At 65.2% G+C, this 57,671-nt stretch carries 48 protein-coding genes (2 of these 48 cut by a window edge); 15 read left to right on the forward strand and 33 right to left on the reverse strand.

Annotation, left to right across the window (positions count from 1 at the left end; genetic code table 11):
- The 5 genes from ntrX to dusB form a co-directional block, all read right to left on the reverse strand.
- Positions 1-753 carry the 5' portion of a nitrogen assimilation response regulator NtrX gene (ntrX, locus tag HNH97_RS03170; RefSeq protein ID WP_110094501.1) on the reverse strand. It extends 639 nt beyond the left edge of the window, so only the first 753 of its 1,392 coding nucleotides appear in the window; its start codon is at positions 751-753; its stop codon lies off the left edge, out of view.
- Positions 743-3,013 carry a sensor histidine kinase NtrY-like gene (locus HNH97_RS03175; RefSeq protein ID WP_171789835.1) on the reverse strand — a complete coding sequence of 757 codons (2,271 nt, stop codon included), beginning with the start codon at positions 3,011-3,013 and terminating at the stop codon, positions 743-745. The genes ntrX and HNH97_RS03175 overlap by 11 nt, the downstream gene beginning before the upstream one ends.
- Positions 3,014-3,016: 3 nt before the next feature.
- Positions 3,017-4,468: a nitrogen regulation protein NR(I) gene (ntrC, locus tag HNH97_RS03180; RefSeq protein ID WP_171789836.1), complete on the reverse strand. Its 1,452-nt coding sequence runs from the start codon at positions 4,466-4,468 to the stop codon at positions 3,017-3,019.
- 90 nt (positions 4,469-4,558) lie between these two features.
- Positions 4,559-5,689: a two-component system sensor histidine kinase NtrB gene (locus tag HNH97_RS03185; RefSeq protein WP_171789837.1), complete on the reverse strand. Its 1,131-nt coding sequence runs from the start codon at positions 5,687-5,689 to the stop codon at positions 4,559-4,561.
- A complete protein-coding gene (gene dusB, locus HNH97_RS03190) occupies positions 5,686-6,756 on the reverse strand; it encodes a tRNA dihydrouridine synthase DusB (protein ID WP_171789838.1) in 1,071 nt (356 codons plus the stop codon). Before dusB ends, HNH97_RS03185 begins: the two co-directional genes overlap by 4 nt.
- A gap of 235 nt (positions 6,757-6,991) precedes the next feature.
- Here dusB and ispF point away from each other — a divergent pair, with 235 nt between their 5' ends.
- Entirely contained in the window at positions 6,992-8,164 is a 1,173-nt protein-coding gene (ispF, locus tag HNH97_RS03195) for a 2-C-methyl-D-erythritol 2,4-cyclodiphosphate synthase (RefSeq protein WP_314752408.1), read from the forward strand.
- Positions 8,165-8,245: 81 nt separating this feature from the next.
- On the opposite strand, the gene HNH97_RS03200 is transcribed toward ispF, so the two are convergent.
- From HNH97_RS03200 to fzlA, 7 genes are all read right to left on the reverse strand, one after another.
- Positions 8,246-9,007, reverse strand: coding sequence for an ATP12 family chaperone protein (locus HNH97_RS03200; protein ID WP_171789840.1), 762 nt, complete (start codon positions 9,005-9,007; stop codon positions 8,246-8,248).
- Complete coding sequence (locus tag HNH97_RS03205; protein WP_171789841.1) at positions 9,004-11,481, reverse strand: AsmA family protein; 2,478 nt, start codon at positions 11,479-11,481, stop codon at positions 9,004-9,006. Before HNH97_RS03205 ends, HNH97_RS03200 begins: the two co-directional genes overlap by 4 nt.
- 55 nt (positions 11,482-11,536) lie before the next feature.
- Positions 11,537-12,514 carry an RluA family pseudouridine synthase gene (locus HNH97_RS03210; RefSeq protein ID WP_171789842.1) on the reverse strand — a complete coding sequence of 326 codons (978 nt, stop codon included), beginning with the start codon at positions 12,512-12,514 and terminating at the stop codon, positions 11,537-11,539.
- Positions 12,511-13,872, reverse strand: a complete 1,362-nt coding sequence (locus HNH97_RS03215; protein ID WP_171789843.1) for a replication-associated recombination protein A — start codon at positions 13,870-13,872, stop codon at positions 12,511-12,513. The genes HNH97_RS03210 and HNH97_RS03215 overlap by 4 nt, the downstream gene beginning before the upstream one ends.
- Before the next feature lie 230 nt (positions 13,873-14,102).
- Complete coding sequence (locus HNH97_RS03220; protein ID WP_171789844.1) at positions 14,103-15,482, reverse strand: MBOAT family O-acyltransferase; 1,380 nt, start codon at positions 15,480-15,482, stop codon at positions 14,103-14,105.
- Positions 15,482-16,711 (reverse strand): BaiN/RdsA family NAD(P)/FAD-dependent oxidoreductase, encoded by a 1,230-nt coding sequence (locus HNH97_RS03225; protein WP_171789845.1) that lies wholly within the window; start codon positions 16,709-16,711, stop codon positions 15,482-15,484. Before HNH97_RS03225 ends, HNH97_RS03220 begins: the two co-directional genes overlap by 1 nt.
- A gap of 8 nt (positions 16,712-16,719) precedes the next feature.
- Positions 16,720-17,388 carry an FtsZ-binding protein FzlA gene (fzlA, locus tag HNH97_RS03230; RefSeq protein WP_110912331.1) on the reverse strand — a complete coding sequence of 223 codons (669 nt, stop codon included), beginning with the start codon at positions 17,386-17,388 and terminating at the stop codon, positions 16,720-16,722.
- Positions 17,389-17,583: 195 nt separating this feature from the next.
- On the opposite strand from fzlA, the gene minC reads away from it, so the two are divergent.
- From minC to minE, 3 genes are all read left to right on the forward strand, one after another.
- Positions 17,584-18,315, forward strand: coding sequence for a septum site-determining protein MinC (gene minC / locus HNH97_RS03235; RefSeq protein WP_110912397.1), 732 nt, complete (start codon positions 17,584-17,586; stop codon positions 18,313-18,315).
- Between the two features lie 139 nt (positions 18,316-18,454).
- Complete coding sequence (gene minD / locus HNH97_RS03240; protein WP_110094512.1) at positions 18,455-19,267, forward strand: septum site-determining protein MinD; 813 nt, start codon at positions 18,455-18,457, stop codon at positions 19,265-19,267.
- 2 nt (positions 19,268-19,269) lie between these two features.
- Positions 19,270-19,554 (forward strand): cell division topological specificity factor MinE, encoded by a 285-nt coding sequence (gene minE, locus HNH97_RS03245; RefSeq protein WP_110912330.1) that lies wholly within the window; start codon positions 19,270-19,272, stop codon positions 19,552-19,554.
- 208 nt (positions 19,555-19,762) lie between these two features.
- Here the strand turns inward: minE and HNH97_RS03250 are convergent, their stop codons facing one another.
- The 5 genes from HNH97_RS03250 to HNH97_RS03270 all read right to left on the reverse strand — a co-directional run bounded on the left by HNH97_RS03250 (position 19,763) and on the right by HNH97_RS03270 (position 25,066).
- Positions 19,763-20,437, reverse strand: coding sequence for a GntR family transcriptional regulator (locus HNH97_RS03250; protein WP_110912329.1), 675 nt, complete (start codon positions 20,435-20,437; stop codon positions 19,763-19,765).
- A 135-nt stretch (positions 20,438-20,572) separates the two neighbouring features.
- Positions 20,573-21,445, reverse strand: coding sequence for a carboxylating nicotinate-nucleotide diphosphorylase (gene nadC / locus HNH97_RS03255; RefSeq protein WP_110912328.1), 873 nt, complete (start codon positions 21,443-21,445; stop codon positions 20,573-20,575).
- Entirely contained in the window at positions 21,442-23,007 is a 1,566-nt protein-coding gene (locus HNH97_RS03260; RefSeq protein WP_171789846.1) for an L-aspartate oxidase, read from the reverse strand. The genes nadC and HNH97_RS03260 overlap by 4 nt, the downstream gene beginning before the upstream one ends.
- Positions 23,004-23,984, reverse strand: a complete 981-nt coding sequence (gene nadA / locus HNH97_RS03265) for a quinolinate synthase NadA (protein ID WP_171789847.1) — start codon at positions 23,982-23,984, stop codon at positions 23,004-23,006. Before nadA ends, HNH97_RS03260 begins: the two co-directional genes overlap by 4 nt.
- Positions 23,985-24,142: 158 nt before the next feature.
- Complete coding sequence (locus HNH97_RS03270) at positions 24,143-25,066, reverse strand: NUDIX hydrolase (protein WP_407716835.1); 924 nt, start codon at positions 25,064-25,066, stop codon at positions 24,143-24,145.
- 222 nt (positions 25,067-25,288) lie between these two features.
- Here HNH97_RS03270 and HNH97_RS03275 point away from each other — a divergent pair, with 222 nt between their 5' ends.
- The gene (locus tag HNH97_RS03275; protein WP_110912325.1) at positions 25,289-25,852 is read left to right on the forward strand and encodes a ferritin-like domain-containing protein; all 564 of its coding nucleotides are present in this window, start codon (positions 25,289-25,291) and stop codon (positions 25,850-25,852) included.
- A gap of 219 nt (positions 25,853-26,071) precedes the next feature.
- Positions 26,072-27,520 (forward strand): aldehyde dehydrogenase, encoded by a 1,449-nt coding sequence (gene aldA, locus HNH97_RS03280; protein WP_171789848.1) that lies wholly within the window; start codon positions 26,072-26,074, stop codon positions 27,518-27,520.
- 184 nt (positions 27,521-27,704) lie between these two features.
- Here the strand turns inward: aldA and coaA are convergent, their stop codons facing one another.
- On the reverse strand, positions 27,705-28,679 hold the full coding sequence (gene coaA, locus HNH97_RS03285; RefSeq protein ID WP_171789849.1) for a type I pantothenate kinase: 975 nt from the start codon (positions 28,677-28,679) through the stop codon (positions 27,705-27,707).
- 442 nt (positions 28,680-29,121) lie between these two features.
- Here coaA and HNH97_RS03290 point away from each other — a divergent pair, with 442 nt between their 5' ends.
- Positions 29,122-30,429 (forward strand): glycerate kinase type-2 family protein, encoded by a 1,308-nt coding sequence (locus HNH97_RS03290; RefSeq protein WP_171789850.1) that lies wholly within the window; start codon positions 29,122-29,124, stop codon positions 30,427-30,429.
- Positions 30,430-30,560: 131 nt separating this feature from the next.
- Here HNH97_RS03290 and HNH97_RS03295 read toward each other — a convergent pair whose 3' ends face one another.
- The 3 genes from HNH97_RS03295 to HNH97_RS03305 form a co-directional block, all read right to left on the reverse strand.
- Positions 30,561-30,956, reverse strand: a complete 396-nt coding sequence (locus HNH97_RS03295) for a hypothetical protein (protein WP_227744576.1) — start codon at positions 30,954-30,956, stop codon at positions 30,561-30,563.
- Between the two features lie 102 nt (positions 30,957-31,058).
- Complete coding sequence (gene recA, locus HNH97_RS03300; RefSeq protein ID WP_110094523.1) at positions 31,059-32,099, reverse strand: recombinase RecA; 1,041 nt, start codon at positions 32,097-32,099, stop codon at positions 31,059-31,061.
- 222 nt (positions 32,100-32,321) lie between these two features.
- Positions 32,322-33,731 carry a gamma-glutamyltransferase gene (locus HNH97_RS03305; protein ID WP_171789909.1) on the reverse strand — a complete coding sequence of 470 codons (1,410 nt, stop codon included), beginning with the start codon at positions 33,729-33,731 and terminating at the stop codon, positions 32,322-32,324.
- 1,250 nt (positions 33,732-34,981) lie between these two features.
- Between HNH97_RS03305 and HNH97_RS03310 the strand changes: the two genes are divergently transcribed.
- Positions 34,982-35,725, forward strand: a complete 744-nt coding sequence (locus tag HNH97_RS03310) for a DsbA family protein (RefSeq protein ID WP_110912320.1) — start codon at positions 34,982-34,984, stop codon at positions 35,723-35,725.
- Positions 35,646-36,275 (forward strand): GNAT family N-acetyltransferase, encoded by a 630-nt coding sequence (locus HNH97_RS03315; protein WP_216657501.1) that lies wholly within the window; start codon positions 35,646-35,648, stop codon positions 36,273-36,275. Before HNH97_RS03310 ends, HNH97_RS03315 begins: the two co-directional genes overlap by 80 nt.
- A gap of 179 nt (positions 36,276-36,454) precedes the next feature.
- Here the strand turns inward: HNH97_RS03315 and hemA are convergent, their stop codons facing one another.
- Positions 36,455-37,744 carry a 5-aminolevulinate synthase gene (gene hemA, locus HNH97_RS03320; RefSeq protein WP_171789851.1) on the reverse strand — a complete coding sequence of 430 codons (1,290 nt, stop codon included), beginning with the start codon at positions 37,742-37,744 and terminating at the stop codon, positions 36,455-36,457.
- 246 nt (positions 37,745-37,990) lie between these two features.
- Positions 37,991-38,458, reverse strand: a complete 468-nt coding sequence (locus HNH97_RS03325) for a hypothetical protein (RefSeq protein ID WP_244949282.1) — start codon at positions 38,456-38,458, stop codon at positions 37,991-37,993.
- 295 nt (positions 38,459-38,753) lie between these two features.
- On the opposite strand from HNH97_RS03325, the gene HNH97_RS03330 reads away from it, so the two are divergent.
- From HNH97_RS03330 to HNH97_RS03340, 3 genes are read left to right on the forward strand one after another with little or no spacing between them, the layout of a single operon-like run.
- On the forward strand, positions 38,754-40,733 hold the full coding sequence (locus tag HNH97_RS03330; RefSeq protein ID WP_244182107.1) for a transketolase-like TK C-terminal-containing protein: 1,980 nt from the start codon (positions 38,754-38,756) through the stop codon (positions 40,731-40,733).
- A gap of 20 nt (positions 40,734-40,753) precedes the next feature.
- Positions 40,754-41,776 (forward strand): type I glyceraldehyde-3-phosphate dehydrogenase, encoded by a 1,023-nt coding sequence (gene gap / locus HNH97_RS03335; RefSeq protein WP_110912316.1) that lies wholly within the window; start codon positions 40,754-40,756, stop codon positions 41,774-41,776.
- Positions 41,776-42,999, forward strand: a complete 1,224-nt coding sequence (locus tag HNH97_RS03340) for a phosphoglycerate kinase (RefSeq protein ID WP_171789853.1) — start codon at positions 41,776-41,778, stop codon at positions 42,997-42,999. The genes gap and HNH97_RS03340 overlap by 1 nt, the downstream gene beginning before the upstream one ends.
- Positions 43,000-43,171: 172 nt before the next feature.
- Here HNH97_RS03340 and ftsY read toward each other — a convergent pair whose 3' ends face one another.
- From ftsY to HNH97_RS03360, 4 genes are all read right to left on the reverse strand, one after another.
- Complete coding sequence (gene ftsY / locus HNH97_RS03345) at positions 43,172-44,167, reverse strand: signal recognition particle-docking protein FtsY (RefSeq protein ID WP_171789854.1); 996 nt, start codon at positions 44,165-44,167, stop codon at positions 43,172-43,174.
- 1 nt (position 44,168) lies between these two features.
- Positions 44,169-45,419, reverse strand: coding sequence for a tRNA (N(6)-L-threonylcarbamoyladenosine(37)-C(2))-methylthiotransferase MtaB (gene mtaB, locus HNH97_RS03350; protein WP_110912313.1), 1,251 nt, complete (start codon positions 45,417-45,419; stop codon positions 44,169-44,171).
- Positions 45,416-46,240 carry a diaminopimelate epimerase gene (gene dapF / locus HNH97_RS03355; protein ID WP_171789855.1) on the reverse strand — a complete coding sequence of 275 codons (825 nt, stop codon included), beginning with the start codon at positions 46,238-46,240 and terminating at the stop codon, positions 45,416-45,418. Before dapF ends, mtaB begins: the two co-directional genes overlap by 4 nt.
- Before the next feature lie 78 nt (positions 46,241-46,318).
- The gene (locus HNH97_RS03360; protein WP_110912311.1) at positions 46,319-46,720 is read right to left on the reverse strand and encodes a VOC family protein; all 402 of its coding nucleotides are present in this window, start codon (positions 46,718-46,720) and stop codon (positions 46,319-46,321) included.
- 143 nt (positions 46,721-46,863) lie between these two features.
- Between HNH97_RS03360 and HNH97_RS03365 the strand changes: the two genes are divergently transcribed.
- The 3 genes from HNH97_RS03365 (at position 46,864) to HNH97_RS03375 (ending at position 50,000) form a co-directional block, all read left to right on the forward strand.
- Positions 46,864-47,511 (forward strand): class I SAM-dependent methyltransferase, encoded by a 648-nt coding sequence (locus tag HNH97_RS03365; RefSeq protein WP_110912393.1) that lies wholly within the window; start codon positions 46,864-46,866, stop codon positions 47,509-47,511.
- A gap of 141 nt (positions 47,512-47,652) precedes the next feature.
- Positions 47,653-49,521, forward strand: coding sequence for a hypothetical protein (locus tag HNH97_RS03370; protein WP_171789856.1), 1,869 nt, complete (start codon positions 47,653-47,655; stop codon positions 49,519-49,521).
- A 107-nt stretch (positions 49,522-49,628) separates the two neighbouring features.
- Positions 49,629-50,000 carry a hypothetical protein gene (locus tag HNH97_RS03375; protein ID WP_227744582.1) on the forward strand — a complete coding sequence of 124 codons (372 nt, stop codon included), beginning with the start codon at positions 49,629-49,631 and terminating at the stop codon, positions 49,998-50,000.
- Positions 50,001-50,127: 127 nt separating this feature from the next.
- Here HNH97_RS03375 and HNH97_RS03380 read toward each other — a convergent pair whose 3' ends face one another.
- From HNH97_RS03380 to gcvT, 6 genes are all read right to left on the reverse strand, one after another.
- The gene (locus tag HNH97_RS03380) at positions 50,128-50,877 is read right to left on the reverse strand and encodes an ABC transporter ATP-binding protein (protein ID WP_171789857.1); all 750 of its coding nucleotides are present in this window, start codon (positions 50,875-50,877) and stop codon (positions 50,128-50,130) included.
- A complete protein-coding gene (locus tag HNH97_RS03385; protein WP_171789912.1) occupies positions 50,865-51,875 on the reverse strand; it encodes a FecCD family ABC transporter permease in 1,011 nt (336 codons plus the stop codon). The genes HNH97_RS03380 and HNH97_RS03385 overlap by 13 nt, the downstream gene beginning before the upstream one ends.
- A gap of 11 nt (positions 51,876-51,886) precedes the next feature.
- A complete protein-coding gene (locus tag HNH97_RS03390; protein WP_227744585.1) occupies positions 51,887-52,945 on the reverse strand; it encodes an ABC transporter substrate-binding protein in 1,059 nt (352 codons plus the stop codon).
- Positions 52,946-53,220: 275 nt separating this feature from the next.
- Positions 53,221-56,106 (reverse strand): aminomethyl-transferring glycine dehydrogenase, encoded by a 2,886-nt coding sequence (gcvP, locus tag HNH97_RS03395; RefSeq protein ID WP_171789858.1) that lies wholly within the window; start codon positions 56,104-56,106, stop codon positions 53,221-53,223.
- A gap of 40 nt (positions 56,107-56,146) precedes the next feature.
- Positions 56,147-56,512, reverse strand: coding sequence for a glycine cleavage system protein GcvH (gene gcvH, locus HNH97_RS03400; protein WP_171789859.1), 366 nt, complete (start codon positions 56,510-56,512; stop codon positions 56,147-56,149).
- Positions 56,513-56,569: 57 nt separating this feature from the next.
- Positions 56,570-57,671: the 3' portion of a glycine cleavage system aminomethyltransferase GcvT gene (gene gcvT / locus HNH97_RS03405; RefSeq protein ID WP_171789860.1), read on the reverse strand. The gene runs 32 nt beyond the window's last position; 1,102 of the gene's 1,134 nt are visible here — the last part of the coding sequence; the start codon falls outside the window, past its right edge; it ends in the stop codon at positions 56,570-56,572.

Genomic DNA, 57,671 nt, shown 5'->3' on the forward strand with positions numbered 1-57,671 from the left:
CTTGCCCTGTGTCTCCAGCGGCATGTCCGAGACCTCGTCGAGCACCAGCGTCCCGCCATGGGCCCGCTCCAGCACGCCGGTACGACGCCCCGCGCCATCTTCGGTTCCTTCGATGCCGAACAATTCCTCCTCGAACCGGCCCGGCGCAAGGGTGGCGCAGTTCAGGACGATGAACGGCCCCTCCGCACGGCGCGAACTGGCATGGATCATGCGCGCGGCCACTTCCTTGCCCGCGCCCGCGGCCCCGGAAATCAGCACCCGCGATCCGGTGGGCGCCACGCGGTCGATCTGGTTGCGCACCGCGACGATCGCCGCACTGCGCCCGTCGAGCATCGCCTCGGACCCCGCGCGCAGGCGCAGTTCCGCATTTTCGCGCGCAAGGCGCGACGCCTCCAGCGCGCGACGCACCACGACAAGCAGGCGGTCCGACTGGAAAGGCTTTTCGATAAAGTCATACGCCCCGTGCTGGAGCGCCGCGACAGCGGTCTCGATCGTGCCATGACCCGAGATCATGACAACCGGCACGGAGGGTTCTTCCTTGTGGAAGACATTGAGGATCCCCAGCCCGTCAAGGCGTGATCCCTGCAGCCACACATCGAGGATGACAAGCGACGGGCGGCGTTCGCGAAAGGCGCTGATGGCGGAATCGGCATCGCCTGCCAGCCGTGTCTCGTATCCCTCGTCGCTCAGGATTCCCTCGATAAGCAGCCTTATGTCAGGCTCGTCATCGACGATCAGGATTTCATGTCCCATGGTCGTCCTTTATCGGCAAAATCAACGTCGAAACAGCTCCCCTACCTTCGGGACAATCTTCTAGACCTACACTGCCCCCATGGTCTTCCAGAATCTTCTTGACGATTGCAAGACCCAGACCCGTGCCCTTGGGCTTGTGCGTCACATAGGGCTCCGTCAGGCGGGTGCGGTCTTCCACCGGCAACCCGATCCCGTCATCCGCAACCGACAGGCGCACGACGCCATGCCCGCAGGACAGGTCAAGGCGGATCGTCCCGGCAATGCCATCGCCATCGTGCGCAGCATCCCCTTCTTTGGGGCGCATGGCAATGGCGTCGGCGGAATTCTGCAGGAGGTTTGTCAGCGCCTGCCCGATCAGGCGACGGTCGCATTCGACCATCGGCCCGCGATCCGGCAGGTTGACCACATACCGGATTTCAGGATGCGCGCTGCGTTGCAGGATCAGGGTTTCACGCACGATCCGCGAAAAATCCTCGTCACGCATCACTGGCTGCGGCATCCGCGCGAACGCGGAAAATTCATCGACCATGCGTCCGATATCGCCCACATGGCGCACGATCGTGTCCACACATTGCGAAAATGTGTCCGGGTCGGAGGCGATTTCACGCAGGAACCGCCGCTTCAGCCGCTCCGCCGCAAGCTGGATCGGGGTCAGGGGATTCTTGATCTCGTGCGCGATGCGGCGCGCCACGTCCGCCCACGCGGCCTTGCGCTGCGCCACCTGCAGCGCCGTGATGTCATCGAACGTCACGACATAGCCATCAGCCACGTCGCCGGTCACGCTGCTCTGCATTTCCGCGCCGATACGCACCAGCAGCGTGCATGAACGCGTGCCCGCGACCACATGCACCTCGTCCGTCAGTTCACGGTTCACCCCGCGCGCCACCTGTTCCAGCATGGGCGCGAATTCCGGCACCACATCCACCAGCCGCATACCCACCGCGTCATTGAGGTCACGGTGCAGAAGCACGCTGGCCGCGCGGTTGGGCAGTTCGATGACCTGATGGGAATCGAGGCCGATCACCCCCGCCGACACGCCCGACAGCACGGCTTCGGTAAAGCGGCGGCGCTCGTTGATCTGGGTGGAGGCGTTCATCAGTTCGGTGCGCTGGGTCGAAAGCTGGTCGGTCATGCGGTTGAACGCACGCGACAGGCTGGAGACCTCGTCATCGCCATCGCCCTCTGGCACGCGGGAGGCGAGGTCGCCGCGACTGACCCGTTCGGAGGCAAGGATCAGCAGGCTGAGCGGGCGCACGATCTGCGTCGCCAGCACCAGTCCGATCAGGATCGCCGCCCCCAGCACGAGGATCGCGACGAGCGCGAAGATCAGCACGAAGGTGAACTGGATCTTCGCGCGGTTGCGGTTGAGGCGCTGGTAATCGCTGACCACGCTTTCGGTCTTGCGCATGTGGCCAAGGATGTCGGGATCCACCGGGCGGGAGATCATCAGCATCAGCGGCGGCGTATCACCAAGGGAGATGACCGCGCGCACCGTCTTTTCATCCGGGGAATCGAGGATGGCGATATCGTTGGTCCGCGCCATCAGCGTCGCGGCCGGCGGCGGCAGGTCCTGGCGGTATCCCGAATGTCCCATCAGCCCGCCGGAGGCGACGACGGTATTGGTGATCGGGTCATAGATGACCGCCATGTTCAGCCCGCGCAGCGTCGCCTGCGAATCCAGGATCTGCCCCAGCGCGTCGGGATCGCGCATCAGGTCGGTCCCGTTGCCGAGCAGCCCGCTCTGCGCGCTGACGAGGTAATTGGCGAGCGAGAACGCCTCCGTGCGGATATTGGCGTTATGTTCCTGCAGGTACCCGCGCGATGCCTCCAGCGCTTCGTTCAGGGCGGTGTTGACGCGGTCGCTGAACCAGATCTGGATGCCATAGTGGAAGAAGATGGCCGCGAACACGCCCACGACGATGGTCGGCGCCACCGCGACGATGCCAAACAGCGTCATCAGCCGCACATGCAGCCGTGCCCCCGCCAGCCCGCTGCGCCGTTCGGCCAGCATCCGCCCCACCTGTTCCGTAAGCGCGGTTGCCAGCAGCAGCAGCACGAGGAAATTGAGGATGAAGATCAGCGCCTCGATCTGCGGATGGCGCGCAAGCGACATCCCCCCCGACAGCACGACGAACGTCGCCACCCCGAGGCACAGCGCCAGCAGCACCAGCAGGAGCGAGACATTGCGCTGCACCAGCAGGTCCAGCCCGCGCCGTACCAGCCCATGCGCGCCATCGAGGTCGCCACCCGTTCCCGACATGGATCAGCCACCACCGCGCACGACTGGAATGTCGAGGTCGCGTATCTTCTTGCGCAGCGTGTTGCGGTTCAGGCCCAGCATCGCCGCCGCCTTGATCTGGTTGCCGCGCGTGGCCGACAGCGTCATGCTGATGAGCGGGCGTTCGACCTCCGCGATCACCTTGTCGTAAATGTCGTGCAGCGGCATCCCGTCCTGCCCCGTTTCCAGGAAATGGCGGATATGCCGTCCCACCGCGTCCGACAGCGTTTCGTTATCGCGCACGGCCCCTTCCGCCGCCGGGGTGGACATGGCCTGCGCCTCCGCCAGTTCATGTTCGATCAGGTCCGCGCCCAGCGTTTCCTGCGGATATAGCGCGTTGAGCCTGCGCATCAGGTTTTCAAGCTCACGCACGTTCCCCGGCCAGCGATAGGCCTGCAGCGGCGCGATCGCCGCGTCCTCCAGTATCTTGGCGGGCGTGCCGTCCTCATGGCAGGCATTGAGGAAATGCCGCGCCAGCAGGGGAATGTCCTCCACCCGTTCGCGCAGCGGCGGCAGGCGCATCGGCACGACATTGAGGCGGTAGTAGAGGTCCTCGCGGAACGTGCCGGCGCGGATCGCCTGGCGCAGGTCGCGATGGGTGGCGGCGATGATGCGCACGTTCGCCTGCACCGGCTGCACGCCGCCCACGGTCGTGAACTCCCCATCCTGCAGCACGCGCAAAAGCCGCGTCTGCGCCTCGGGCGGCATGTCCCCGATCTCGTCAAGGAACAGCGTCCCGCCCGCCGCCTGCTCGAACCGGCCGGCGACACGGCAGGTCGCCCCCGCGAACGCGCCGCGTTCATGGCCGAACAGCTCGCTTTCGATCATGTCGCGCGGGACGGCGGCCATGTTGATCGCAACGAACGGCCCCGTGCGGCGGCGGCCATATTCATGCAGGGCGCGCGCGACCAGTTCCTTGCCCGTGCCGCTTTCCCCCGAAATCATCACCGTCAGGTCCGACGTCGTCAGCCGCGCGATGATGCGGTAGATGTCCTGCATCACGACCGAACGCCCGATCAGGGGCATCTGCTCCTCGGGCTGTGCCACCGCAGGGGCCGGCACGACGGTCGCGGGCGTCGCCAGCGCACGCGCCACCACCGCCAGCACCTCCTTCAGGTCGAACGGCTTGGGCAGGTATTCGAACGCCCCGCGCTGCGTCGCCTGCACCGCCGTCGTCAGCGTGGACTGCGCGCTCATGACCACGACACGCAGGTCGGGACGCACCCGGCGGATGCGCGGGATCAGGTCCAGCCCGTTGAGGTCCGGCATCACGACATCGGTAATGACCAGGTCGCCCTCCCCTTCCTCCACCCACTGCCACAGGGTGGAGGCATGCGCCGTGGCGCGCACTTGGTACCCGGCGCGGCCAAGCGCCTGACTGAGCACGGTGCGGATGGAACGGTCGTCATCGGCAACAAGGATGGTCGGCAGCGACATGACGGCTTTACAGTCTTTCAGCTTCTTGCAGGCCCGGGAGCATGGGCGGATGTTCGTAACGGATCAGGGGACGACGGGTGAGACGGCCCCTTACGGCATGTCGCGGTCTTCGGCCACCACCGGCAGGTGCAGCAGGACATCGGTCTGGCCCGGGCGGCTTTCGACCTCGATGACGCCGCCATGATCGCCCACGATCTTACCCGCGAGCGCCAGTCCAAGCCCGCTGCCACTCGCCTTGGTGGTCAGGAAGGGTTCGAACAGGTGGGGTCGGATGTTTTCGGGAATGCCCGGCCCGTTGTCACGCACCGACACCAGCAGCGGCAGCTGCACCCGGCGCTTGCCCCCCACGGTGGAGACCCAGATGCCGGGGCGGTAGCTTGTGCTCAGCGTGATCTGCGCGTCAGGCGTCGCGTCGGGGCCATGCAGGGCTTCGGCCGCGTTCTTTACAAGGTTGAGCAGCACCTGCACCAGTTGGTCGCGGTTGCCCCATACCGGCGGGAGCGAGGGGTCATAGACCTCCTCGAAACGGATGTCAGCGGCAAATCCCTGCTGCGCAAGGCGGCGGACATGTTCAAGGACACGGTGGATGTTGACGGGACGGCGCTCGATCGGCTTGTCGCTGAACATGTCCATCCGGTCCACGAGGTCGCGGATGCGGTTGACCTCGTCCTGGATCAGGACCGCGAGTTCACGGTCCGCCTCCCCCACCGAACTTTCCAGCAACTGCGCCGCACCCCGGATGCCCGACAGCGGGTTCTTGACCTCATGCGCCAGGATCGCGGCCATGCCCGCCACGCTGCGGGCGGCGGAACGGAAGGTCAGTTGCCGGTCCAGCACGCGCGCGGCCGACGAATCATGGAACGTGAGGACAACCGAACCCGCCTCCTCCATCATCGGCGCGCCGTGGACGGTCACGCCCTCGCGGTGAAGGCGCGGCCCCTCGAGTGTGACTTCATGCTCCACCACGGTCTGGCCATGGTCGCGCACCTGCTCGATCAGCAGGAAGACAGGATGGTCGGCGGGGATGATGTCCGTCAGGCGCATCTGCACCAGATGGGTGCGCGACATGCCAAGGAAGGGTTCGGCACTGGCATTGACGTAATGGATCGCCATGTCGCGTCCCACCACCATGACCGGCAGCGGCAGGGCGTCGAGGACGATGCGGCCCGGCCCGGTAATGGTCGCGGGCGTACAGAGGGGGACGGGAGCCTGCCCCGTCATGCCGCGCGTGCGCTCGGCCCGGCGCCGGAGTCCGTGCTGGTGGTTGACGGGCGCGGCCCGCGCGCATGCCCGGCCGCGATCTGGCGGTCATAGAACTCCCCGATCATCGCCAGCGCGGTCTCCACCGTGTCCACGCGGTTGATCGCGGCACGGAACCCCGCCGAATCCGGCAGGCCGGCGGAGTACCATGACACATGCTTGCGCGCCAGGCGCAGGCCGGGATGCGCGCCGAAATGCTCCACCATCATGTTGTAGTGTTCGAGGACGATGTCCTTTTCCGTCGGCAGGTCGGGTTCATCCACGATCACACCGCGCGTCAGCGCCGCCCCCACCTGCGCGGGGAACCACGGCCGGCCATAGCAGCCACGCCCGATCATCACCCCGTCCGCGCCCGACTGCGCCAGTGCCTCGCGCGCGTCACCCACCGTCAGGATGTCGCCATTGACGATCACCGGCAGGTCGATCGCCTCCTTCACCCGGCGCACGAAGCGCCAGTCCGCCGTGCCGTTATAGAACTGCTGGCGGGTGCGGCCATGGACGGTCACCATGCGGATCCCCGCCTCCTGCGCGATGCGCGCAAGGGTTGGCGCATTGAGGCTGTCATGGTCCCAGCCCATGCGCATCTTGAGCGTGACGGGCACGTCCACCGCACGCACGACGGTGGCCAGCAGGCGCGCGGCCAGTGCCTCGTCACGCATCAGGGCGGAACCTGCCTGCTGCCCCACGGCCACCTTCTTGACCGGGCAGCCGAAATTGATGTCGATCAGGTTCGCGCCACGGTCCACCGCGATCCGCGCGGCCTGCGCCATCGCGTCGGGATCGCACCCGGCCAGCTGCACGGCGTTGAGGCCATCGCCCGCGACCTCCGCCATGCGCAGGGTGTTGCTGTTTTCGCGCACCATCGCCCATGACGCGATCATTTCCGACACGACCAGTCCCGCGCCCAGCCGCCGCGCCAGGCGCCGGAACGGCAGGTCGGTCACGCCGGACATGGGGGCAAGGATCACCGGCACGTCAATGACAATGCCGTTTCCCAGATCAATCGGCGACAACAGTTCAGATGACATCAAAAATCCGCTTTCCCCGGCGGCCTGCCCACCCGCACGCCATGTTGCATGCCAGGCGCCACGCCAGCCGTCACCGGCCGGGACACGCCCTGCCGTCCAGACACCACAATGCTTATGATTTAGGCAGAATACCTTTTCCGTTTCCGTCACGCAATTGATGATAATGCACAGGGGGAACGAAATTGGCCGCCATGATGCTTGACGTCGGCGCGACATGGCCGCATTCCTGCCGACCATGCGTGTTGCAGCCATCCTCCTTGCCGCAGGCCAGGGCCGCCGTTTCAGCGCCCAGACCGCGTCCCCCGTCGCCAAGCAGTATCTGACGCTCGGCGGCAGGCCCGTCATCCGCCATGCCGCGGATGCCCTGATCCCGCATGTCCAGATCCTCCAGCCCGTGGGAGAGCGCGCGTCGCTTGACGAGGCGCTGTCGGGTCTGCGCGCCCCGAGCGGATGCACCATCGCGCCGTGCGTCCCCGGCGGGGAAACCCGGCAGGACAGCGTGCGCGCCGGACTCGAAGCACTCGACCGCCTGCCCGAAGGGGAGAAGCCCGACCTCGTGCTGATCCATGACGGCGCACGCCCCTATGTCCCGGCAGAGGTCACGCGTGCGGTCATCGACGCGCTGTCGGCCCACGGCGGCGCCATTCCCGGCGTGCCGGTCGCCGACACGATCAAGCGCGTGCGCGACGGCGTGATTACCGACACCGTGCCGCGCACCGACCTGTACCGCGCGCAGACGCCGCAGGGCTTCCGCTTCGGCCTGCTGCGCGACCTGCATCGCGGGGCGGCGGCGTCGGATGCGACCGATGATGCCGCACTGCTGGAAACCGCGGGCCACCATGTCGCCATGGTCGCGGGATCCGAAGACAATATCAAACTCACCTACAAGGAGGATCTGGTGCGCCTCGAACGCCTGATCGGCCCGACCCTGCTGCCGCGCACGGGGCTTGGGTATGACGTGCATGCCTTCGCCGAAGGGCGCCCGCTGATCCTGTGTGGCATCACCGTGCCGCACACGCGCGGCCTTGCGGGACATTCGGACGCGGATGTCGGCATCCATGCGCTGTGCGATGCGATCTATGGCGCGCTGGCCGAAGGCGATATCGGCCGCCATTTCCCGCCGAGCCAGAATGAATGGAAGGACGCCGACAGCGCGCGCTTCCTGGTCCATGCGGGCGAACGCATCCGCGCACGTGGCGGCATGCTGATCAATGCCGACCTGACGCTGATCTGCGAACGGCCCAAGATCGGCCCGCATGCGCAGGCGATGCGCGAACGCCTTGCCGACCTGCTGCAGGTCGGGGTGGACCGGATTTCGGTCAAGGCGACGACGTCCGAACGCCTCGGCTTCACCGGGCGCGAGGAAGGCATCGCCTGCACCGCCGCCGTCAGCGTGCTAGTGCCGTGAACCTGCTGACAAAGCAATAGAAGTCTTCGGATGCCGCCTTTAATCCACAAAGGCGGCATTCTTTTTTGAAGCTTTTGTGCATTACCCCCTGCAGGCGAGTTCGAGGAACGAAGCCGCTTCGGCCACCTCGCGCGCCGTGACCGCCAGCATCGCCTCCTGCTGCGCATCACGGCCCCAGATTTCCATCTGCGTGCGTTCATCAAGTGTCGCGACCCGTGCCGCACGCGCGGCGTCACAGGCCCCCGTCACCACCGCGATCCCGAGCACGAGGCTCTTCATCGCCGGCACCATGACGCCCAGTGCGGCAAGCGTCGCGTCGTCATAGCCACGCAGGATCGTGCCCAGCGCCTCCAGCGCCTGCGGCGTCTGGGTGATGGGCATGACCCCTTCGGTCGTATGCAGCGCAATACCGTACCGTTCCCGCAGCCAGTCCAGCCACGGCGTCCACTGCGCCGCCTGACGTTCGCACAATGTCGCCGGATGCGTCGCGCGATAGCACAGCAGTTCGCCATTGGCGTAGTGCAGAAGGGCCGCAACCGTGGCCTCCCGGTCGGGGGCGATACGTTCGATCATCGTGCCCGCGATCCGCGTCAGGGGCAGGTCCTCCGGCGCAAAGAGGCCACCCTTCCCGCCGCCGGCCTGCGCCCATTCCGCCGCCAGCGCCTGCGCCAGCGCGTGGCTGCGCACCAGCAGCAGCGCACGCCCCGGCAGCCGCACCGGCCTGCCGTCGAGGTTCACGGTATATCCCGCCTCCTCCGCCACCACGGCTGCGCTGTCCCAGAAACGCCTGCGCGCCGGTTTTCCATCCGGGGTTGGCGATGTGCGTTGCGTCGTATCCGTCAATGTATCAGTCCCAGTCCCTTGAGCAGGCTTTTCGCCCTGTCGATCTTCTGCGCGGCCTTGGGGTTGTCACGCACCAGGCTGCCCACATTGCCGGTGGGCTGTGGCGCGGCACCCGTGGGTTCGGGGCCTGCCTGCCCTTCACGCGCGGCCTTCAGCGTGGCGGGGCACAGGTCCGGCACGGTGGTGCCCTTCCCCGACGCACCGCCCAGCAGCAGGCCGATGGCATAACGCCCGTCCGCCCCGGCATCCATGCGCGGGCGGGGCGCCGACAGCGTGCCGCCCACGCGCACCGGCACCGACGCCCCCGTCCCGCCGATCATCACCAGCGGTACCAGACGCATGTCCAGCGCATAGGAGGCAAGTCCCACGCTGCCCTGCCCCGTCATGCTGAGCACGGGGGTCTGCAGGCCGAGCGTATCGACATTGGCCTGCCCCTTCGCCATGGTCATGTGCAGCCCGAAGCAGCGCAGCGGGATCGCCCCCGATCCCGTCACCCCCCGCGCCGCCTGCCCCACCAGCGAGCCGAGCGCCGCACCGTCGATCGTGCCGTTGACCAGCGACGCCCCCATGTGCCCGTCCATGCTGGCGCGCAGTTCGGCGGCCGTATTCCCCCGGGCGGAGGCCTCACCCACCAACTGGAACGCCCCCTGCACCGCCACGGGCATGCCTGCATGCTGTTCGATCCATGTCGCGGGCAGTACCAGCGTGGCGATGGTGCCGGACACGACCGGCACGTCACCCGACGCATCAACCGACAGGCGCCCCGAAATCCTGCGTCCCGTGCCCGTGGCCTGCAGCGGGTCGATGCCCAGCCGCCCCTCACGCAGGGCGACATGCATCAGCGCCTGGCGGTAGACATCACTGGCCAGTTCCATCTGCGCCACGCTGACGCGCACATCCATGTCGATATCGCGCAGCCGTTCAAACGCGATGCGTTCCGTCCCCGGCTTCTGCGCCGTGGGGACGGGGGCCGCCTTTGCCGGGGTGACGGGACCACGCAGGGCGTCGGCGTCAAGCCAACTGGCATCGACCGCGCCGCTGAGCAGCGGGACACCACCATGCCCGCCATGGACAGTCAGGTCCAGCGTGCCGGTCAGCGCAAGCTGGGTGCTGTGGACATTAAGTTCCGACAGGGCGAAATGCGCGCCGTTGCCGTCGCTGACCAGATGGGTCGTCGCCTCCAGATGGTCGAGGGCCGCGCCATTGGGCAGCGCAAGATGCCCCGACGACGCCGTCACGTTCACCACCGCGCGCGCGCCACCCAGCATCCCCGCGACCCGCAGCGATCCTGCCCCCCCCGACAGGTCCACCGACAGCGGCAGCGAATCCGACAGGTGCGTCAGCACGGCATGTTCCGCCTGGTCCAGCGATCCGAACGACGCGGCGAGCTTCAGGTCCTGCCCGCTCCATGTGCCGGTGCCCGCGACCGACAGCGTCTCCTTCGGCCCGGCGGCATCGACCGACAGGCTGCCGACCTGCAGGCCGGACAGGTACCGCCCCGCATCGAACGGCCCCGTGCGCAGGTGCAGCGCCTGCACCTGCGGGACGATTTTCGTATCCGTGGGCGCGGAACCATCGACGACACGCGCCGACAGCGTGACATCACGCGCGGCAGGCACGTCATGGCCCGCAAACCATGGCGCAAGGTCCGCAAGCTGCGAAACCTGCCCGTCCACCTTCAGGTCGTATCCCTTCGCCCGGTCGGGGTCGGCCACGGTGCCGTCGAGCGTGAAGGTCCCGGCGGCCCGGTCATGATCGGCAAACGCCACCTGGAAATGGACCGGCCATTTCACGTCCCTTCCGCCCCCGCCCTGCGTCAGGGAGATCGCCCCGGTATGGCCCGACAGGGTAAAGGCCGCGCCATCGCGTGTGCCCGCAACGTCAAATGAAGGCTGCGCGCCCGCAAGGCCATCGACCCTGACATGGGCCAGCGCCAGTTGCGTCTTCACCCCGCTCAGGCGGTCATCCCATCCCACGCTGGCGTCACTGATGCGCAGGCTGCCGGGCTGGATAACCCATGGCGTGCCGGAGGGGGGCTGCGCGGCGGCAGGCAGGCTGGCCTGCGGGCCATTGGGGGTCATGCGCCAGTTGGCCTGCCCGTCCGCATTGCGGCGCAGGTGCAGCACGGGATGGTCCAGCGTGACGTTTTCAAGCGCGATGCGATGATGCAGCAGCGCCATCACCCCCACATCCGCATTCAGCGCGCGGGCGCTGAACATCGGCGTGCCGTCACCGCCCTTCATGTCCGCAAGGGTGATGTCACGCACGGAAACGGAGGCGGGAAAGACATGCACCTCCACCGAACCGAGCGTGACTTCACGCCCGGTCTGGCGTTCGATCGCCGCGATGGCACGCGCCCGCAGGGCCTGCGGGTCAAGGACACTGTGCACCGCGAAGGCGCCACCACCCGCCACCACGATGATCGCGGCGGCGCAGGCCAGCAGGCCACGCCGCAAAGTCGCGCTGTTCGCCATGTTCGCGTCCCAATCCCGTGCCGTTGCCCGTGGCGGTGGAATTACCGCCGGGCGGTCATTTACGCTGCGGCGCGGGGGCCGCAGGCGTTGCAAAGCCAAGCTGGCGGAACGTGTCCTTCATGTGTGCCGGCAGGTCCGCCGACACCACCAGTCGCCCGCCCGCCGGATGCGGCAGGTCCAGCATGCGCGCATGCAGGTGCAACTGGTCGGGGAAGCCCTCCACATGGGCACGGTCATCGCCATATTTCGGGTCGCCAAGGATCGGGGTGCCCAGCGCCTCGCAATGCACGCGAAGCTGGTGGGTGCGCCCCGTCAGCGGCGACAGCGCAAGCCATGACAGCTTTCGCCCCGCCGCGTCCAGCACTTCATATTCCGACAGCGCGTGCACTGCGTCCTTGTCGCGCCGCCCGGCGACCACCATGATCGCCCCCGCCCCCGCGCCAAGGCGGGTCAGGGGCTGGTCGATCACGCCGGATGCGGGCGTGGGACGGCCCACCGTCACGGCCCAGTAGACCTTGTGCACGTCGCGCGAACGAAAGGACGCCGCAAGCTTCGCCGCAACCCCGGGCGTACGCGCCAGCAGAAGCAGCCCCGACGTATCGCGGTCAATGCGGTGGACAAGGCGCGGGCGCGGGTCATCGGGCTGGTCCTTCAACCCGTCGAGCAGCCCGTCGATATGGTGCGTGATGCCCGGCCCGCCCTGCACGGCGATGCCCGCGGGCTTATTCAGGACGATCACCTGATCGTCGCTGTAGATCACCATCTTGCGGATTTCGCGCACTTGGCGTTCATCGAGCGCCTTGTGCGTCACCGGGGGGGGACGGCTGGCCTGCGGGATCGGGGGCACGCGCACCGCCTGCCCGGGGGCAAGGCGGGTGGACGTGCTGACACGCCCGCCATCGACGCGGATCTGCCCCGTGCGGCACAGCTTCTGCAACGCGCCCTGCGTCAGGTGCGGGTAATGCCGCCTGAACCAGCGGTCAAGGCGGATATCGGCTTCGTCATCACTGACGGTAAGGGTCACGACACTCATGACCCACGGCTTTCGCGCACTCTGTCCCAACTGTCCAGACGTCGTGCGACCTCACGTTCATATCCGCGCCCCGTGGGACGGTAGAATTGCGGGCGACGCATGCCGTCGGGGAAGTAGTTCTGGCCCGAAATCCCCTCCGCCTGGTCATGGTCGTATTCATACCCCTTGCCATAGCCGATATCCTTCATCAGCTTCGTCGGCGCATTGAGGATATGGGCGGGCGGCATCAGGCTGCCGGTGGCGCGCGCGGCGCGGCGTGCACGGCCATAGGCGACATAGACCGCATTCGATTTCGGCGCCGTGGACAGGTGCACCACAAGCTGCGCCAGCGCCAGTTCCCCTTCGGGCGAGCCCATGCGTTCGTACGTCTCCCATGCCGCAACCGCCAGCGGCAGGGCCTGCGGGTCGGCCATGCCCACGTCCTCCGCCGCGAAGCGCGTCAGGCGGCGGGCGATGTAGCGCGGGTCCTCCCCCCCTTCAAGCATCCGGGCAAACCAGTACAGCGCCGCATCCGGGTCCGAGCCGCGCATGGATTTATGCAGTGCGGAGATCAGGTTGTAATGTTCCTCCCGGTCCTTGTCATACAGCGCCGCGCGTTTTGCCAGCAGCCGTGACAGGGATTGCGGGTCGAACACCGTATCGCCCGGCTGCGCCAGGATCTGCTCCACCATGTTCAGAAGGTAGCGGCCGTCGCCATCGGCCATGGCGCGCAATGTCGCGCGCGCGGGCGGCGTCAGCGGCAGGGCGCGCCCGGTCTCCGCCTCCGCCCGGCACAGCAACTGTTCCAGTGCCGCATCATCCAGCCGGCGCAGCACCAGCACCTGGCAGCGCGACAGCAGCGCGCCATTGAGCGCGAAGGACGGGTTTTCCGTCGTCGCCCCCACCAGCACGACCGTCCCGTCCTCGACCACCGGCAGGAACCCGTCCTGCTGCGCGCGGTTGAAGCGGTGGATTTCATCCACGAACAACAGCGTGCCTTCGCCATTGGCGGCACGGCGGCGCGCATCCTCGAACGCACGCTTGAGGTCGGCCACGCCGGAAAACACCGCCGAGATCTGCACGAAGCGCAGGCCCGCCGCATGGGCCAGCAGGCGCGCGATGGTCGTCTTGCCAACACCCGGCCCGCCCCACAGGATCAGGCTGGCGAGGCTGTGGTTGCGCAGCATCAGGCTCAGCGTGCCTTCGGGGCCAAGCAGGTGGTCCTGCCCCACGACCTGGTCCAGCGCCTCCGGCCGCAGGCGGTCCGCAAGCGGGCGGTGGCGTGATGCGGTCTCGCCCCCGCGTCCTGTCGCGGGCGCGGCCTGGGGGCGCGCCATGTCCGGCATGTCCCCGAACAGGTCCTGGGTGGGATCGTGCATGGGCTGTGTCTTGTTCCATGAAAAGAAGGACGCCACGTCACAACGCGGCGCGTCAGCATGACATATAGGAACACAAACGGCGCGATACACCCCACGCGCCCGACAAAGGTGACGGGTCGGTAAAAAGAAGAAAGTCATAAAAGGTTTTGGTGAAGCTTTTTCAAAAAGCTTCAAAGAACGCCGCCTTTTTCGATCAAAAGGCGGCACCCAAAAACTTTTATGACTTTGAATCAGAACTGGAAATAGATGAACGGATCGGGGATACGCCCACCGATCAGCAGGATCAGCAGGACGAAGGCAATCCCGCCCGCCACCGCGACCCACGGCGCGGGCGGCATGTCGCGCAGGATCGCGCGCTGCGACGACGGCCCCACTACCGCCACGGCCATCGCGATGGCCAGCACGACGCCATGGTGCCCGGTCGCGGCGTGGTCATGCCCGCCCATGCCCGCCATCGCCAGCAGCATCGTGCGCGCCCCCCCCAGGTCGGGCGCGCGGAACACCACCCATGACAGCATGACGAACAGCATCGTCACCACCCATCCCGCCAGTGCGGGCATGGTGCCGCCCCGCCGCCCCCACCAGTGCGCAACCGCCAGCGCACCGCCATGCAGGCCGCCCCACACAAGATAGGTCCACCCCGCGCCATGCCATGCACCGGCCAGCAGCATCGTCGCCCCGAGGTTGCACGCCTGCCGCGCGGCGCCGCAGCGGTTGCCGCCCATGGGGATGTAAAGGTAATCGCGCAGGAACCGCGACAGGGTCATATGCCACCGCCGCCAGAAATCACGGATGGAGACCGATCGGTACGGGGCCTCGAAATTGAACGGCAGGCGCAGCCCGAACATCAGCGCCATGCCGATCGCCATGTCGGAATATCCCGAAAAATCGAAATAGATCTGCAAGGTATAGGCCAGCGCCGCAAGCCACGCCTGCCCCATTCCCGGCACATGCCCCTGCGCCAGCAGGGCAAAGACCGGATCGCACAGGCTCGCCAGCGTATCGGCCAGTCCCGCCTTCTTCGCCAGTCCGACCAGCAGCAGCATCGCCCCGCGCGACAGGTTTTCCCACATCGCGCCGTTACGCGGGGATTGGGCGAACTGCGGCACGATCTCGTTATGCCGCACGATCGGCCCTGCGATCAGTTGCGGAAAGAACGTCACGAATTCAAGGAAGTCCACCAGCCCATAGACCGGGGCCTGCCCCCGCAGCAGGTCCACGAGGTAGGAAATCTTCTGGAACACGAAAAACGACAGGCCCAGCGGCAGGACGATGTCCCACGGATGGAACGCCTGCCCGCGCAGCGCCGCGATCACGCCCGCCAGCCAGTTCGCGTCCTTGAAGAACACCAGCACACATATGTTGAAGGCAATCCCGCCCAGCAGCCACGCCCGCCTGCGCGTGCGCCCCCACAGGCATGCCAGCGCCCAGTTGAGCAGCGTCATCCCCACAAGGAACGGCACGAAGCGCCAGTCCCACAGGCCATAGAACACCAGCGACGCCGCGATCATCAGGCCCTGCCGCGCCCGGCGCACGGGGGCGCACAGGTAATACAGCACCAGCACCACCGGCAGGAACCCAAGCAGGAAGCCCTGCGTGCTGAACAGCATCAGCCCTGCCGCTCCGCCAGCGCCCGCCCCGCCGCATGGCCGCTCGACCATGCCCACTGGAAATTATGGCCGCCCAGCCACCCGGTCACGTCCACGGCCTCGCCCACCGCGAACAGGCCGGGCACGTCGCGCGCCTCCATCGTCTGTGACGACAGGCCATCCGTATCAATGCCGCCGCGCGTGACCTCGGCCTTGGCATAGCCTTCGGTGCCGTTGGGTTTCAGCCGCCACGACGACAGCATCGCCGCCAGCGCGTCCAGCACGCTGTCGGGCATTTCCCCCACCGGGCCATCGGGCAGGTGGCGCGCCGCCAGCATCTGCGCCAGCCGCTGGGGCAGCACGCTCGCCAGCATGGCCGCGCCCCCCATGCGGGGGCGTCCCTTCTTCAGGTCACGCAGGCACCGCGCCGCATCGCGTCCGGGCAGGCAGTCGATATCCAGCGCCGTCCCCGCCGACCAGTAGGACGAGGCCTGCAGGATCGCGGGACCAGACAGGCCACGATGCGTAAACAGCATCCCGTCACGGAACACGACGTCACGCGCACGCCGCCCCGCCCCGTCATGGCACCGTGTCGCAACGTCCAGCGACACACCCGCCAGTTCGACCATCCATTCCCGGTCCGCGGCCCCGAATGTCAGCGGCACGAGGGCGGGCGCAGGCTCGACGATCTTCAGGCCGAAGCGGCGCGCGACATCATGCGACAGGCCCGTCGCCCCCAGCTTGGGAATCGACAGCCCCCCTGTCGCCAGCACCACCGCGCGGGCATGCAGCACCATGCGGTCGGTCTCCACCACGAAATGCCCGCCGGCGTCGCGCCGCACCGCGATGATGCGATTCGACAGCGCCATCTCCACCCGGCCCTGCCGGCATTCGCGCACCAGCATCTCCACGATCTCGCTGGCGGAGCGGTCGCAGAACAGTTGCCCCGGCGTCTTGGCGTGCCACGCGATGCGGTGGCGGGCAAGCAGGTCGAGGAAATCGCGCGGGGTGTAGCGCGCCAGCGCGGACTTGGCGAAATGCGGGTTGGCCGACAGGAACATCCCCGGCCCCGACTCCAGATGCGTGAAATTGCAGCGCCCGCCCCCCGAAATCAGGATCTTGCGCCCCGGTTGGGCGGCATGGTCCACCACGACGACACGGCATCCCGCCTGCCCCGCCGTCGCGGCCGCCATCATCCCGGCGGCCCCCGCCCCCAGGATTACGGCGTCAAGCACATCGGCACGGGACACGGGCGCGCTCAGAAATCGAGGTCGGCGTAATGGGCGGGCGGCGTCATCCCGCTGACACGGTCCTGCAGCAGGGAGCGAAAGCATGGCCTGCTCTTGATCCGGGCGTACCAGTCCTTGGCCGCAGGCGCCGTGTCCCATGCGATATCGTCGATGAAATCGAGGCACGACAGATGGGCGGCCGCCGCGAAATCCGCAAGCGAGAGCATGTTGCCCGCCATCCACTGCCGCGTTTCCGCCAGCCAGTCGATATAGGACAGGTGAAAGCGGATATTGGCATATCCCGCCCGCAGCGCGCCGCCATCGGGATTGCCCCGGCCGGAGATGCGCTTCATCACCTTTTCATTGAGCAGGTTGCGCGTCACCTCGCTGCCGAATTTTTCGTCGAACCAGACGACAAGCCGCCGCACCTCCACCCGTTCGGCCAGCGTGCGCCCCAGAAGCGGCGTGTCGGGATAGGCTTCCTCCAGGTATTCGCAGATCACCCACGAATCGGGGATCGCAAGGCCCGTCTCCTCCACCAGCATCGGCACGGTGCCGGCAGGGTTCAGCGCAAGGTAATCAGGGCGGCGTTCCCATACCCGTTCCATCTTCAGTTCGAACGGCAACCGCTTCTCTCCCAGCGCAAGGCGCACCTTGCGGGAATAGGGTGAAAGGGGGAGGTGATAGAGGATACGCATGCATCCGCTTTATTGCATCGCGCCACCCTTAGCCAAGCCTTCATGTCAACAAAACCGCATTGCATCGCGCGCCGGCATGCCAAAGGACTACTGGCCGTGGCATCGGGCATCTTTTTCTGGCACATTGGCGGCATGCCCATGATACCGGTCGGGTCGCAGGCAGACGAATCCCAGGCAGACGAAGGCTGTAACCACTTGTCCGACGAATTGCGTTCCCTTCCGAAAATCCGCGCGCGTGGCCGCTCCTTCCTGGCGCTGGTGCTGTCACCCGAACCCGGCCTGTCCGACTGGATGGCCGGACTGGATGCGCAGATCGCCCGTTCCGCCGCCTTTTTCGCCAGCAAGCCGGTCATCCTCGACCTCTCCCTGCTCGGCCCGGACGAACCCGGCCTGGGCAAGCTGTATCCAGCGCTGCTCGAACGGGGCATCCGCATCATCGCGATCGAGGGCGCCGATCCCACCACGCCGGCCATCGCCCACTGGCAATGGCCGGCGGGGCTGGAGGGGGGGCGCGCGTCGGGCGCCGTGGACATTCCCGACGACCACGTTCCCGTCCCGGAACGGATACAGGGATCATCGCTGATCTTCGAACAGCCGATCCGTTCGGGGCAGACGATCGTGAACCCCGATGGCGACATCATCATCATCGGGTCGGTCGGGTCGGGGGCGGAAGTCACCGCCGCAGGGTCGATCCATGTCTATGGCGCGCTGCGCGGGCGGGCGATCGCAGGCATGAACGGGCAGCCCGAAGCCCGCATCTTCGCCCATGACATGCGCGCGGAACTTCTGGCGATCGATGGATATTATATGACCGCCGAGGATATCGACCCCCGATTTTCCGGCAACCCGTCACAGGCCATGCTCAATAATGACACAATCGTGGTGCAGCCACTCAGCCTGCGGACGGCGGCACCCTCAAGAAGATGAATTCAAGATACATTTTTCATCGTCGCAGCGGTTGCATCCCCCCCTGCCGCGCCCTTACTCTTAACAACCATATTTCAACCGTTATGGCCTATACCTCCCCGGGCCGCGGACGGAAATGACAGGACAAGGAAGAACTAGAATGGCGAAAGTGCTGGTCGTCACCTCCGGAAAGGGCGGGGTCGGCAAGACAACGTCCACCGCGGCACTGGGCGCGGCGCTGGCACAGACGGGGCAGAACGTGGTCGTGGTCGATTTCGATGTCGGCCTGCGTAACCTCGACCTTGTCATGGGCGCGGAACGCCGGGTCGTGTACGACCTGATCAATGTCATCCAGGGCGAAGCGAAGCTGTCGCAGGCGCTGATCCGTGACAAGCGCGTCGAAACCCTGTCGATCCTGCCCGCGTCGCAGACCCGCGACAAGGACGCCCTGACGGCCGAAGGCGTCGCCAAGGTAATCGGCGAACTGCGTGAAAAGTTCGACTGGATCATCTGCGACAGCCCTGCGGGCATCGAACGCGGCGCGCAACTGGCGATGTACCATGCGGATTACGCCGTCGTCGTCGCCAATCCCGAGGTATCGTCCGTGCGCGACAGCGACCGCATCATCGGCATGCTCGACAGCACGACGGAAAAGGCCAAGGGCGGCGGCAAGATCGAGAAATACCTGCTGGTGACACGTTATGACCCCGGCCGTGCCTCACGCGGGGAAATGCTGCGTACCGAAGACGTGCTTGAAATCCTGTCGATCCCGCTGCTGGGGATCATCCCCGAAAGCGAAGAAGTCCTGCGCGCGTCGAACCTCGGTTCGCCCGTCACGATTTCCAGCCCGCAAAGCCCGCCCGCCCGCGCCTATTTCGAGGCGGCGCGCAGGCTGGAAGGCGAAAAGATCGACGTCACCATACCCACTGAACGTAGCGGCCTGTTCGGGTGGCTGTTCAAGGGAAGATCCTGATCATGGGCCTGCTTGATACACTTTTCGGTCGCAACCGCAGTTCCGCGCCCGTCGCGCGCGACCGGTTGCAGATCCTGCTGGCGCACGAACGCGCCGGCACGGACGGGCAGGAATCCGAACTGCTCAACACCCTCCATAGCGAGATCCTCGAGGTCATAAAGAAACATATCCCCGTCGATCAGGACAAGGTCCAGATCAAGGTGGATCGGGGGACATCGGTTTCGATGCTGGAAATCGACATCGAAGTGCCCGCCCTCGAAAAAAAGAAACTGCGCGAGGGCCGATAATGCAAAAACGGGGCGATCGCCATGGCGATGCCCCGTTTTCTGCATTTCCGGGAATGCGTGCCCGGAAACAAACCTTCGATAAAAAGATAAAAGTTTTTGGTGAAGCTTTTTTCAAAAAGCTTCGAAAGACGCCGCCTTTTTGAAAAAAGGCGACACCCAAAAACTTTTAAATGCTTTCCTTATTTTTTGGGAATGGCGAGGTCCGGCCTTACGCCAGCATCGGTTCGATCCAGATCCGCGCATTGTTGAAATCCCGCGTGATCGCCTCACGCGCCGCCTGCGGGTCACGCGCGCGCAGCGCATCAATCAGTGCGGCGTGGGGATGTACATCCCCCATGCTGCGCATGCTTGGCATCGGGCGCGACAGGGCATAAAGCGGGCCGATACGCACCCACAGGTTACGCAGGATATTGGCCGTCAGCGGCAGGTCCGCCAATGCCGCGATCGTGGTGTGGAAATCCGCGTTCAGGGCGGCAACCGCCCCGTCATCACGAATGGCCAGCGCATCGACGAACTGGCGATGCAGCATGGCAAGCGTCTCGATCCCGTGCGCGCTGGCCTTCAGGGCCGCAGCCTCCGCCAGCCTTACCTCAAGGTCGGAACGCAGGGCATGGATTTCCGCGAAATTACGGCGCGTCATCGCGGGCACGACCGCCGTATTGCGGTCATTGAGTTCCAGCGCATGTTCGGACACCAGACGCAGCAGCGCCTCACGCACGGGGGTCGGGCTCAGGCCAAGTTCGGCAGCAAGGGGACGCAGGACAAGACGTTCGCCCGCGCGGTAGCGACTGCGGATCAGGCCACGCCGGACATGTTCATAGGCATCAACGCTGAGGACACGTCGGGGGGGCTTGCTGTTCTGGTCCGTGATATCCGCCACCATACTGCTATCTTATCCTTCGTACAAATATATCTTATTAATCCGTATAAATAATGATCTCCCCGCAGATGGCAACTTGTACTATGTGTCAGTTGCATTTTTTATGCATATTTCATTTAAATGACACACGACTACAGCCTAGGGTTGATAATCCAGCCCGATATCCATCGCCCTGACACTGTGGGTCAGCCATCCCATCGAAATCAGGTCGATCCCCGTCGCGGCGATCGTGGCGGCCGTTTCCGGCGTAACCCCGCCTGAGGCCTCGGCCACGGCGCGGTGGTCGATCATGCTGACCGCCTTGCGCAACTGCTCCGGCGTCATGTTGTCAAGCAGGAAGACATCCACCCCCCCGACCTCAAGCCCCTCGGCCAACTGTTCCAGTGTATCGACTTCCAGTTCGATACTGACCAGGTGTCCCGCCGCCGCCCGTGCACGCGTCAGGGCGGGACGGATGCCCCCCGCAATCGCAAGGTGGTTGTCCTTGATCAGGATCGCATCATCCAGCCCGAAACGGTGGTTGGCGCCACCGCCCGCGCGCACGGCGTATTTCTGGATCGCGCGCATGCCCGGCATGGTCTTGCGCGTACAACTGACCTTGACGCCAAAAGGTTCCACCGCCGCCGCCACCTGCGCCGTCGCGGTGGCGATGCCACACAGGTGCGACAGGAAATTCAGCGCAACCCGTTCCCCCGACAGGATGCCACGCGCCGGACCGCGCACACTTGCGATCACCTGCCCGGGGGTGACATGGGTGCCATCGGGCGCCGCGACCGTGAATTCGATGCTCGGGTCCATCAGGGTGAAGGCCAGGCGCGCCATGTCCAGTCCCGCGACAACCCCGGCCTGCCGGGCGGACAGCACCGCATGGGCGGACGGGTTGCCCTCCCCCAGCGTCACATCGGTGGTCAGGTCGCCACCACGGCCCAGATCCTCCATCAGGCCCGCGCGTACCAGCGGTTCAAGCATCAGGTCAGGCAGGGGGCGGATCGATGGGGAACGGATCGTCATGCGATCACTCCGTTATCAGGGGATAATGTCATCTTGCCGGCCTGCGCCACGATCGGCGCGATCGCATCACGCACCGCGCCAAGCGTCAGGCACGACGGCACGGCCTCATGGGCGGTTTCGGGGAAATCGGCGCGGAAATGACCGCCACGGCTTTCCCTGCGCTGCTGGGCCGCAAGCACCACCATGGCGGCGACAAGGGCCGCATCATCATGCTCCATCCGTGACGCAAACCGCCACAGTGTTTCATGCAGTTCGTCATGCGTGCGCACCACACCCGCGCCACGGGCCATGACGCGACGCAGGGCCTCGCTCGGGGCAGGCGTGAGGGGGGGCGCGACACCATCTTCCCCCGGCGGGGCGGTGCGGGCCAGCGACAGGCCCGACAGGTCACGGGCGACCCACGTGCCGAACGACACGGCCTCCAGCAGGGAATTGCTGGCAAGGCGGTTCGCCCCGTGCAGGCCGGTGCAGGACACCTCCCCGCAGGCCCACAGGCCGGGCACGCCGGTACGCCCGCGACCGTCCACCACGACCCCGCCCATATGGTAATGGGCGGCGGGCCGCACCGGGATCGGCTGCCGGGCGGGGTCGATCCCCTGCGCACGGCACAGCGCGTCGATGGCGGGAAAGCGGGTGGCGAAACGCGCACCAAGCACCTGCCGCGCATCAAGGAAGACATGGTGGCCTGCCCGCATGTGCCGCCACACCGCGCGCGAGACGATGTCGCGTGCGGCCAGTTCCTCGGTAAAGCGGTCACCATTCTCATCCACCAGCACGGCACCTTCGCCACGCACGGCCTCGCTGATGAGCGGCATCGGACCGGCCACATGACGGGCGGCAAGGGCCGTGGGATGGAACTGCACGAACTCAAGGTTGCCCAGGACCGCGCCTGCGCGCGCGGCCAGCGCCAGTCCCTGCCCGCAGGATCCCAGCGGGTTGGTCGTATCGCCAAACAGGCCGCCGATCCCCCCCGTGGCCAGCACCACGGCGGGCGCGGGCCATGTGATGTCACGTCCCATCACGCTGGCGCGCAGGCCGGTTACGGCCCCGTCATGGGTCAGGAGCGCCTGCACGCGGGCATTTTCAAGGACGGTGATGCGCGGGGTTGCGCGCACACGCGCCACCAGTGCCTCCATGATCGCGGCCCCGGACGCATCACCCCGCGCATGCACGATGCGGTGGCGGCAGTGCGCGGCCTCCAGCCCCAGTTTCAGCGTGCCGTCGGCCGCACGGTCGAAATGCACCCCGAACGCCGAAAGGCGCGCAATGGCGTCCGGCCCGTCGGCGGTCACACGGTCCACGATGGCGGGATCACACAGCCCCGCCCCGGCGGCCAGCGTATCGGCCGCATGCAGCGCGGGCGTGTCATCCGCCCCCACCGCGGCGGCAATCCCGCCCTGCGCCAGCATGCTCGACGCCATTGCGGGACGCGCGGCGGCCAGTGGCCCGGCCGAGAGCAGCACGCACGGCCCCTCAAGCATCAGCGCCGTCATCACCCCGGCCAGTCCGCCGCCGACAATGACGGGTTGCCCGGCAAGGGCGCGCAGGCTTTCGCCGGTCATATCGCCAGCATGCGTTCGACCGCACGCCGCCCGCGTGCCGCCAGCGCCGGGTCGATCGTCACCTCATGCGTCATGGTCTCCAGCGCGTGGCGCAGGCCCGACAGGGTGATGCGCTTCATGTGCGGGCACATGTTGCACGGGCGGACGAAATCGATCTTCGGATGCAAAAGGGCGAGGTTGTCGCTCATGGAGCACTCGGTCACCAGCAGCACCTTGCCGCCGTCATGGGCCTGCACGTAATCGCTCATCATCGCGGTGGAGCCGGAAAAATCCGACACCGCGACGACTTCGGGCGGGCATTCCGGATGCGCCAGCACCACCACGCCGGGATTATCCTCGCGCATGCGGGTGATTTCCTGCGGGGTGAAGCGTTCATGCACCTCGCAATGGCCGGGCCACGTGATCATCTTGATACCGGTCTCCGCCTCGATATTGCGGGCGAGGAATTCGTCGGGGATCATGATGACCCGGTCCGTGCCAAGGCTTTCGACCACACGCTTCGCATTGCCCGACGTGCAGCAGATGTCGCTTTCGGCCTTCACCTCCGCCGAGGTGTTGACGTAGGTCACGACGGGCACGCCGGGATGGCGTTCACGCAGCAGGCGCACATCGGCCGCCGTGATGGAATCTGCCAGCGAACATCCTGCCCGCATGTCGGGGATCAGCACGGTGCTGTCGGGATTGAGCATCTTCGCCGTCTCGGCCATGAAATGCACGCCCGCCATGACGATGACATCGGCGCTGGCCTCCTGCGCTTCCCGCGCGAGGGCGAGGCTGTCGCCACGGATGTCGGCAACGCAGTGGAAGATTTCCGGTGTCTGGTAATTATGCGCCAGGATAATCGCGTTGCGCTGCTGCTTGAGTTCCTCGATGGCGCGGATGTCGTCAAGGAACGTCGCCCACTCCATCTCGGGGACCAGATGGCGCACGCGGTCATAAAGCCGGTCAGCCGCTTGCCGGGGACCCAGTTGATTCATGATTGCCCTCCTCGCCGGTGGCCCCAGATTTCTTTATACTCAATTTGAGTATAAGTGAGGCACGATCATCCGGCCGGACACTTCCAACGTGAAACCCCGCCTGTGTCAATCAGGATTTTCGTGATCCTGTCCCTGCATCCATCCCGAAGGCGGGGCGTTCAGCCTGAATGTACGATCGGCAGCTTGCTTCCCGCGAACTGCCGCGCCCGCCGCACCTCGCCACAGAAACGGAACAGGCGGGCGGGCCTGCCGCCGGTCTTTTCGTCAATCCTGCCTGTTTCCTCAATAAGTTGCTGCTGTGTCACCAGCCTGCGGAAATTCTGCTTGTGCACATGGCATCCCGCCAGGCTTTCGACCGTGCGCTGCAACTGGAACAGGGTGAACTCCTCGGGCATCAGTTCGAACACGACGGGGCGGTAACGTATCCTTGCACGCAGGCGCGCCATGGCCGTTGCCAATATGCGACGGTGGTCACGGTGCATGTACCGGCCGGGAATCGCCTGCACGGGGGGGCATCCGGCTTCGGCCACCAGGGTCGCCTCATACAGCAGTTCATAGCGCTGCAGCACAAGTTCATCATCCCACGCGCCACCATCACCGATGGCGAACAGCGCCATGCAGCGCTGCCACTGGCGCATCCGCGTCTCGATATCCGCCATGCCCGCCACCCACGCGCACAGGCGGCGTTCGATCAGGTCCGTGACCTCCTGCGTCGTGTCGCTGGTGCGGTCCTCCCACGGGAAATAGTCGTACCAGTCCCGCCACCCCGTCTCCCGCGCGTGGCTGCGGGTCAGGGCGAGGTAGGAGATGGAGATGCTGCGGCCCTGTTCGGGATGCAGGGCGCGGTCATGGTCGGCAAAGGTATAAAGCTGCTCCACATGGCCGATGGGATGGCCGGTCTGCTGCTCCACCCATGAACGCACGCCCGCCTGCAGGGAACGGTGGCCGCTTTCCAGCGGGCCGGAGGGCAGCAGGCGGCCATCGTCGATCGTCATCACCTGCGGCACGCCGTCACGCACCGCCGTCAGCACCGCGATCAGTTCCGTCACCACATGCGACATCATGCCATCCGCGCCCATCATGCCCCCATCATGCCCCGGTGTAACGTCCGGCGTACTGCCCCTGCCGTACTGCCCTGCCATGCAGGACGTGCCGTATCACATGCCCCTGTATAATGTGCCGGTGTGTTTCGCATGCAACCGTCATGCCCCTCCCCCGTTATGACAGGCACAATCCGCCACGAACGCCACAGGCGCGGGTCTTTCCCGATGCGTGCCCGTTCATGATCCGAAAGGAGCACCGGAATGGCGAAAGCCGCTGAAAACACATTCCTGACCGACGTGCAGACCCTGCGCGCCCGTGCGAAGGCCTCCATCGAACAGGGGGCGCTGACCCCTGCCTATCAGGGGAACGTCAAGACGGCCATCGACCTGCTGCAGACGGTTGTCGCGACGGAACTTGTCTGTGTCCTGCGCTATACCATGCATTCGATTTCGGTCGAAGGCATCACCAGCGAAAGCGTCGCCGCCGAATTCGCGACCCACGCCAAGGAAGAGCGCGCGCATATGATGTGGGCCGCCGAACGCATCGACCAGTTGGGCGGCGTGCCCAACCTGTCACCCGAAGGACTGGCCACCCGTTCGGCCAGCGAATATGGCGCGGGCGGCAACCTGGTGGAAATGGTGCGCCAGAACCTCGTGGCCGAACGCCTCGTGATCGAGCATTACCGCGAACTGATCCGCTATTTCGCGGACCATGACCCGACCACGCGCATCATGCTTGAAAAGATCCTCGCCGAAGAAGAGGAACACGCAACGGACATGCATGACCTGCTGGTCGCGCATGAAGGCACGCCGTTCCTGCCCTGATCCCTACGTTCGGCCATTTTTCCCTTTTTCGCGGCGCCTGCGTCCCCCGGCCATGTCCCGACATGGCCGGCCGCCCCTGCACGCCCGGTCCCTGCCCTTTTCCCGCACACCGGACGCATCAAGCGCCGCATGACAGCATCCGGCACGGTCGATGGCCCCCTGAACAGGGATGGCCTGACCGCCTGCCAAAACCGGACCAACCATTACGGAGACCCTGACATGACAGACGTCAGAACCTACGACCTGTTCATTGGTGGCGAATGGGTGCCCGCCACGACCGAGGAACGCGACACCATCCGCAACCCCGCAACGGGCGAGGCGCTGGCCAGCGTCGGCATCGCCAGCAAGGACGACGTCGATCGCGCCCTGCAGACCGCGCAGGAAGCCTTTGGCACCTGGAGCCGCCTGATCGCCACCGACCGCGCGGACTACCTGTACAAGCTGATCGACCTGATCCGCCGGGACGAGGACAGGCTGGCGCGCATCATCACCAGCGAAAACGGCAAGCCCATCCGCGAGGCGAAGGTGGAGGTCAACTTCGCCATCCAGTTGATCCGCTTCGCCGCGGAAAATGCCCGCAGGCTGGAGGGTAACATCATCCCCGGCAGCCGCCCGGGCGAAAAGATCCTGATCGAGAAGATCCCCCATGGCGTCGTCGCCGGGATTTCGGCATGGAACTTCCCCCTTGCCCTGACGGCGCGCAAGCTTGGCCCGGCGCTGGCGGCGGGCAACACCTTCGTCATCAAGCCGCATGAACTGACGCCGCTTGCGACACTCGCGCTGGCGGAACTGTCGGTGGAAGCAGGCTTCCCCAAGGGCGTGTTCAACGTCGTCACCGGTGGCGGCGTGACGGTGGGCAACCAGCTTGTCACCAACCCGATCACTAAGCTGATCACCATGACCGGCAGCACGCCCGCAGGCCGCAAGATCATGGCGGCGGCATCCGAAGGGCTGAAGGAAGTGCGGCTTGAACTGGGCGGCAAGGCCCCGTTCATCGTCATGGACGACGCGGATATCGAGGCCGCGGCGAACGCTGCCGTTGCCGCACGATTCATGAATTGCGGGCAGGTCTGCACCGCCAACGAACGCACCTATGTCCACCAGGCGGTCTATGACCAGTTCCTCGACCTGCTACGCAGGAAGATAGCGGAAATCAAGGTCGGCAACCCGCTCGATGCGGACACGACCATGGGGCCGAAGATCAGCAGGGCGGAGATGGAAAAGGTCGATGACATGGTCCAGCGCGCCGTGGCGCAGGGTGCGAAGGTCGAGATCGGGGGCAAGGCCCTGACGGGTGGCATCTATGACGCGGGCAATTTCTATGCGCCCACGCTGCTGACGAACGTGACGAACGAAATGGACATCACGCAGAACGAGGTGTTCGGCCCGGTCCTGTCGCTCATCAAGGTCGAGGACTTTGACGAGGCGCTGATGATGGCCAACAAGTCGCGCTATGGCCTGTCGGCCTACATGTTCACGCAGGACCTCAAGAAGATCATGCGCATGAGCAATGAACTGAATTTTGGCGAGATCTACGTCAACCGCGAAGGGGGCGAGGCCGCGCAGGGCTTCCACCATGGTTATGGCGACAGCGGCATCGGGGGCGAAGACGGGCAGTACGGCCTCGAAGCCTATGTCGATACCAAGACCATCTACCTCAATTACTGAGGCGGTTTTCGCATCGCGCGACCATGACAGGGGGCCTTCGGGCTCCCTGTTTTCGTATGAACCGACTGAAGTAAAAGAAGTTTTTGGTGAAGCTTTTTCCAAAAAGCTTCAAAGAACGCCGCTTTTTCAGATCAAAAGGCGGCACCCAAAAACTTTTAATATTTATCCAAAAATACGCACGCCCTCAGATCTGGCGCATCCAGACCGTGCTGACGCTGTGGCTTGGCCCCTTGCGCAGGATCAGGCGCGCGCGTTCGCGCGTGGGCAGGATGTTTTCCTCAAGGTTCGGCAGGTTGATGCGTCGCCAGATATCACGCGCCACCTTCTCCGCCTGCTCCGGGGTCAGGTCGCGGTAATGGTGGAAATATGACGTCGGCTTGCGAAAGGCGGTCTGCTGCAGCAACTGGAAACGCTGCACGTACCACCGTTCGATATCCTGCGTATCCGCGTCGAGATAGATGGAAAAGTCAAAGAAGTCCGACGCCATGAAGGGCTGTTCCGACGCGGTCTGCAGCACGTTCAGTCCCTCGAAGATCAGGATGTCCGGCTGGTCCACCACCTGATAGCGGTCGGGGATGATGTCATAGGCCTCGTGCGAGTAGATGGGCACGTCGAGGTTACGCTCCCCCGCCTTGAGCGCGGCGAGGAAGGAGATCATCTGCCGCAGGTCATAGCTTTCGGGAAAGCCCTTGCGCGCCATCAGGTCACGCTCCTGCAGCACGCGCGTGGGCAGCAGGAAGCCGTCCGTCGTCACCAGCGACACGTTGGGATGGTCGGGCCAGCGCGACAGCACCGCCTGCAGCAGGCGGGCGAACGTGCTCTTGCCCACGCCCACACTTCCGGCGATGCCGATGATGAAGGGCACCGTCCGGCGCGGTACGCCGAGGAAGGCGCTCTTGACCATGTTGTTGAGGCTGCGACTGGCAAGCACATGCAGGTTGAGCAGGCGCGACAGCGGCAGGTACACCTCCGCAATGTCCTCGAGCGAGACCGGTTCGTTATGGCCGCGCAGGGACGCGACCTCCGCCTCGTTCAGGGACTGGGGCACATTGGCGCGCAGGGCCGCCCATTCGGGGCGGGGGAAAATCATGTATGGCCGGGTCGCGCCATATGACGGGACCTGTGGCGTGTCGGGACTGTTACCCTTTCCACTCTCCAAGGGCCGCTCTCCTCCTGATGGTCGATCCGGGCACAGGTGCCCTTATCCACGCCGGGCGGCGTAACATCTTACCCTGCCCCGATCCAGAGCCACGGGCCCCAATTTCGCGTGTGCAGGCCCTGTATCGCATCCTACGGCCCCTACCTGATACAGTCGTGACAATTGTGACACGCCTGCGCCCCCTGTCTGGCGGCCCTGTTCGGGTGCGATACAGGGGCGTGCAAGACGGGTTTGCAGGGCGGCCCGGGAGACACTGGCCCTGTTAAGTGCTGGTGATGAGCATCAAGGGCCCTGCCCTGAAACCCGCCAAAGGGGATTGCCCTTTGGAAACCATGACTTATCAGTGAATTGAGGAGGTGAGAGGTCAGCGCCCCCTTGAAAAATCGCCCTTCAACACGCAACGAGAACAGAGCCTGCCCCCTCCCGCATGATGGATCGTCCGATGCCCCCCACACTTTCCCCCTCCGCAGCACCAGATGCGTGGCACGACGAGACCGCGCGCACCGCATTGCGACGGATCTTCGACGCCGCCATCCACAGCGCGCAGCCAGCACGCGTGCTGTCGCGCCACCTGCCCCCGCCACCAGCGGGACGGTGCGTGGTGATCGGCGCGGGCAAGGCCGCCGCCGCCATGGCTGCGGCCCTGGAACAGGCATGGCCGGACGTGCCGCTGCGTGGGGTTGTGGTGACGCGCGACGGGCACATGGCCACGACGTCGCGCATCCGCGTGATGGAAGCCGCCCATCCCGTCCCCGACAGCCGAAGCGAGGACGCGGCGCGCGCCATGCTTGACGAAGTGCGGGGCCTTGGGCCGGATGACCTTGTCATCGCCCTGATTTCCGGGGGTGGTTCGGCGCTGATGGAACTGCCCGCACCGGGCCTGACGCTGGAGGACATGCGCGCACTCAACCGCGCCCTACTCCATTCGGGGGCGGATATCGGCGACATGAACCTGGTGCGCCGCCACCAGTCGCAGGTCAAGGGGGGACGCCTGGCCTGCGCCTGCGCGCCAGCGCCCGTGCTGACACTGGCCATCAGCGACGTGCCGGGGGATGACCCGCTGACCATCGCAAGCGGGCCGACCGTGCCGGACCCCACGACACCTGCCGATGCGCTCGCGGTACTGCGCCGCCGCGACATCACCGTCCCGCCACAGGTCATCGACGCCCTGACACATCCTGCGCCCGCACGCATGCAGCCCAACCCGGACAATCGCTACATCCTGATTTCCACACCGCTGATGGCGCTGGAGGCCGCGGCAGACGAGGCACGCAGCCTTGGCCTGACGCCGCTGATCCTTGGCGATGCGCTGGAGGGGGAAAGCCGGGAAGCCGCGATCATCATGGCTGGCATCGCGCAGTCCGCGCGCCACCACGGCATGCCGGTGGCAGGGCCTGCCGTGCTGCTATCGGGCGGGGAGACGACCGTCAGCATCCGCCCGGCCGATGGCCCACCCGGGCGCGGCGGGCGCAATACGGAATTCCTGCTTTCCCTCGCCCTTGCGTTGCGGGGACAGGACGGGATCTGGGCCATCGCGGGGGACAGCGACGGCATTGACGGGACCGAGGACGCGGCAGGTGCGCTCATCACGCCCGATACGCTGTCACGCGCCCGCGCGCTGGGACTGGACCCGCGGGAGTTCCTGCGCCGCCATGACAGCTACAGCCTGTTTGACGCCACGGGAGACCTGATCCGCACCGGCCCGACGCTGACGAACGTCAACGACATCCGTGCAATCATGGTGCTGTAGGGGATTCGAAAAACCATTGATAAAATAAAAAGTTTTTGGTGAAGCTTTTTTCAAAAAGCTTCAAGGAACGCCGCCTTTTTGAAAAAAGGCGGCACCCAAAAACTTTTAATCATTCTTCCCGGACAGACGGGTCAGTTCGCATTGCCCCCATGCGGCTTGCCGTAACTGACCTGCGTGTCAGGCACGACGAAGTGCTTGGGGTCTTCCTGATTCTGGGAATCATCGTCATCCCCCGCCTGCGACGGGTCGTAGCCGGAGGAGATCATCTGCATCGCCGCCGCGTCGGGCATGGGGTGATAGGCCTCGGTCGCGGCGTCGGGGTCCGGGTCGATGCGCGGCAACTGCCGCACATGCCCGGCGGCGGAGGCATGGGCCGGGCCAGGCACCGTGGTCCCGTTGGCGCGATGCCCGCCAATGGGGGGCATCGCCTCATCAACATCCACGGGATCGGTGGGGTCGCCATGCATCGTATCGGCGCACGACGCCAGGCACAGCAAAAGCCCGATCATGACAAGACGCGGTTTCATGCGCGCACAGTATCATCCCGCGCCACGGCACAAAGCCCGATTATTGCATATCCTGCCGTCACGCCATGGTGACGGCAGAAGACGTCCATACGGGCGGGTACGTCATTCCGCCTCATCTTCGGGATCGACCAGCATGGCTTCGGCCACCACGCCCGCCTGCTCACGCACGCGGCGTTCGATGTCGGCGGCCATTTCGGGATGCTCACGCAGGAACTGCTTGGCGTTTTCACGCCCCTGCCCAATGCGCTGGCTGTCGCAGGAGAACCACGCCCCGGACTTTTCCACGATCCCGGCCTTTACGCCAAGGTCGATCAGTTCGCCCATCTTGCTGATGCCTTCGCCATACATGATGTCGAATTCCACCTGCCGGAAGGGCGGCGCCATCTTGTTCTTGACCACCTTGACGCGGGTCTGGTTGCCCACGACCTCGTCCTTGTCCTTGATGGAGCCGATGCGGCGGATGTCCATGCGCACCGAGGCATAGAATTTCAGCGCATTGCCGCCCGTCGTCGTCTCCGGGCTGCCGAACATGACGCCGATCTTCAGGCGGATCTGGTTGAGGAAGATCATCATGGTGTTCGAACGCGACACCGATCCCGTCAGCTTGCGCAGCGCCTGGCTCATCAGGCGGGCATGCAGGCCGACATGGCTGTCGCCCATGTCGCCCTCAAGTTCCGCGCGCGGGACAAGGGCGGCCACACTGTCGATCACCAGCACGTCGATCGCCCCAGAACGCACCAGCGTATCGGCAATCTCCAGCGCCTGTTCGCCGGCGTCAGGCTGGCTGATGAGGAGGTTGTCCACATCCACCCCAAGCTTGCGCGCATAGCCGGGATCAAGCGCGTGCTCCGCATCGATGAAGGCGCAGGTGCCGCCCTTTTTCTGCGCCTCCGCAATGGCGTGGAGCGCCATGGTCGTCTTGCCCGAACTTTCAGGGCCATAGATTTCCACGATACGCCCGCGCGGCAGGCCACCGATGCCAAGGCCGATATCAAGGCCAAGCGACCCGGTGGAGATCACATCGACCTCCGCCTTGGGCCGTTCGCCCATGCGCATGATCGATCCCTTGCCGAATGCGCGTTCGATCTGGCTCAGCGCACCTTCGAGAGCCTTGCCTTTGTCAATACCCGGAGCCTGTGCCATGGCCTGCTTACCTTTTCGACGAAGCTGTGTTTCGCGCATTCCATGTTCCTGTCTGTGGGTCAACACAGGATCCGCCGGACGGGATGGACGTGTCCGGGGGCTTTCCACATGGAAGCGGCCTTGCTGCTTCCTATATGGAACAAAACAAGATCATTTACAACCTTGCCCCTGTCATTTGCCGTATCATTTCTCCCGCCCCGACATGACGCGGGAGGTCACGCCTCACCGTGGCCCGACCGCAAGGCCGGTTTCACGCGGGTCCGAACCGGCGACGCATGCCGCGCCATCACCGGGCAGGCCACGGGGACAGACGATGGCGTTGACGCGCCCTTCGGCCGTGACCGCGCGCGATGCGGGCGCCTGCCCGGACAGGACAAGCTTCATCTCCTCCGCCACGGCGGCGGCGGCATCGTTCTGGCCCGACCCGGCCACGGCGGCGCGGAAGGCATGGCCGTCACTGGCGATCGCGGCAGACAGCAGCGCTGCGGGCATGCGCGCGGGTGACGCCGCAAGCACGATGCCTGTATTGCCCGCGATGCGTCCCGTGCCGAACAGGTTGTTCATCGTCAGGCTGCACGCCACGGCCATACCGGCATGGTCCACCACGGCAAAGGAGGTCGAGGCCGGAAGCGGCGGCAGCATGCCACTGCCCGGCGTGCCGGAATCAAGGACGGCCTGCGCGCGGGCGGTCTGGTCATCATTGGTCAGTTTGCCCTGCGTATCCCCGCCACGCGCGCGCCATGCGGCGACGACCCCCTGTGACAGGGCCTCGGGGTTGCCCTGCCCGGCCAGCAGCGCGCGGAAGGCAACGGCGCTGCCGAGGCCACCATCGGCGGGGGGCGGCAGGAACGCGACCGTCAGGCCGCCTGCGGCACTGACCCGCAGCGGCAGGCGTTCGGAGGGGATGGCCGCGCGCAGGTCGCTGGTCTGCAACCCGCCGCCCGCGGCCTGGCTGCCTGCGGTGAAGGACTGCGCCAGCGCGCCGTTATACATGTCGCCCACGCCCATGCTGCGGATCTGGTCCAGCACGCCGGACAGGTGCGTCTGCACCAGTGCGTCCCCTTCGACCAGGGCCGTGCCATCGGTGCGACTGAAGATCGCGCGCATGCCCGGATCCGCCAGCAGAGGTCCCTGCACGGTGGCAAGATCACTTGCCAACTGGTGGCTGACATTGACGCCATTGACCGCAAGCGACATCGCATCAGGCAGGATTTCGGCGAAGGAGGTGGTGCCATATTGCAGGTGCATCAGGTACATCCCGCGCACCAGCATCGGGACCGCCGCGGGACGATCCGCATGGGGCGCGCCGGGGATGCCATCGGTGGTGCCCCCGCGCGGGGTGAAGATGAAGGCGCGGCCCCCTTCATTATCGCCGGGGCGGTAGGCAAGGCACGCCCCGCCCGATCCCATCGACGCGCGGGACGGCAGCGTCACCGCCAGCGCCATGCCCATTGCCGCCGCCGCATCGGCCGCATTGCCACCACGCGAAAGGATATCGCGCCCGACCATGGCGGCCTGTGGTTCATCGGCGGCCACGGTCCCGATCAGCGCACCGGGCGACGGGCCGAACATGTGGGTGACAAGGTGCATGGGCGAGGAATGGCCACATCCGGCGACGGAAACCGCAAGCATTGCCGACAACGCGACCCGGACGGACCTGCGCGCAAAGGAATTCATGGAATGCTCTGGCACGCGTCTTCTTCTCCATTTGACCACAACAGCATATGCCCCGCCAGCCTATGGCATCGACACACCGGCATTCCGCCATTAGCGGTCTTGCGCGCAGGGGGCAAGCGGCCTTTTGCACCACTGCCACCACGGGCGCGGCGACATGAGAGCGCCCCCCGGCAGGCTGTTGCATGGATTTTCCATACCCCGGTTCCATGGACAGAAAACTGATGGAAAAGGCTTTTTCCAGACCATGTCCCCTGCGGATGCCCGGCCGGCGGGTGAACTGCGGATCATTGCGCAAATATAGTGAACATGGGTGCCGACCACGGGAAAGACGGGATAACGAGGATATGGTCAGGGCATGTACCGTGGATACGCCATGGGTATGCATGATTTGGTCACATCATGGCCGGACACAGGCCAAAGCGTAGGACAGGAATAAAAACAATTCCCTAGAATATCTCATATTCTTTTTCGTTTAAGTTCGGTGAAAATTCAATCGGGCATACAACACGCAATCATGCCGGGATTCATAAATGAAATCGTTTCAATTTATTCGGGATAAGTATATAAATTACAATAACATAATTTTAAATGCAGTTTCAATAATATATGCGGACATAATATCACATTTAATTATTTATATGGAAAAATAATTTCTATTTCCAGATAATAACTTGAAAAATCCACCTATTTATTAAGTAAATAATACACAATTATCCGCAAACACATATGGAAAAATACATTTTATAAATCAAAAAAAATATGCCGTGCGCTTTCCCATATATACCTCAGGATAACTCGCGCCCTGCCTTTACTGGCACTTTTTCTGGAATGTTTTTTGCCCTGATTGAAATAACCACATCACTCATGTGCCTTTTGACCTTGATATTCCTTCCTGTAACCAAAGCAGAATTTTCCGGGACAAGTCAGGAATATGGCCCCAAGGCATGAAATATGCGCATCGACCTTTCCGCCTGCGGGGCCAGTCCTGATCCTGCCGGTTGCCGTGGCATTTCATTTCGGCTTCCCGCCCTGTCACGCGTGAAACCCGTCACGGCATTGCCATGCATGGCGGATCTTTAACATGCCATCTTCTTTCCTTACCTGCTGGCATCCTTTACATACCCCCATCCTGACCCGATTGACGGAGGCCGCCCGTGTCCATTTCCCACAATACCCGCCGATTGCGCCGCCTGTTGCCCGTCTCCATGGCCGCGGCCCTGCTGGCGGGCGGGCTTTACGCCCCGACCGGGGCCCTTGCCCAGAGCGCGAGCGACACCTTCACCCCCGCGCAGCGCAAGGCAATCGTGGAAATCGTGCGCGATGCGCTGAAGACCGATCCCTCCATCCTGACCGATGCGATCACCGCGCTGCGGCAGAATGCCGCCAACCAGGCGCAGGCCTCGGCACAGGGGGCGCTGGCCGCCCATCGGGCGCAACTGCTCAACCCCGTGGCGTCGGACGCGATCCTTGGCAATGCGCAGGCCACAACCACCGTGGTCGAATTCTATGACCCGCGCTGCCCCTACTGCCGCAAGGTCCTGCCCGACCTTGACCGGATCGTGGCGGAGGACAAGAGCGTGCGCATCATCGAAAAGGTCGTCCCCGTACTGGGACAGGGCAGCCTGATTGCGTCACAGGCGCTGGTCGCCGCGTTCCAGCAGGGCGGACAGGCGGCGTATTTCAAGATGCAGCACGCCATCATGACGGACTCGGAACATCCCACCGTCGATCGCATGCGTACGCTCGCCAAACAGTGCGGACTGGATGCGGACCAGATGGCCAAGGCGATGAACGGGGAGAAAGTTACCGCCGTGCTTCAGGCGAACATGGAACTTGCCCACGGCATCGGCCTTGACGGGACACCCACCTTTGTCTTCAACGCCCGCCAGATCATTCCCGGCGCGGTGGATTACGACGAACTCAAGAAGGCCATCGCCCATACCCGCTGATCCGGCGGCGTCACGCAGCACCCCCGCCATACGGCCCGCCCGTCCGGGGGATGCCGCGTTCCTGCCGGCAATCGAACACTCGGCCGCGCAACGCTTCGCCACCATTCCCGCGCTGGCGGGACTGGCGACGGGTGATGTCATGACGGCACAGACGCATCTGGCATGTATCGCTGAAGGCACATGCTGGGTGGCGCAGGACGACACGGGCATGATTGTCGGCTTCCTCAGCGCCCGGACGCAGCATGACAGCCTGCATATCCTCGAACTTTCAGTCCGCCGGGAATCACAGGGGCAGGGGTTGGGACGCGCGCTTCTGCACGCGGCCATGCATCAGGTGCGGCAGTCACGCAGGACGGGCGGCCTGACCCTGACCACATTTCGCGATGTCGCGTGGAATGCGCCGTTCTACCGCGCGATGGGGTTCGTGGACATGGATACCCCGCCCCCATGGCTGCGGGCACTGCTGGCGGAAGAAATCGCGGGGGGATTTCCGGCCGGGTCGCGCTGCGCAATGCGGTGGCGGCCGGGGAAAGAGATTATCCGGAAATAATCCGTTGATAAAAAGATAAGGTTTCTGGGTGTCGCCTTTTTCCAGAAAGGCGACGTTCCCTGAAGCTTTTTGAAAAAAGCTTCACCAAAAACTTCTTTGAATTTTCAGGGTTCTTCTGGATGCGTGCATCCATTGCGGGTGAAGGAAAAGGCACCATCGCGCCCTTTCCTTGCGTGGGGTCACTTCACCGCTTCGGCAACCTTCTGCCCGACATCCACCGGCGCATTGATGCGCATCAGCTTCGACAGCGCCGTGACCATCTGGTCCATCATCTCGTCCGTATGGAACGGCCCCGGCGTCAGGCGCAGGCGCTCCGTCCCGCGCGGCACGGTGGGATAGTTGATCGGCGTGGCATACAGCCCGTATTCATTGAGCAGCCGGTCACTGAGGTCGCGGCAGCGCTGCGCATCGCCCACCGGGATGGGCACGATATGGCTGGGCGTCATGGTGAACGGGATCCCCGCCTTGCGCAGGCGCGCGCGGAAGGCATTGACGCGCTCGAACATCTTTTCACGACGCCATGCATCCTTGCGCACCTGCCGCACGCTCGTCAGGGCGGCGGCAACCACGGCCGGCGGCAGCGCGGTGGTGAAGATGAAGCCCGACGCGGCAAGGCGCAGATATTCCACGATCTCGCTCGACGCGGTGATGTATCCGCCATGGACGCCAAACCCCTTGGCCAGCGTGCCTTCGATGATGTCCACCTGGTCCGCCACGCCGTCGCGTTCGGAAATGCCACCGCCCTGCGCGCCGTACAGGCCCACCGCATGCACTTCGTCCAGATAGGTGATGGCGTTGTATTTCCGCGCCAGCGCGCATGTCCCGGCGATGTCGGAAATGTCGCCGTCCATGGAATACACGCTTTCGAACGCGATCAGCTTTGGCGCGTCAGGCGGGGCGGCCGCCAGCTTGGCTTCGAGGTCCTCGAGGTCGTTATGTTCGTAAATGACCGTGGTGGAACCACGCGCGCCCTTGATGCCCGCGATCATGGAGGCATGGTTCAGGCGATCGGAAAAGCAGATCCAGCCCGGCATGCTGGTCAGGATGGTCTGCAGGCTCGCCTGGTTGGAGACATAGCCCGACACGAACAGCAGCCCTGCCTCCTTGCCATGCAGGTCCGCCAGTTCATGTTCGATCGCGGTGTGGTAGGGACTGGTGCCCGCGATGTTGCGCGTGCCGCCAGCACCCGCGCCATGTTCACGGATCGCGGTGATCGCCGCATCCATCACGACGGGTTCGACACCCATGCCCAGGTAATCGTTCGAGGACCATACCACGACCTCACGGTCATGGTCGCAGGCGGGGGTCGCAGGCGTGGCGGGGGCCTTTTCCTGCTCGTACACGGGGTAACGGTCCGCCTCCCGCGCGAGGGGGGTGAACTGGCGGTACCGGCCCTGCGTACGGATATCCGCCAGCGCGGTGCGGCAGAACCGGTAAAACGGATGGCCGTCCGGATGATTACTGGACACTGATCTTCCTTTCCATGCGAACCTCGTTCCATACCCGCACCGAACCGTCATTCCAGCGCCGGACGCGGCCCCGTCGCGCCATGGGCGACGATGTGCGGGCCGGGCGTCCCATGGCGTGGAACGGCAATGTCACGCCCCACAGGCAGGATTATTTCCCTATCCGTCCAGTCTTATAAGCCTTCTGCCGTCAGGTCACCATGCCACGGCCGTCGTGAAATTTAAAAAATCTCCACTTTTCGGGGCGTCCTAGCGGACATAGATGCGGATCGTGGGGGCATCAACGCCCGGATCCGTCATGCCTGTCATCTCCATCTGTGCAGGGTCGGCACCGTCATGGACGATCTCCGTGGCGACGTCCTGCGCATAGGTCGCGACGATACGTGACAGCAATGTGGCCTGCGCATCCGGGGACAGGGCATCGGGAATGGCGGCGACAATGGTGAACAGCACGTTGGGCTTGCGCGCCAGCGCTTCCGCCACGGCCTTCTTCAGGTCGGGCTGCCATTGGGACTGCGGCGTTCCGGCCCGGATTTCAAGCAGCGGCGGGACATGGCGGACCTCCACCGGCGGCGGGGGCGGGATGACCACCTGCGGCGGGTCGCCTGCATGGCGGTTGAACGTCTTTTGCCCGATCAGCGTACAGCCCCCGAGCCAGAACATGCTGGAGGCAAGGACAACACAGACGGGCAGCGCAAGGCGGCATGATACGGGCATGACCGCCAAGCGATACAGCATCCACGTCGCGGGGCAAGGGCCAAAAACGTCAGCCACGGCATCAGCCCCTGCCCCGCGCGCCCCGACAATCAAACGCCTGTGACCCTGCATCCCCTCAGGGGACTTGCGATCAGGAAGCATCATCCTGTAGTCGTGGGACATCACGTGATGCCCCGACACGGCAATATCCGGACATGGCAGACATGGCGCGATGCGGCATCCCGCCTGTGGCATATTCGCCCTGCCACCATGAACCAACAGGTGGATCAGGCCAGACGGCATGAAACAGCCCCCCATGACCGACGCTGGACACAGCGCCCCCCTGCCCCCGTCCCCGACGGCGGAGGATGGCGCGCCGCTGGACCAGACGGGACGGATCGCGGCCTCCATCCGGCAGATCATCCGCACCAAAGAACATGACAGCCACCATGTCATCCATGCCTGTGCGATGGCCGATGCCTGCGCGGTGCTGTGGAGCAGGTACCTGAGGTTCGACCCCGCCTGCCCCACATGGTTCGACCGTGACCGTTTCGTGGTGTCCTCCGTGCGATACCGCACGCTGGTCGATGCGCTGGTCACGCTGTCGGGACAGGCGGCCATCCGCATGGACGACACCCCCCACCCCGCCACGACCATGGGCTTCGGACCCAGCGGGCAGGGGCTGGGGGCGGCCATCGGCATGGCCATGGCGGAACAGCACATGGCCGCGCGTTTTGGCCGCACGCTCGTCAACCACCGCATCTGGGCCGTCAGTTGCTGGTCCGAACTGTCCACCGGCGTCGCGCTGGAGGCCGCGGTGCTGGCGGGGCAGATGGGGCTGGACCGCATCACGGTGCTGGTGGGCCTGTCGGAACATGAACGCACGCAGGCCGAGGCCGCCCTCCCCCGCTATGCCGCGTCGGGCTGGTCCGTGCGCAAGGTCGCGGCCGACCAGCCCGAACAGATCGCCGCCGCCCTTGCATCGTCCATGCGCACGCACCGTCCCTGCCTGATTGCATGCCTGTCCCCCGCGCCCGACCCGGAAACGGCGGAACCCTTTGTCGATGATCCCGGCCTGTGGGCGTCGGCAGCACGGCGCGGGGCCACCGCGCGGCGGTCATGGCTGCGCAGGCTGGCCAAGGACCGGCAGCGCGTCGATTTCGAACGCCTCATCTCCGGCGAGCGCCCGGCCCTGTGGCGCACCGACTGGCGGCGGTCATGGCAGGGCGCGGGACGCCACCGCATGTCCCACCCCGCCCTGCCGACCACCAGCTATGCCCGGCGCGGGCTTGATATCCTGCGCGAACTCCTGCCCGAGGTGCTGTGCCTGCGCTCCCGCCTCGGGCTGGCGTCGGGGGCGACGACGGGACATGGCCCCGCCGCCCTGCCGACACGCTGCGACACGCAGGTGCACGGCATGGCGGCGCTGCTGAACGGGATCGCGCTGCATGGCGGGTTCCTGCCCTGCGGGGCCGCGACCTTCGTCGCCGTGGACCGCATGCGTCCCGCCCTGCGCTTTGCTGCCATGATGAAACGCCAGGTCATCTATTTCCTGACAGATGGCGGCCTGTCACCGGAGGAGGACGGCCCGGCATGGCTGCCGGTGGAACAGCTTGCCAGCCTGCGCGCCATGCCCAATGTCGCGGTGTTCCGCCCCGCCACCCGGCGCGAGACGATGGAGTGCATGGAACTGGCCCTTGAACGCACCGACGGGCCAAGCCTGCTGACGCTGTGCCCGTTCATCCCGGCGGCCGACGTGGCGGCGGACACCACGCTGCCCAACGTCAACCCGCTGACGAACCTGTGCGCGCGCGGTGGCTATGTCGTCGCCGAATCCCCCATCGCGCCCCGGCAGGTCACGCTGATCGCCACGGGGCAGGAGGTCGCGACCGCGCGCATGGCGCAACTGCTGCTGTGTGAACAGGGGATCGGCGCGGCGCTGGTGTCGCTGCCATGCTGGGAACTGTTCGCGGCGCAAAAAATATCCTATCGTGAGCAGGTGCTGGGAACGGCACCCCGGATTGGCGTGGAGGCCGCATCCGGGTTCGGGTGGGAACGCTGGCTGGGACAGGAAGGGACATTCATCGGGATTGATGGTTTCGGCGAAAACGTCACCGCCGGCACGCGCCAGGGACGCAACGTGACCATACAGCCCGAACATATCGTCGCCCGCGCGCTGGAGGTGATCCGCGCCACGGGCAACGGCCCCGCCGGAAATACAGGCAACCGGCGGCATGATGACGGGGTTCTTCCTTTTTCGGACACGTCATCCCGAAGCGCTGCACTACAGAACTGACCTTGAACGGAGAATAAGAAATGGCTGTCAAAGTCGCGATCAACGGTTTCGGTCGCATAGGTCGCCTCGTCCTGCGCGGGATCATCGAAAGCGGACGCACCGACGTCGTCCCTGTCGCCATCAACGACCTCGGCAGTGTCGAGGCGAACGCCCACCTCCTGTCCTATGACAGCGTGCACGGCCGCTTCCCGGCCGAAGTCCGTGTCGAAGGCAACAGCATCATCATAAAGGCCAATGGCCGCACCTATGCCCCCATCCATGTCTCGGCCGAGGCGGACCCGACGAAGGTCCCGTTCGAAGGCGTGGACGTGGCCATGGAATGCACCGGCCGCTTCACCGACAAGGAAAGTGCGTCGCAGCTTATCAAGGCTGGCGCGCGCAAGGTCATCGTCTCCGCCCCCGCATCGGGCGTCGATGCGACGATCGTCTATGGCGTGAACCAGGACGTGCTGACGTCCGACATGACGGTCATTTCCAACGCATCGTGCACGACCAACTGCCTCGCCCCGGTGGCGAAGGTGCTGGATGATGCGTTCGGCATCGAATGTGGCTACATGGTCACCATCCATTCCTATACCGGCGACCAGCGCACGGTGGATACGCTGCACAAGGACCCGCGCCGCGCGCGTGGCGCGGCGCTGAACATGATCCCGACCTCCACCGGGGCGGCGCGGGCCGTGGGCCTCGTCCTGCCGCACCTGAAGGGACGCCTTGACGGGACCGCCATCCGCGTGCCGACGCCCAACGTCTCGCTCGTCTCGCTCGACTTCGTGCCCAAGCGTGCGCCCTCGTCCGTCGAAGAAGTGAACGAGGCGATGCGCAAGGCCGCATCCGAAGGCCCGCTCAAGGGGATCCTCGACTACAACACCGCCCCGCTGGTGAGTTCGGATTTCAACCATTCGGTTGCCTCCTCCACCTTTGACGCGACGCAGACGGCGGTGATCGACGGCGGCAAGCTTGTGCGCATCTGTAGCTGGTACGACAACGAATGGGGCTTCTCCAACCGTATGTCCGATACCGCCGCCCTGTTTGGCAGCCTGTGATGACGACCGTCGCATTCAAGACGCTGGATCAGCTTCAGCCCGCGGGCAAGAAGGTTCTTCTGCGCGCGGACCTGAACGTTCCGGTCAAGGGGGGGCAGATTACCGACGCCACCCGCCTGCTGCGCCTGCTGCCGACGATCCAGGAACTGGCGCAGAAGGGTGCGCGCGTCATCGTGGTCAGCCATTTCGACCGCCCCAAGGGGCAGCGCGTGCCTGAAATGTCGCTGGCCCCGATTGCCGATGCGCTGGGCGATGCGCTGGGCCGTCCCGTGACCTTTGCCGATGACTGCATCGGCCCCGTGGCGCAGAAGGCCGTCGATGCGATGCAGGACGGCGACGTGGTGGTTCTGGAAAACACCCGTTTCCACCCCGGCGAGGAAGCGAACGACCCCGAACTGGCCAAATCGCTGGCGTCGCTGGCGGATTTCTACGTCAATGACGCATTTTCCGCGGCCCACCGCGCCCATGCCTCCACCGAGGGCGTGGCCCGCCACCTGCCGTCCTTTGCCGGGCGCCTGATGGAGACGGAACTGAACGCGCTGAACATCGCGCTGGAAAACCCCGAACGCCCGGTCGGCGCAATCATTGGCGGGGCGAAGATCTCCACCAAGCTGGACCTGATCGGCAACCTGCTTGAAAAGGTGCAGGTGCTGATCATCGGTGGTGCGATGGCCAACACGTTCCTTGCCGCGCAGGGCGTGAAGGTCGGCCGTTCCCTGCAGGAAGGCGAGATGCACGACACCGCGCGCGCCATCCTGGCGAAGGCCAGGGAAAAGGGGTGCGAGGTGGTGCTGCCGGTCGATGCGGTGACGGCGACCGAGTTCAAGGCCAACGTGCCCACGCAGGTTGTCGCCATTGACGCCATCCCCGATGACGCGATGATCCTTGATGTCGGCCCGCAGACCGTGCGCAACCTGTGCGCAAAGATCGCCACGCTCAAGACACTGGTCTGGAACGGGCCGCTTGGCGCGTTCGAGATCCCGCCCTTTGACGCGGGCACGAACGCGGTGGCGCAGGAGGTCGGTCGCCTGACACAGGAAGGCAGGCTGAAAAGCATTGCCGGCGGGGGGGACACCGTCTCTGCCCTGCGTCATGCCGGCGTGACGAAGGAGATTTCCTACATCTCCACCGCGGGCGGCGCGTTCCTTGAATGGCTGGAGGGCAAGACCCTGCCGGGCATCATGGCGCTGGAATCCGTGTTCGAGCGCGCATTGCCGATCTGAGCGGCCGTTTCGTAACCGCCCGGATGGGTCTGGGGGATCATCCTTTGTGGGATGGTCCCCTTTTTTGTAGACGGAAAAGACTTCAAAAAATAAAAGTTTTTGGGTGCCGCCTTTTTCCAAAAAGGCGGCGTCTTTCGAAGCTTTTTGAAAAAAGCTTCACCAAAAACTTCTTTTACTTTTCTTCTGGTGGCGGCGCTTCTTCCTTCTTTTCCCCGCCTTCGGCCGGGGTGTCGCGGTCGATCACCTTGATGTCGTCACCCACCAGTCCCTGCGCAAACGCCTGTGCGGAGAACGGACGCAGGTCCTCCGCCTGTTCGCCCACGCCGACCATATGGACCGGCAGCCCGAATGCATCCGCCAGCGCCACGACAATGCCGCCACGCGCCGAACCATCCAGCTTTGTCACCACCAGTCCCGTGACATTCACCAGTTCCTTGAACACGCGCACCTGCTCCATCGCGTTCTGGCCCGTGGTGGCGTCCAGCACGAGGAAGACGGAATGGGGGGCGGTTTCATCGAACTTGCGCATCACGCGGATGATCTTCGCCAGTTCCTCCATCAGCGCGCCCTTGTTGTGCAGGCGCCCGGCGGTATCGACCAGCAGCAGGTCCGCACCCTCCGCCTTGCCCTTCTTCAGCGCTTCGAACGCAAGGCCTGCGGCATCGGCATTGGGGGGACCGGCAATGACCGGCGCGCCCACGCGTTCGCCCCAGACCTGCAACTGCTCCACCGCGGCGGCGCGGAACGTGTCGCCCGCGACCATCATCACCTTCTTGCCCTGCTCGCCATAATAGCGGGCCATCTTGCCGATCGTCGTGGTCTTGCCGGTGCCGTTGACGCCCACCACCAGCACGACATGCGGCTTGTGCGCGGGATCGGGTTCGAACGGGATGGCGACGGGTTCAAGGATCTTTGCGATTTCTTCCGCCAGCGCGCTGCGGACTTCCTCGTCCGTGACTTCCTTGCCGAATTTCGACGTGCGGAAGGAATCAATCACCTTCGCCGCGACATTCGGCCCGAGGTCAGCGGAAATCAACAGGTCCTCCAGATCCTCCAGCGCCTGGTCATCCAGCTTGCGCCGGGTGAAGACCGCGCTCAGCCCACCGCTGAGTTTCTGTGTGGAGCGCGACAGCCCCGCCTTGAGTCGTGAAAAGAAACCAAGAGCCATGTCAGGAAATTTCCGCCACCAGTCCGTTATCGTCAAAAGCCACGGGCCGCACCGTCTCGATCCGTCCCGCCTGCGACGGCGCCACACCATCCGCCAGCCGCACCGGGGCGAATTCCTCGGAATGCCCAGATGTCTGCGTCTCCATCAGCACCCGCAGCGGCCGCCCGAGCAGCCCCGCGTGATAGGTGCGCGCCGCCTGCGCCCCGGCCGCGCGCAGGCGTGCGGCACGTTCGCGTCGCTGCGCCATGGGGATGGCGGGCATCCTTGCTGCGGGCGTGCCAGGCCGTTCGCTGTAGGGGAAGACATGCAGGTAAGGCAGCGCCTGTCCCGCGATGAAGTCCAGCGTCTCGTTGAACAGCGCCTCGTCCTCGGTCGGGAAACCGGCGATCACGTCCGCGCCGATCCCGATATCGGGCCGCAATCCGCGCGCCCGCGCAATGACGGCGGCGACATCCGCCGTCAGGTGGCGACGCTTCATGCGCTTGAGGATCATGTCAGACCCCGCCTGCAGCGACAGGTGCAGGTACGGCATGAAACGCGGTTCCTGCGCCAGCAGTTGCCACAGATCGTCATCAATCTCCACCGGATCGACCGACGACAGGCGCAGCCGTTCGAGTTCGGGCACCAGGGCCAGCAGCCTGCGGCACAACTGCCCCAGCGAGGGCTGCCCCGGCAGGTCGCCCCCCCATGAGGTGATGTCCACGCCGGTCATCACCACCTCCCGGTAGCCTGAGGCGACGAGCGCACGCACCTGCTCCACCACCGCGCCGACGGGGACGGAGCGCGACGGCCCGCGCCCGAAGGGAATGATGCAGAAGGTGCAGCGATGGTCGCACCCCTGCTGCACCTCCACAAAGGCGCGGGTGCGGCCCGCGAATTCCGTCACCAGATGCGGCGCGCTTTCACGCGCGGCCATGATGTCGGACACGGCGTTGCCCTGCGACAGCGCGGCCTCGCTCCAGCTTTCGGCGGATAGTTTTTCCCGGTTGCCCAGCACCCGCGTCACACCGGGCAGCGCGGCCCAGCGTTCGGGGTCGATCTGGGCCGCGCATCCCGTCACGACGATGCGCGCGTCGGGACGGTCGCGATGGGCGCGGCGCACCGCCTGACGCGCCTGGCGCTCGGCCTCCGCCGTCACCGCGCAGGTATTGACGATCACGACATTGTCCAGACCGGCCGCATGGGTGCGCATCACCTCGCTTTCATAGGTGTTGAGTCGGCAGCCGAATGTCAGGATTTCAGGCTTTTTCATCGGGGATAGGTATCCAGCACAACAGAGCCTTCGAAACTCAGCGTGGCGGGGCCGCGCATCAGGACATGGCCGTCGCTTTCGCGCCATTTCACCGACAGCACGCCGCCATCCATTTCCACCCTGCAGGTGCGCTCAAGCAGGCCGCGCCGCACGCCATTGACCACGGCGGCACACGCCCCGGACCCGCACGCCAGCGTCAGGCCCGCGCCGCGTTCCCACACCCGCAGGCGCATGTCGTCGCGCGCGCGTACCTGCGCAAAGCCGATATTGGCGCGTTCGGGGAACAGCGGGTCATGTTCCATCACCGGCCCCTGCTGGCGCGGGTCGGTCGCATCATCGGCCTCAAGGAAGACGGTGGCATGCGGGTTGCCCATCGACGCCGCCGCCGGGTCCCCCCATAGCGGCAGGTGCAGGGTATCGACCTCCCGCGCCAGTGGAATGTCACGCCAGCCCAGTGCGGGCGGTCCCATATCGACCCTGACCGTACCATCCGGGGCGATTTCACTTTTCAGCAGTCCGGCGCGGGTCTGCAGCACGGGGGACGTGATGCCCCGTTCGCGCCCGATCAGCGACGCGACACAGCGCGAGGCATTGCCACATGCCCCGGATTCGCTGCCATCGGCGTTGAAGAAACGCACGAACACGTCCGCGCCCTCGCGGCAGGCGGGGCGCAGCACCACGAACTGGTCACAGCCGATCCCGCGCTGACGGTCCGACAGGGCGGCGATGCGCGCGGGCGTCAGGTCAAGGCGGGCGGCGCGTTCGTCCATGACGACGAAATCGTTCCCCAGGCCATGCATCTTGTAAAAGCTGGTCTTCATCCGAACCCTATATACGCCAACATCATCCCCGTCGCGACCATGCCCGCCACCTGCGGCGAGTCGCCCGCCGACGCGTTTTTACAGGAAACGCCCCGGCGCGCCACGCTGCAGCACCTCGATCCGGTAACCATCGGGGTCGGTGATGAAGAAAAACCGCCCCACGAACCGCTCCCCGCACGACATATCCTTGACCGGCAGCGGCGACAGGCCGGCGGCGGACAGGCGCGCATGTTCGGCGTCCACATCCGCGACCGAAACGGCAAGGTGGCCATACCCGTCGCCAAGGTCATACGGGCGGTCGCGGTCGTGGTTGACCGTCAGTTCGAGTTCGAACGTCTGCTCCGCATTCGCAAGGTAGATCAGCGTGAACGTCTCGAACACAAGCCGGTCCACCGGCCTGAGGCCGAATGCGAGGTCATAGAACGCCATGGAGGCATCCGCGTCACGCACACGGATCATGGAATGGATCATTCTGGCCATGTCTGCGCTTTCTCCCTTGATGCAATCTGTCGTAAATGGCGGCAACCGGCGGCATTCTCAACATGCCGTGGCGTCTTTTCGCGCACGGCGAAACGTGCAGGCGACCGGCCGTTTCGTCCAACCCCGTCGCATCTGGCATATTCATGAACGATCTGCACGGCTTTCATCCCGGCGCCTTCCTCAGCGCATCGCACGACTCCGACACCGCCTTCTGGTCCACCCGTCCCTCCGGCCCGATGCTGGATGCCGGGGCCTGCACGGCGGTCACGGCGCTGTACCGCACCATGCTGCCCGAAGGCGGGCGTATCCTTGACCTGATGGCCGGAAGCGACAGCCACCTGCCTGACAACGTCGCATTTGACGCCGTGATCGGCATCGGGGTGGACGCCCCGGCGCTTGAATCCAACGACCGCCTGACGCAGCGCATCGTCCAGGACCTCAATGACACGCCCGAACTGCCGCTGGCCGATGAATCGCTTGACGCCGTATGCCTGTGCGATGTCGTGCCCTACCTGCGGCACCCTGTCGCGCTGTTTCGCGAAATCGCGCGCGTCCTGCAACCCGGCGGACTGGTCCTTGTTACATATGGAAACAGTTTTGTTCCACAAAAAGCCGTCGCATTATGGCAGGCACTCGAAAGCGATGAACGCCAGCGCCTTGTGCGTATCCTCATGCAGCGCGCGGGCTTCGCCCATACCGATACCGGCAGCGTGACGCCGCCCCCCAACGATGCCGTCTGGCATGACACGGTTTATGGCGTCACCGCGCGGCGTGATGGCAGTGTGACATGAAAAAAGCGCCCCGAACCGCGTATCCGATATTACAGAAGGTAAAAATATCCTTCTTAAAAGAAATTATCATTTACGCCGAAGCCGGGAAATGTTTTGACACACAGTAGTCTTGACCCGTAGTCCGAGGCCCACTGGTAATATATGCCGAATCTTTTCCCCCGCCGTGCCGGCTGGCTCAGCCTGTCGGCCGCCCTGCTGCTGTGTTCCTTCATGGTGCCTGCCTCGGCCGGCTGGGCCGATGATGATCCGGAATCGCTCGATATCATGGAGCGGCAGATGGAACATCTCCAGCAACAGCAGATGGAACTGCAGCGCAGCCTGCAGGCCATGCGCCAGCAGATCGCGCAGCACCGCGCCCATACCGGAACCGGCACGGGTTCGGGCATGGGGGGACATTCCCTGCAGGTTTCAGGCAGCGCAGGCCATGTGCGTGGTGGCTGGACCCCGCAGGAAGGGCGCCTTACGGCCACGGGCGAACGCACGCCACCGGGCATGGGGAGCCCGCATATCGGGGGACATTCGGACAATCCGAACGGGTCGTTCATCGACACGCCGACATTCGAATCCGTCGTCGCCCATCGTGACGAGGACCTGATTTCGCACATGGCGAACAACAATGTCGGCCCGCACACGCGTGAAACCGTGGGCGCGCAGTCCGCCGGCGCACTGGGCAGCAAGGTGTTCCATGCCGGGTCCGTGTCGATCATCCTTGGTGGATTCTTCGACGCCGCCGCGGTGGAGGAAAACCGCCATGTCGCCTCGGGCATCTTCAATTCGTGGGCGAACATCCCCTTCCGCAACAGCTCGAACTTCCACACCGACAACTTTACCGGGGACGCGCGCTATACCCGCTTCTCCCTGATGGCGCGCGCGCCGCTGGGCACGCACATGACGGTTGCGGGGTTTGTCGAAAGCGATTTCGGCGCAAGTGCGGAGACGACCAACCCGTATGAAAGCAATTCCTATGTCCCGCGCCTGCGCCAGGCTTACCTGACGCTTGATGATTCCAAGACCAACTGGCACTTCCTGATCGGGCAGGCCTGGACGATGCTGACCCCGGATCGCGTCGGCATCATCCCGCGCCAGGAAAGCCTGCCGGAAACCATCGAATCCTCCATCCTTGCCGGGCAGACATGGGCGCGGCAGTGGCAGGTGCGCCTCGTCAAGGACTTCCTGGAGCATCGCCTGTGGGCGGGCCTGTCGATCGAAAACCCGGCCACGATCTATGACACCACCGGCTTTTCCGCCTATAGCGACAATGGCGAATATGCCCTGCCCGGCAGCGGCAACTATGTCAAGGTGGGATCGAACGGCGTGGGCCTGACGGGATCGAGCACGAACTACTCCAACGAGATCGCGCCCGACATCATCGCAAAGGTCGCGGGCGACCCGTCATGGGGCCATTATGAAATGGAAGGCATCCTGCATTTCCCGCATGACCGTTCGGTCATCGGGGGTGAGGGCGTGAACCACACCGCCATCGCATGGGGCGGTGGCGGATCCATGATCGTGCCGATCCTCCCGCATCACCTCGAAGTGCGCCTTGCCGGACTGGCGGGCAAGGGGATCGGGCGCTATGGCTCGGTCCTGCTGCCTGACGCCACGCTGAAGGAGAATGGCGCGCCCGACCTGCTGAGCAGCGCGCAGGCCACGGCGGGCATCATCGCCCATCCCAACCGCCTGTTCGACGTCTATGGCTATTTCGGGATGCAGCGTTCGGGACGTGGATATTTCGATTCCGATGGCACTGCCTATGGCTATGGCAACCCGATGTCCGACAACAGCGGATGCTGGACCGAAGGGTCGTCGGCCTGCACCGCAAGCATCAAGTCGGTGGAGGAATTCACGATCGGCGCATGGTACCGCTTCATCAAGGGCAAGTACGGCACGGTGCAGGCCGGAACGCAGCTTGCCTACTCGCGTGTGCATGCGTGGGGGGGCACCGGTGGCGCGCCAAGCACGAGCATGAGCGAGATCTTCTTCGACTTCCGCTACCTGCCGTTCCAGTAATCCCCCATCCACGCCACAACAGCCATGACGCCAACGCCTTGCGCCCGCCGGAAAAAAGGGGGATGTTGCCCCAACCTGTCGGGACAAGGCGAAAGGGTGCCACGCAGATGCCGGTAAAGCAGCGATACTGGAAGATTGCCGGATGCGTGGCCGTGGGGCTTCTGCCGGTCCTCCTGTCCTCCATTCCCGCCATGGCGCAGGAGGACGAGGACGACGCCGAATTCAAGCGCCACCAGTCCATGCACCAGCTTTCGCGCCATCCGCCGCTGCCGCGCCTGCACATGGATTACAGCCAGTACCGCTTCATTCCCCCCGGCGACAAGGTGAAGGAACAGCCCGACGTCAACCGGCTGCTGTTCTGGACCCAGCACGGCACGCCCGATGGCTATGCCGAACGTCATGGCGGGGCCATCGTCTATTACGACAGCACGGGCAAGGCGATCCGCGTCGATAATGTCCCGGCCACGCCCAATCGCTGAGGGGCGATCTGAAATAACCCATTGATAAAGAATAAAAGTTTTTGGGTGTCGCCTTTCATCAAAAAGGCGGCGTCTTTCGGAGCCTTTTCGTAAAAAAGCTTCACCAGAAACTTTCACCAGTGCGTTTTTAAATACGCTCACCGGTCCCGCGCGCATACAGACGCGCAATCCCTTCGGCATCCAGCACCTGTACCGCAGGGCCGTCGCGCATCACCCGTCCATGGCGCAGCAGCACGGCATGGTCGTACGCCACCGCAGCACGCAGCGGATCGTGCGTTGTTGCAACAATGGCATACCCATCTTCGGCAAGTTCACGCAGCAACGCATACAGCCGCTGCTGCTGCCCGTAATCAAGGCCGGTTTCAGGCTCGTCCAGCACCAGGATCCGCCCCCCCTGCGCCAGCGCGCGCGCAATCAGCACGGCCTGACGCTCCCCGCCCGACAGGTCGGTATAGGGACGCGCGGCAAGGTGGGAGATCGACAGCCGCGCCAGCGCATCGTCCACGATGGCCGCCTCCGCCGCGTCGATCCCGCGGGCAAACGGCGTATAGGACACCCGCCCCAGCGCCACCACATCACGCACGGCATAGGGGAACAGCGACATGTGCCCCTGCGGGACATAGGCGATGCGGTGCGCGATCTCCCGCCGCCGCCAGTGCGACAGGTCCCGCCCGTCCAGCAGCACCTGCCCCGCCTCTGGCCGCAGCAGGCCCAGCAGCACGCGCAGGAGCGTGCTTTTCCCCGCCCCGTTCGGTCCCAGCAATCCGGTCATCCGCCCCGCCACCACCGACAGCGACACGTCATCAAGCACGCACCGCCCGTTGCGGCGCAGCCCGACCTGACGCACCTCCAGCACCGGATCGCTCACAACCGCCATCCCCGTTTCAGCAGCCGCAGGACCGAGAGGAAGACCACAACGCCCAGCAGGTCCGTCAGCAGCCCGACGGGGATTTCCTCCACCGACAGGCAGCGCGCAAGGTCGTCACATACCAGCAGGAAGATCGCGCCCAGACCCGCGCTCAGCGGCACGACACGCGCATTGCATGGCCCCGCCAGCAGGCGCGCCACATGCGGGATGATCAGCCCGACCCAGCCGATCATCCCCACGGCGGAAACCGTCAGCGCCGAAAGCGCGGTGGCGATGCCGATCGTGCCGTAACGCAGCGCCGTGACCGGCACGCCAAGGGTCCGGGCCTCATCATCGCCCATCGCCAGCGCATCGAGCATCCGCCCGCAGGCCGACAGCACCACGATGCCCAGCAGCACCGGGACCGCCATGATTTCCAGCCGCAGCACATCGACCTGCGTCAGGCTGCCCAGCAGCCAGAACACGATGTCGGGCAACTGCTGCTGCGGGTCGGCGACATATTTCAGCATGGACATCAGCGCGGTGAACAGCGCCGAACTGATCAGTCCACCGAACACCAGCATCAGGACGGAGGCCGCATCGAACATGCGCGCCACCCCCACCCCGAACGAGACGGCCAGTATCCCGCCCGCGAATGACAGCGCCTGCACCCCCGTCGTGCCCATGCCACCGACAATGCCCAGCGCCGCGCCAAACCCCGCCCCCGCCAGCACGCCCAGCAGGCCGGGGGACACGAGCGGATTGCGAAAGACCGCCTGATAGGTCGCGCCCGATACCGACAGTGCGGCGCCGACGCACACCGCCGCCCCGATCCGCGGCAGGCGTGCGCCCGTCAGGATCGCGTGCACCATGTCATATTGCGCCGACGGCAGCGCATGTCCGCCCATGGCGGTCACGATGAAGCGTGCGATCACGCCCGGCGCAATGGCATACCGCCCGAGGCAGGCGGACATCAGGACACACAGCACCAACCCGCCGGAGACCACCCACCCGGCATGCCGCCCCATCGCACGCAGGATCAACGGGGGCTGTCCCCCCCACCCTTTGCGCCATCGGCGGGCGGCAGTCCGGCCAGTATCCGCCCTGCCTGCGCGGCATCGAGGTCGTAATGGAAGAAATCGCGATAGAAGGCGCGCGTCTGTTCCACCATGTTGGTGGCCGCGAACAGGTCGGGATGCAGCACCTGCGCCGCCCATGCGACCTGCAGCGGGAATTCGCTGCCATAACGATCCCACGGGAACACGCCTGCCGGATTATGGACCACACGCCCCGCCTGCACGGCCCTGATATTACGCCACACCCCGCCATCCGCCGCCGGGTCGAACGTGCCGCTGTCGGGACCAAGGATGATGACATCGGGGTTCCACGCGGCCACCTGCTCGACCGAGACGGGTTTCATGTTCCCGTCCACCCCGTCCGCCGCGTTGCGCGCACCGGCAATCGCCAGCCATTCGTCAATGATCGTATGCGCCCCGTCCACGCGCAGCGGATGCAGCGACTGGATATGCACCACGCGCGGCCGCGCATCAGGGGCCAGCGCGTCGGTGCGTGCGCGGGTATCGTGGATCACCCCGTCGAGCATGGTTTCATAGGCCCGCGTTACATCACGCGCCTGCGGTGTGCCAATCACCTGCGCCGTCATTTCCAGCGAACGGCGCAGGCTTGCGACATCGGTAAACCCGGCCACCAGCACCGGGATCCCCACCGCGCGCAACGCCGCCGCCGTGGCCGACCCGTTGGGGACAAAGGCGACATCCACCCCGGCCTTCAGCAGGCTTTCGGCATTGACCGCAGGCCCGTTGACCCCGATGGCCTTGTACAGGACGGGGGCGACACGGAACATCCACGGGCGCGTATCCGGCCGGTCCACCGTCACCGCGATCCGGTCCGCGGCACCAAGCATGATCGTCAGTTCATTATGGGCGAACCACAGGTCCGCGATATGGCGGGGGGAGGCAGGCACCTGCTGCACCTGTCCCGTCATGTCGGTCACACCATGGGTCGCCGCATGGGCGGAAAACGCCGACAGCACCATCGCGCCAATCAACCCGACGCCCCATTTCCGCGAATGCCGCATGCCCCTGATATCCCTTCTGCCTGATGGCCCCCGATATATCCCATCGGATACATCTCCGGCCAGAGGCGATGTTGTGCCCGCGAAAGCACGTTTTAAAATAATGGATTGAAAAAATTAAAAGTTTTTGGGTGCCGGCTTTTTTCAAAAAGGCGGCGTTCTTCGAAGCTTTTTGAAAAAAAGCTTCACCAAAAACTTCTTAATGATGTTCCCGACGGCCCATAAAAAAAGCCGCCCCGGTTAGGGCGGCTTTTCCAGATCCGTTGCGCAGCCGTGAATCAGTCCTCGGCATAGGTGGAGATGTCAGGGCACGAACACACAAGGTTGCGGTCCCCATAGGCATTGTCCAGCCGGTTGACCGGCGACCAGTATTTGGTCCCCGCCTGCACTTCACCGGGCAGGCAGCCACGCGCACGGTCATACGCACGGTTCCATTCCGGGTCGGTCACGTCACGCACCGTATGCGGCGCATGGCGCAGGGGGCTGTCCTCCACCTTGATCCCACCATCCAGGATCTCGCTGATTTCCGCGTGGATGGCGATCATCGCATCGCAGAACCGGTCGAGTTCACGCAGCCCCTCGGACTCGGTCGGTTCGATCATGAAGGTACCCGCGACGGGGAAGCTGACGGTCGGGGCGTGGAAGCCATGATCGACCAGGCGCTTGGCGATGTCATCGACCGTCACCCCGGCCGTATCACGCACGGGACGCAGGTCGATGATGCATTCATGCGCCACCCGCCCGTTCGCCCCGCGATACAGCACAGGGTAGTAATCCGACAGCCGTGCCGCGATGTAGTTGGAGTTCAGGATCGCGGCCTCGGTCGCGCGGCGCAGGCCCGCATCCCCCATCATCTTCATGTAGGTCCACGAAATCGGCAGCACGTCGGCCGACCCGAACGGCGCGGCGCACACGGCATTGGCCTCGCCCAGTTCGGGCCGTCCCGGCAGGAACGGCGCAAGGTGCGCGCCCACCCCGATCGGCCCCATGCCCGGGCCACCGCCGCCATGGGGGATGCAGAACGTCTTGTGCAGGTTGAAGTGGCTGACGTCAGAGCCATAGGACCCCGGCCGCGACAGCCCGACCTGCGCGTTCATGTTCGCCCCATCAAGGTACACCTGCCCGCCCGCCGCATGGACCAGGTCGCACAGTTCACGCACGCTCTGCTCGAACACGCCATGGGTGGAGGGATAGGTGATCATGATCGCGGCAAGCTGCGGCGCGTACTGTGCGATGCGCGCCTTCAGGTCGTCCATGTCCACGTTGCCATGTTCGTCGCACTTGACGACGACAACCTTCATCCCCGCCATCTGCGCCGATGCCGGGTTGGTCCCGTGCGCGGATGCCGGGATCAGGCACACGTCACGTCCGGCCTCGCCCCGCGCACGGTGATAGGCGCGGATCGCCAGCAGCCCGGCATATTCGCCCTGGGCGCCCGAATTGGGCTGGAGCGAGACGGCGTCATACCCGCTGATGCGGCACAGCATCTGCTGCAGTTCCGCGAACAGTTCGGCATAGCCTTCCATCTGGTCCGCCGGGGCGAAGGGATGGATGTCGCAGAATTCCGGCCACGTGATCGGCATCATCTCCGCCGTGGCGTTCAGCTTCATCGTGCACGACCCCAGCGGGATCATCGAACGGTCCAGCGCAAGGTCCTTGTCCGCCAGACGGCGCAGGTAGCGCAGCATGTCGGTTTCGGAGCGATAGGCGCTGAAGACCGGCTGCGTCAGCAGCGTGCCCTTACGCACCAGCGCCTGCGGGATCGCACTGCCGGCGGCGTCGAGGCTCGCTTCCATCGTCGCCACGCGCGCCGCGTCCCCGGCGAAGCAGGTCCAGATCGCACGCACGATTTCAGGCGTCGTCGTCTCGTCAAGGCTGAGGCCAAGGGTATGTGCGTCAATGCGGCGCAGGTTCATCCCCGCCGCCACCGCGCGCGCCGCAATGGCTGCCGTGCGGTCACCCGTGGCAATGCTCAGCGTGTCAAAGAACGCATCCGTGCGCACGTCCTCGCCCAGCGCGCGCAGGCCCGCGGCCGCGACAACACACAGGCGATGGATGCGCTGCGCAATCGCGCGCAGGCCATCCGGGCCATGATACAGCGCATACATCGACGACACGACGGCCGGCAGCACCTGCGCGGTGCAGATGTTCGACGTCGCCTTTTCGCGGCGGATATGCTGCTCACGCGTCTGCAGCGCAAGGCGATAGGCAGGCTCGCCGCGCGAATCGATCGACACGCCGACAAGGCGGCCGGGCATGTTGCGCTTGAACGCATCGCGCACCGCCATGTACGCCGCATGCGGGCCACCGGCCCCCATCGGCATGCCATAGCGCTGCATCGAACCGACCGCGATATCGGCACCCAGCGCGCCGGGACTTTCGAGCAGCAACAGCGCCATCGGGTCCGCCGTCATCGCGGCAATCGCGCCCGCCGCATGCAGGGCCTCGATCGCGGCGCGCGGGTCGCGCACCTGCCCGGATGAGCCGGGATACTGGAACAGCGCACCGAATACCGCATCCGCATGCAGGTCGTGCGCGGGATCGCCCACCACCAGCGTCCAGCCCATCGGTTCCGCCCGGGTACGCAGGACGGAGATCACCTGCGGGTGGCAGTCCGCATCGACGAAGAACGACGTCGCCTTGCTGCGTGCGACACGACGCGCCATGGCCATGGCTTCCGCCGCCGCCGTGGCTTCGTCCAGCAGCGAGGCATTGGCCACGTCCAGCCCGGTCAGTTCGATCACCAGCGTCTGGAAGTTCAGCAGCGCCTCCAGCCGGCCTTGGCTGATTTCGGGCTGGTACGGGGTATAGGCCGTGTACCAGGCCGGGCTTTCCAGCACGTTGCGCTGGATCACGCCCGGCAGGATCGTGTTGTAATATCCCTGCCCGATCAGGGACGTCATCACCTTGTTGCGGCGCGCAATCTGGCGCAGGCGATCAAGCGCCTGCGTTTCGGACACGCCGGCACCCAGACCCATTTCCCCCTTCAGGCGGATATCGCCGGGGACGGTCTGCGCCATCAGGTCCTCAAGGCTTTCCGCCCCGACGACACGCAGCATGTCGCGCACGTCATGGGCGTCGGGGCCGACATGACGCGCACAGAACGCGTCAGGATCGCTGCCCGCGCCCTGCCACAGGGGAGAGTTATCAGTGGAAGACGTCATGATCGGGAACTCCGTCAGGTCACAGGCAGCAGGAGGGATATCAGGCCAGCAGCGCGGCGTAGGCGGCAGCGTCGAGCAGGTCGTCAAGCTGCGCCCTGTCGGCCATCTTCATGCGCACGATCCAGCCATCGGCTTCCGGCGCGCGGTTGATCAGCGAGGGGTCCTCCGACAGCGCATCGTTGAACGCGGTGACCGTGCCGCCAACGGGGGCATAGATGTCGGACGCGGCCTTCACCGATTCCACGACCGCGACGCTGTCGCCCTGCGCAACCTCGGTGCCTGCGTCCTTGCCTTCGACGAACACGAGTTCGCCAAGCTCATCGGCCGCATGCTGCGTGATGCCGACGACAACCTCGTCGCCCTCGATGCGCAGCCACTCATGTTCCTTGGTGTAATAGGTGCTCATGATCCGCTCATTTCCTGATGATGGTGGATGTTGGAAAAACCGTGTGAAAACCTTGCCCTAGCGCCGGAAGGTCGGCGCCACGAACGGCAGTGCGACGACATGGACCGGCAGGAAGCGCCCGCGCACGCCCGCGAACAGCGGCGTGCCGACGGCGGCCGACGCCGCATCGACATAACCCATCGAAACCGGGCCGGGGACGCTGGGGCCAAACGCGCCGGACGTCACATGCCCGACGCGGTGCGTGCCCTCGGCATCGCTGAACAGCGGCGCGCCACCACGGATCGGGGCGCGCCCCTCCCCTTTCAGGCCGACGCGGCGGCGCGCAGGCCCTTCGGCAAGCTGCTTCGCCACGATATCGGCACCGGGATAGCCACCGGCACGCGCGCCACCGGGACGGCGGCTTTTCTGGATCGACCATTCCAGCGCGCCCTCGACCGGCGAGGTCGTGGTGTCGATGTCCGAACCATACAGGCACAGCCCGGCCTCCAGACGCAGGCTGTCACGCGCGCCAAGGCCCGCCGCCGCCATGTCCGTGCAGGCCAGCAGCGCGCGGGCGACCTTTTCGGCCTGGGCTGCGGACATGCCGATCTCGAACCCGTCCTCGCCAGTATAGCCGGAGCGCGAGACGATGCAGGATACACCCGCGACCTCGGTTTCGATCACATCCATGAAGCGCATCTCCGTCGTCGCGGGGGCCAGTTCGGCCATCGCCGCAACCGCCGCAGGCCCCTGGGCCGCGATCAGCGCACGGTCCGACAGGAACTCCACCTCGCACACATCGGAAATCCCGGCCTCGATCAGCGCGAAATCCGCTTCCTTGCACGCGGCGTTGACCACCAGCAGGAACCACGTCCCCATGTTGGCGATCATCAGGTCATCGCTGATGCCGCCATCCTCGCGCATCAGCAGCGCATAACGCTGCCGGCCGGGACGCAGGGCGACGATGTCGGCGGGGACAAGGCGTTCCAGCGCCAGCGCCGCATCCGCCATCACGCCCGAACGCGGGCGCACGCGCACCTGCCCCATGTGCGAGACGTCAAAGATGCTGCCCGCCGTGCGGGTATGCAGGTGTTCGGCCATGACACCGGCGGCATACTGGACCGGCATTTCATACCCGGCGAAGGGCACCATGCGTCCCCCCAGTTCAAGATGCAGCGCG

This window comes from Gluconacetobacter entanii (assembly GCF_013155425.1).
Classification (GTDB): Bacteria; Pseudomonadota; Alphaproteobacteria; order Acetobacterales; family Acetobacteraceae; genus Novacetimonas; species Novacetimonas entanii.

What these genes read in the sequence shown, in the direction of transcription:
- HNH97_RS03175 (WP_171789835.1), bottom strand. Translation starts at nt 3,013, where the DNA reads ATGTCGGGAACGGGTGGCGACCTCGATGGCGCGCATGGGCTGGTACGG.
- ntrC (WP_171789836.1), bottom strand. Translation starts at nt 4,468, where the DNA reads ATGTCGCTGCCGACCATCCTTGTTGCCGATGACGACCGTTCCATCCGC.
- HNH97_RS03185 (WP_171789837.1), bottom strand. Translation starts at nt 5,689, where the DNA reads ATGACGGGGCAGGCTCCCGTCCCCCTCTGTACGCCCGCGACCATTACC.
- dusB (WP_171789838.1), bottom strand. Translation starts at nt 6,756, where the DNA reads ATGTCATCTGAACTGTTGTCGCCGATTGATCTGGGAAACGGCATTGTC.
- ispF (WP_314752408.1), top strand. Translation starts at nt 6,992, where the DNA reads ATGCGTGTTGCAGCCATCCTCCTTGCCGCAGGCCAGGGCCGCCGTTTC.
- HNH97_RS03205 (WP_171789841.1), bottom strand. Translation starts at nt 11,481, where the DNA reads ATGGCGAACAGCGCGACTTTGCGGCGTGGCCTGCTGGCCTGCGCCGCC.
- HNH97_RS03210 (WP_171789842.1), bottom strand. Translation starts at nt 12,514, where the DNA reads ATGAGTGTCGTGACCCTTACCGTCAGTGATGACGAAGCCGATATCCGC.
- HNH97_RS03215 (WP_171789843.1), bottom strand. Translation starts at nt 13,872, where the DNA reads ATGCACGATCCCACCCAGGACCTGTTCGGGGACATGCCGGACATGGCG.
- HNH97_RS03220 (WP_171789844.1), bottom strand. Translation starts at nt 15,482, where the DNA reads ATGCTGTTCAGCACGCAGGGCTTCCTGCTTGGGTTCCTGCCGGTGGTG.
- fzlA (WP_110912331.1), bottom strand. Translation starts at nt 17,388, where the DNA reads ATGCGTATCCTCTATCACCTCCCCCTTTCACCCTATTCCCGCAAGGTG.
- minD (WP_110094512.1), top strand. Translation starts at nt 18,455, where the DNA reads ATGGCGAAAGTGCTGGTCGTCACCTCCGGAAAGGGCGGGGTCGGCAAG.
- minE (WP_110912330.1), top strand. Translation starts at nt 19,270, where the DNA reads ATGGGCCTGCTTGATACACTTTTCGGTCGCAACCGCAGTTCCGCGCCC.
- HNH97_RS03250 (WP_110912329.1), bottom strand. Translation starts at nt 20,437, where the DNA reads ATGGTGGCGGATATCACGGACCAGAACAGCAAGCCCCCCCGACGTGTC.
- nadC (WP_110912328.1), bottom strand. Translation starts at nt 21,445, where the DNA reads ATGACGATCCGTTCCCCATCGATCCGCCCCCTGCCTGACCTGATGCTT.
- HNH97_RS03260 (WP_171789846.1), bottom strand. Translation starts at nt 23,007, where the DNA reads ATGACCGGCGAAAGCCTGCGCGCCCTTGCCGGGCAACCCGTCATTGTC.
- nadA (WP_171789847.1), bottom strand. Translation starts at nt 23,984, where the DNA reads ATGAATCAACTGGGTCCCCGGCAAGCGGCTGACCGGCTTTATGACCGC.
- HNH97_RS03270 (WP_407716835.1), bottom strand. Translation starts at nt 25,066, where the DNA reads ATGATGGGCGCGGATGGCATGATGTCGCATGTGGTGACGGAACTGATC.
- HNH97_RS03275 (WP_110912325.1), top strand. Translation starts at nt 25,289, where the DNA reads ATGGCGAAAGCCGCTGAAAACACATTCCTGACCGACGTGCAGACCCTG.
- aldA (WP_171789848.1), top strand. Translation starts at nt 26,072, where the DNA reads ATGACAGACGTCAGAACCTACGACCTGTTCATTGGTGGCGAATGGGTG.
- HNH97_RS03290 (WP_171789850.1), top strand. Translation starts at nt 29,122, where the DNA reads ATGCCCCCCACACTTTCCCCCTCCGCAGCACCAGATGCGTGGCACGAC.
- HNH97_RS03295 (WP_227744576.1), bottom strand. Translation starts at nt 30,956, where the DNA reads ATGAAACCGCGTCTTGTCATGATCGGGCTTTTGCTGTGCCTGGCGTCG.
- recA (WP_110094523.1), bottom strand. Translation starts at nt 32,099, where the DNA reads ATGGCACAGGCTCCGGGTATTGACAAAGGCAAGGCTCTCGAAGGTGCG.
- HNH97_RS03305 (WP_171789909.1), bottom strand. Translation starts at nt 33,731, where the DNA reads ATGCTTGCGGTTTCCGTCGCCGGATGTGGCCATTCCTCGCCCATGCAC.
- HNH97_RS03310 (WP_110912320.1), top strand. Translation starts at nt 34,982, where the DNA reads ATGGCCGCGGCCCTGCTGGCGGGCGGGCTTTACGCCCCGACCGGGGCC.
- HNH97_RS03325 (WP_244949282.1), bottom strand. Translation starts at nt 38,458, where the DNA reads ATGCCCGTATCATGCCGCCTTGCGCTGCCCGTCTGTGTTGTCCTTGCC.
- HNH97_RS03330 (WP_244182107.1), top strand. Translation starts at nt 38,754, where the DNA reads ATGACCGACGCTGGACACAGCGCCCCCCTGCCCCCGTCCCCGACGGCG.
- gap (WP_110912316.1), top strand. Translation starts at nt 40,754, where the DNA reads ATGGCTGTCAAAGTCGCGATCAACGGTTTCGGTCGCATAGGTCGCCTC.
- HNH97_RS03340 (WP_171789853.1), top strand. Translation starts at nt 41,776, where the DNA reads ATGACGACCGTCGCATTCAAGACGCTGGATCAGCTTCAGCCCGCGGGC.
- ftsY (WP_171789854.1), bottom strand. Translation starts at nt 44,167, where the DNA reads ATGGCTCTTGGTTTCTTTTCACGACTCAAGGCGGGGCTGTCGCGCTCC.
- mtaB (WP_110912313.1), bottom strand. Translation starts at nt 45,419, where the DNA reads ATGAAAAAGCCTGAAATCCTGACATTCGGCTGCCGACTCAACACCTAT.
- dapF (WP_171789855.1), bottom strand. Translation starts at nt 46,240, where the DNA reads ATGAAGACCAGCTTTTACAAGATGCATGGCCTGGGGAACGATTTCGTC.
- HNH97_RS03360 (WP_110912311.1), bottom strand. Translation starts at nt 46,720, where the DNA reads ATGGCCAGAATGATCCATTCCATGATCCGTGTGCGTGACGCGGATGCC.
- HNH97_RS03365 (WP_110912393.1), top strand. Translation starts at nt 46,864, where the DNA reads ATGAACGATCTGCACGGCTTTCATCCCGGCGCCTTCCTCAGCGCATCG.
- HNH97_RS03370 (WP_171789856.1), top strand. Translation starts at nt 47,653, where the DNA reads ATGCCGAATCTTTTCCCCCGCCGTGCCGGCTGGCTCAGCCTGTCGGCC.
- HNH97_RS03375 (WP_227744582.1), top strand. Translation starts at nt 49,629, where the DNA reads ATGCCGGTAAAGCAGCGATACTGGAAGATTGCCGGATGCGTGGCCGTG.
- HNH97_RS03380 (WP_171789857.1), bottom strand. Translation starts at nt 50,877, where the DNA reads ATGGCGGTTGTGAGCGATCCGGTGCTGGAGGTGCGTCAGGTCGGGCTG.
- HNH97_RS03385 (WP_171789912.1), bottom strand. Translation starts at nt 51,875, where the DNA reads ATGGGGCGGCATGCCGGGTGGGTGGTCTCCGGCGGGTTGGTGCTGTGT.
- HNH97_RS03390 (WP_227744585.1), bottom strand. Translation starts at nt 52,945, where the DNA reads ATGCGGCATTCGCGGAAATGGGGCGTCGGGTTGATTGGCGCGATGGTG.
- gcvP (WP_171789858.1), bottom strand. Translation starts at nt 56,106, where the DNA reads ATGACGTCTTCCACTGATAACTCTCCCCTGTGGCAGGGCGCGGGCAGC.
- gcvH (WP_171789859.1), bottom strand. Translation starts at nt 56,512, where the DNA reads ATGAGCACCTATTACACCAAGGAACATGAGTGGCTGCGCATCGAGGGC.